The 57,671-nt window shown below is 35.9% G+C and carries 47 protein-coding genes, 3 pseudogenes and 1 riboswitch (1 of these 51 only partly in view); of the genes and pseudogenes, 14 read left to right on the top strand and 36 right to left on the bottom strand.

Going from position 1 to position 57,671, the window contains the following annotated elements; translation table 11 throughout:
- From FC89_RS12680 to arcA, 21 genes and pseudogenes are all read right to left on the bottom strand, one after another.
- Window positions 1–186, bottom strand: a pseudogene (locus tag FC89_RS12680) (2-deoxy-D-gluconate 3-dehydrogenase); the annotation flags it as partial.
- A gap of 16 nt (window positions 187–202) precedes the next feature.
- Complete coding sequence (locus tag FC89_RS03420; RefSeq protein WP_057871148.1) at window positions 203–2,056, bottom strand: SGNH/GDSL hydrolase family protein; 1,854 nt, start codon at window positions 2,054–2,056, stop codon at window positions 203–205.
- 66 nt (window positions 2,057–2,122) lie between these two features.
- Window positions 2,123–3,664, bottom strand: coding sequence for an MFS transporter (locus FC89_RS03425; protein ID WP_057871149.1), 1,542 nt, complete (start codon window positions 3,662–3,664; stop codon window positions 2,123–2,125).
- Window positions 3,665–3,683: 19 nt separating this feature from the next.
- Window positions 3,684–5,378: a polysaccharide lyase family protein gene (locus tag FC89_RS03430; RefSeq protein ID WP_057871150.1), complete on the bottom strand. Its 1,695-nt coding sequence runs from the start codon at window positions 5,376–5,378 to the stop codon at window positions 3,684–3,686.
- Window positions 5,371–7,071 (bottom strand): polysaccharide lyase family protein, encoded by a 1,701-nt coding sequence (locus FC89_RS03435; RefSeq protein WP_057871151.1) that lies wholly within the window; start codon window positions 7,069–7,071, stop codon window positions 5,371–5,373. Before FC89_RS03435 ends, FC89_RS03430 begins: the two co-directional genes overlap by 8 nt.
- Window positions 7,072–7,091: 20 nt before the next feature.
- The gene (locus FC89_RS03440; protein WP_057871152.1) at window positions 7,092–8,345 is read right to left on the bottom strand and encodes an SGNH/GDSL hydrolase family protein; all 1,254 of its coding nucleotides are present in this window, start codon (window positions 8,343–8,345) and stop codon (window positions 7,092–7,094) included.
- A gap of 325 nt (window positions 8,346–8,670) precedes the next feature.
- Window positions 8,671–9,591: an L-lactate dehydrogenase gene (locus FC89_RS03445; RefSeq protein ID WP_057871153.1), complete on the bottom strand. Its 921-nt coding sequence runs from the start codon at window positions 9,589–9,591 to the stop codon at window positions 8,671–8,673.
- An 18-nt stretch (window positions 9,592–9,609) separates the two neighbouring features.
- A complete protein-coding gene (locus tag FC89_RS03450) occupies window positions 9,610–10,638 on the bottom strand; it encodes a branched-chain amino acid aminotransferase (RefSeq protein ID WP_057871154.1) in 1,029 nt (342 codons plus the stop codon).
- Window positions 10,639–10,873: 235 nt separating this feature from the next.
- Window positions 10,874–12,781, bottom strand: coding sequence for an FtsX-like permease family protein (locus tag FC89_RS03455; protein WP_057871155.1), 1,908 nt, complete (start codon window positions 12,779–12,781; stop codon window positions 10,874–10,876).
- Window positions 12,778–13,536 carry an ABC transporter ATP-binding protein gene (locus FC89_RS03460; RefSeq protein WP_057871156.1) on the bottom strand — a complete coding sequence of 253 codons (759 nt, stop codon included), beginning with the start codon at window positions 13,534–13,536 and terminating at the stop codon, window positions 12,778–12,780. The genes FC89_RS03455 and FC89_RS03460 overlap by 4 nt, the downstream gene beginning before the upstream one ends.
- Window positions 13,537–13,636: 100 nt before the next feature.
- Entirely contained in the window at window positions 13,637–14,614 is a 978-nt protein-coding gene (locus FC89_RS03465; protein WP_057871157.1) for a sensor histidine kinase, read from the bottom strand.
- Window positions 14,604–15,290, bottom strand: coding sequence for a response regulator transcription factor (locus FC89_RS03470; RefSeq protein WP_057871158.1), 687 nt, complete (start codon window positions 15,288–15,290; stop codon window positions 14,604–14,606). Before FC89_RS03470 ends, FC89_RS03465 begins: the two co-directional genes overlap by 11 nt.
- Before the next feature lie 177 nt (window positions 15,291–15,467).
- Entirely contained in the window at window positions 15,468–16,031 is a 564-nt protein-coding gene (locus tag FC89_RS03475) for an ECF transporter S component (protein ID WP_057871159.1), read from the bottom strand.
- A gap of 13 nt (window positions 16,032–16,044) precedes the next feature.
- Window positions 16,045–17,034, bottom strand: a complete 990-nt coding sequence (locus tag FC89_RS03480; protein ID WP_057871160.1) for a nucleoside hydrolase — start codon at window positions 17,032–17,034, stop codon at window positions 16,045–16,047.
- 31 nt (window positions 17,035–17,065) lie between these two features.
- Window positions 17,066–17,110, bottom strand: a riboswitch (PreQ1 riboswitch).
- An 87-nt stretch (window positions 17,111–17,197) separates the two neighbouring features.
- Window positions 17,198–18,799 carry an amidohydrolase gene (locus FC89_RS03485; RefSeq protein WP_057871161.1) on the bottom strand — a complete coding sequence of 534 codons (1,602 nt, stop codon included), beginning with the start codon at window positions 18,797–18,799 and terminating at the stop codon, window positions 17,198–17,200.
- A gap of 30 nt (window positions 18,800–18,829) precedes the next feature.
- Window positions 18,830–20,266, bottom strand: coding sequence for a basic amino acid/polyamine antiporter (locus FC89_RS03490; RefSeq protein ID WP_235804371.1), 1,437 nt, complete (start codon window positions 20,264–20,266; stop codon window positions 18,830–18,832).
- A 76-nt stretch (window positions 20,267–20,342) separates the two neighbouring features.
- Window positions 20,343–20,807 carry an arginine repressor gene (locus FC89_RS03495; protein ID WP_057871162.1) on the bottom strand — a complete coding sequence of 155 codons (465 nt, stop codon included), beginning with the start codon at window positions 20,805–20,807 and terminating at the stop codon, window positions 20,343–20,345.
- 51 nt (window positions 20,808–20,858) lie between these two features.
- Window positions 20,859–22,283, bottom strand: coding sequence for an arginine-ornithine antiporter (arcD, locus tag FC89_RS03500; RefSeq protein WP_057871163.1), 1,425 nt, complete (start codon window positions 22,281–22,283; stop codon window positions 20,859–20,861).
- Window positions 22,284–22,416: 133 nt separating this feature from the next.
- Window positions 22,417–23,355 (bottom strand): carbamate kinase, encoded by a 939-nt coding sequence (arcC, locus tag FC89_RS03505; protein ID WP_057871164.1) that lies wholly within the window; start codon window positions 23,353–23,355, stop codon window positions 22,417–22,419.
- A 41-nt stretch (window positions 23,356–23,396) separates the two neighbouring features.
- Window positions 23,397–24,395, bottom strand: coding sequence for an ornithine carbamoyltransferase (gene argF, locus FC89_RS03510; RefSeq protein ID WP_057871165.1), 999 nt, complete (start codon window positions 24,393–24,395; stop codon window positions 23,397–23,399).
- A gap of 22 nt (window positions 24,396–24,417) precedes the next feature.
- Window positions 24,418–25,650, bottom strand: coding sequence for an arginine deiminase (gene arcA / locus FC89_RS03515; RefSeq protein WP_057871166.1), 1,233 nt, complete (start codon window positions 25,648–25,650; stop codon window positions 24,418–24,420).
- A 522-nt stretch (window positions 25,651–26,172) separates the two neighbouring features.
- On the opposite strand from arcA, the gene FC89_RS03520 reads away from it, so the two are divergent.
- From FC89_RS03520 to FC89_RS03545, 6 genes are read left to right on the top strand one after another with little or no spacing between them, the layout of a single operon-like run.
- Complete coding sequence (locus FC89_RS03520) at window positions 26,173–26,304, top strand: teichoic acid D-Ala incorporation-associated protein DltX (RefSeq protein ID WP_415589650.1); 132 nt, start codon at window positions 26,173–26,175, stop codon at window positions 26,302–26,304.
- A 26-nt stretch (window positions 26,305–26,330) separates the two neighbouring features.
- Entirely contained in the window at window positions 26,331–27,854 is a 1,524-nt protein-coding gene (dltA, locus tag FC89_RS03525) for a D-alanine--poly(phosphoribitol) ligase subunit DltA (protein WP_057871168.1), read from the top strand.
- Entirely contained in the window at window positions 27,851–29,077 is a 1,227-nt protein-coding gene (dltB, locus tag FC89_RS03530) for a D-alanyl-lipoteichoic acid biosynthesis protein DltB (protein WP_057871169.1), read from the top strand. The genes dltA and dltB overlap by 4 nt, the downstream gene beginning before the upstream one ends.
- A 24-nt stretch (window positions 29,078–29,101) precedes the next feature.
- Window positions 29,102–29,344, top strand: a complete 243-nt coding sequence (gene dltC / locus FC89_RS03535; protein WP_057871170.1) for a D-alanine--poly(phosphoribitol) ligase subunit DltC — start codon at window positions 29,102–29,104, stop codon at window positions 29,342–29,344.
- A 2-nt stretch (window positions 29,345–29,346) separates the two neighbouring features.
- Complete coding sequence (gene dltD, locus FC89_RS03540) at window positions 29,347–30,630, top strand: D-alanyl-lipoteichoic acid biosynthesis protein DltD (RefSeq protein WP_057871171.1); 1,284 nt, start codon at window positions 29,347–29,349, stop codon at window positions 30,628–30,630.
- Window positions 30,631–30,658: 28 nt separating this feature from the next.
- The gene (locus FC89_RS03545; protein ID WP_057871172.1) at window positions 30,659–31,819 is read left to right on the top strand and encodes a serine hydrolase domain-containing protein; all 1,161 of its coding nucleotides are present in this window, start codon (window positions 30,659–30,661) and stop codon (window positions 31,817–31,819) included.
- Window positions 31,820–31,890: 71 nt separating this feature from the next.
- Here FC89_RS03545 and FC89_RS03550 read toward each other — a convergent pair whose 3' ends face one another.
- The 4 genes from FC89_RS03550 to FC89_RS03565 form a co-directional block, all read right to left on the bottom strand.
- A complete protein-coding gene (locus FC89_RS03550) occupies window positions 31,891–33,057 on the bottom strand; it encodes an NAD(P)-dependent malic enzyme (RefSeq protein ID WP_057871173.1) in 1,167 nt (388 codons plus the stop codon).
- Window positions 33,058–33,069: 12 nt separating this feature from the next.
- Window positions 33,070–34,482, bottom strand: coding sequence for a sodium:solute symporter family protein (locus tag FC89_RS03555; RefSeq protein ID WP_057871174.1), 1,413 nt, complete (start codon window positions 34,480–34,482; stop codon window positions 33,070–33,072).
- A gap of 100 nt (window positions 34,483–34,582) precedes the next feature.
- Window positions 34,583–35,536 (bottom strand): dihydrodipicolinate synthase family protein, encoded by a 954-nt coding sequence (locus FC89_RS03560; RefSeq protein ID WP_057871175.1) that lies wholly within the window; start codon window positions 35,534–35,536, stop codon window positions 34,583–34,585.
- Between the two features lie 21 nt (window positions 35,537–35,557).
- Window positions 35,558–36,547, bottom strand: a complete 990-nt coding sequence (locus tag FC89_RS03565; protein ID WP_057871176.1) for a LacI family DNA-binding transcriptional regulator — start codon at window positions 36,545–36,547, stop codon at window positions 35,558–35,560.
- 394 nt (window positions 36,548–36,941) lie between these two features.
- Between FC89_RS03565 and FC89_RS03570 the strand changes: the two genes are divergently transcribed.
- On the top strand, window positions 36,942–37,916 hold the full coding sequence (locus FC89_RS03570) for an asparaginase (RefSeq protein ID WP_057871177.1): 975 nt from the start codon (window positions 36,942–36,944) through the stop codon (window positions 37,914–37,916).
- Window positions 37,917–38,016: 100 nt separating this feature from the next.
- On the opposite strand, the gene FC89_RS03575 is transcribed toward FC89_RS03570, so the two are convergent.
- On the bottom strand, window positions 38,017–40,062 hold the full coding sequence (locus tag FC89_RS03575) for a methyl-accepting chemotaxis protein (protein ID WP_057871178.1): 2,046 nt from the start codon (window positions 40,060–40,062) through the stop codon (window positions 38,017–38,019).
- Window positions 40,063–40,669: 607 nt separating this feature from the next.
- Between FC89_RS03575 and FC89_RS03580 the strand changes: the two genes are divergently transcribed.
- The 3 genes from FC89_RS03580 (at window position 40,670) to ade (ending at window position 45,477) form a co-directional block, all read left to right on the top strand.
- Window positions 40,670–42,304 carry a peptide ABC transporter substrate-binding protein gene (locus FC89_RS03580; protein ID WP_057871179.1) on the top strand — a complete coding sequence of 545 codons (1,635 nt, stop codon included), beginning with the start codon at window positions 40,670–40,672 and terminating at the stop codon, window positions 42,302–42,304.
- A 170-nt stretch (window positions 42,305–42,474) separates the two neighbouring features.
- A complete protein-coding gene (locus FC89_RS03585) occupies window positions 42,475–43,644 on the top strand; it encodes an MFS transporter (RefSeq protein ID WP_057871180.1) in 1,170 nt (389 codons plus the stop codon).
- Between the two features lie 156 nt (window positions 43,645–43,800).
- Window positions 43,801–45,477: an adenine deaminase gene (gene ade / locus FC89_RS03590; protein WP_057871181.1), complete on the top strand. Its 1,677-nt coding sequence runs from the start codon at window positions 43,801–43,803 to the stop codon at window positions 45,475–45,477.
- 105 nt (window positions 45,478–45,582) lie between these two features.
- Here the strand turns inward: ade and FC89_RS03595 are convergent, their stop codons facing one another.
- From FC89_RS03595 to FC89_RS03615, 5 genes and pseudogenes are all read right to left on the bottom strand, one after another.
- Window positions 45,583–46,053 (bottom strand): glutathione peroxidase, encoded by a 471-nt coding sequence (locus FC89_RS03595; protein ID WP_057871182.1) that lies wholly within the window; start codon window positions 46,051–46,053, stop codon window positions 45,583–45,585.
- 78 nt (window positions 46,054–46,131) lie between these two features.
- Window positions 46,132–46,458, bottom strand: coding sequence for a branched-chain amino acid transporter permease (locus FC89_RS03600; RefSeq protein WP_057871183.1), 327 nt, complete (start codon window positions 46,456–46,458; stop codon window positions 46,132–46,134).
- The gene (locus FC89_RS03605) at window positions 46,445–47,158 is read right to left on the bottom strand and encodes an AzlC family ABC transporter permease (protein WP_057871184.1); all 714 of its coding nucleotides are present in this window, start codon (window positions 47,156–47,158) and stop codon (window positions 46,445–46,447) included. Before FC89_RS03605 ends, FC89_RS03600 begins: the two co-directional genes overlap by 14 nt.
- Window positions 47,159–47,378: 220 nt before the next feature.
- Window positions 47,379–48,694: pseudogene (locus tag FC89_RS03610) on the bottom strand (amino acid permease).
- A 102-nt stretch (window positions 48,695–48,796) separates the two neighbouring features.
- Window positions 48,797–50,077, bottom strand: coding sequence for an O-acetylhomoserine aminocarboxypropyltransferase/cysteine synthase family protein (locus FC89_RS03615; protein ID WP_057871185.1), 1,281 nt, complete (start codon window positions 50,075–50,077; stop codon window positions 48,797–48,799).
- Window positions 50,078–50,563: 486 nt separating this feature from the next.
- Here FC89_RS03615 and FC89_RS03620 point away from each other — a divergent pair, with 486 nt between their 5' ends.
- Window positions 50,564–51,334, top strand: coding sequence for a sulfite exporter TauE/SafE family protein (locus tag FC89_RS03620; RefSeq protein WP_415617080.1), 771 nt, complete (start codon window positions 50,564–50,566; stop codon window positions 51,332–51,334).
- A gap of 102 nt (window positions 51,335–51,436) precedes the next feature.
- On the opposite strand, the gene FC89_RS03625 is transcribed toward FC89_RS03620, so the two are convergent.
- A complete protein-coding gene (locus tag FC89_RS03625; RefSeq protein WP_057871186.1) occupies window positions 51,437–53,107 on the bottom strand; it encodes a glycoside hydrolase family 13 protein in 1,671 nt (556 codons plus the stop codon).
- A 37-nt stretch (window positions 53,108–53,144) separates the two neighbouring features.
- The gene (locus FC89_RS03630) at window positions 53,145–54,449 is read right to left on the bottom strand and encodes an SLC45 family MFS transporter (RefSeq protein WP_235804376.1); all 1,305 of its coding nucleotides are present in this window, start codon (window positions 54,447–54,449) and stop codon (window positions 53,145–53,147) included.
- Window positions 54,450–54,753: 304 nt separating this feature from the next.
- Here FC89_RS03630 and FC89_RS03635 point away from each other — a divergent pair, with 304 nt between their 5' ends.
- From FC89_RS03635 to FC89_RS03645, 3 genes are all read left to right on the top strand, one after another.
- Window positions 54,754–55,761, top strand: coding sequence for a LacI family DNA-binding transcriptional regulator (locus tag FC89_RS03635; RefSeq protein WP_057871188.1), 1,008 nt, complete (start codon window positions 54,754–54,756; stop codon window positions 55,759–55,761).
- A 252-nt stretch (window positions 55,762–56,013) separates the two neighbouring features.
- Window positions 56,014–56,562, top strand: coding sequence for a TetR/AcrR family transcriptional regulator (locus FC89_RS03640; protein WP_057871189.1), 549 nt, complete (start codon window positions 56,014–56,016; stop codon window positions 56,560–56,562).
- A gap of 105 nt (window positions 56,563–56,667) precedes the next feature.
- Entirely contained in the window at window positions 56,668–57,141 is a 474-nt protein-coding gene (locus FC89_RS03645; protein WP_057871190.1) for an RpiB/LacA/LacB family sugar-phosphate isomerase, read from the top strand.
- A gap of 72 nt (window positions 57,142–57,213) precedes the next feature.
- On the opposite strand, the gene FC89_RS12685 is transcribed toward FC89_RS03645, so the two are convergent.
- From FC89_RS12685 to rpsN, 3 genes and pseudogenes are all read right to left on the bottom strand, one after another.
- Window positions 57,214–57,330 carry a putative metal homeostasis protein gene (locus tag FC89_RS12685; protein WP_162258264.1) on the bottom strand — a complete coding sequence of 39 codons (117 nt, stop codon included), beginning with the start codon at window positions 57,328–57,330 and terminating at the stop codon, window positions 57,214–57,216.
- A gap of 16 nt (window positions 57,331–57,346) precedes the next feature.
- A pseudogene (gene rpmG, locus FC89_RS12300) lies at window positions 57,347–57,495 on the bottom strand (50S ribosomal protein L33).
- A gap of 168 nt (window positions 57,496–57,663) precedes the next feature.
- Window positions 57,664–57,671 carry the 3' portion of a 30S ribosomal protein S14 gene (gene rpsN / locus FC89_RS03650; RefSeq protein ID WP_057871191.1) on the bottom strand. The gene runs 262 nt beyond the window's last position, so 8 of the gene's 270 nt are visible here — the last part of the coding sequence; its start codon lies off the right edge, out of view; it ends in the stop codon at window positions 57,664–57,666.

The raw sequence follows: 57,671 nt of genomic DNA on the forward strand, positions 1-57,671 counted from the left end.
AGCTTTACCAAAAGTCGGAATAAAAATATCCGCACCCGCTTCAGCCAGTGCAACTGCATAACCTTGCCCTAAGCCGGTGTTGCCGCCGGTAATGACCGCAACTTTGCCTTTCAGGCTAAAAAAATCCATTTTAAACTTATCTAACGCTGCTTCATTGGCTTTAATTTCTTCAATTGATTGTTTCATTTATTCTGCTCCTCAATTATTTTATTTGTTGTTTTGAACTATAATACGTATTTCCTTTGCAATCTTGACCAGTTATTAAAACATCCCATGCCTTCTCTTTATTGATGGAATAACTATGCAGTTCCGCAACCTCTTTTTGGGGAATTTCATCAATAACCAACTGTTGACCAATTGCTGAATCAATTAAAATCACTTTATATTTTTGAACTGCCGGATTTTCTGTGAATCGAATATTAAAACTGATTTTGTCACTAATAGTAGTTTTGTCTACCTCGTAAATATTCAAACCCAAAATACTATTTTGTTTATCATTCTTCCATTTGAATGGATAATATAACGAAACTGTATTACTTTCCGAAGTCGTGATATCATTGTGTGCAGCCACTTCATAAATAACTAATTTATGATATTGATTGTTTTGTGGAAAATCCAAATAAATATTTTTAGTACTTAATACTTGGCTAATGATCTTATTGTCCTGATCTTTTTTGGTAATTACGTAGTAGTCTGCCCCAGGTACTAATTGCCATGACAGCCGCACATATTTTCCATCAGCAATATCTTTATCAACTACTGTTGCCAACAACTGCTCTGGCTGTTGTAATTGTTTAAAAATCGGTTTAGCATAATATGGAAGTTCAGGACATAATTCATGCAAATCTTTAGCCACAATTTCAGCTAAGTGTAAGGCTCCATTTTTTCTAAAATGTGTTGCATCATCAATCCCTTCAGCATAATTCTCGTATTGACCATATGGAAGTTTCATGTACAAAGAGCGCCCGTTAAATCTTCCCAATTTATTTAGTAACTGATTACTTTTCAAGCCCAAATCAATGCAACGCAAATGATTTTCTTTTGCATACTGCAGAAGTTTTTGTCTGTACGCATCAAAACTAATTGCTGCTTCCGTTTCTGTTTTAAAACTATACCGCTGTGGTGGAGTAATTAAGACTGGAATAGCTCCTCTGTCCAAGGCACTCTCAACATATTGCTTAATATAGGCAATGAATTTTTCAGCAGCAACATAACGTAACGGTCGTATCGAAGTTGCATCGTTATCTCCCCATTGAATTAACAAATAATCTTTAGGTCGCAAAGTCTTATTAATCTGCCTGAGTTTATTTTCAAGAATAAACGATTTTGAACTGCGACCGCCAATTGACTTATTATTAATAACCAAATCACCAGAGCTGTAAACTCTTGAATACTCATAAGAACTGTTTTTATCTGGCGTTATAACTGCATCACGGTGCGGAAAAAGATAATAGTACAGTAGCTCACCCCAGCCAGCCTGTGGAAATTGCTTTTCACCATACGTTTGGGCGGTAGAGTCAGATGCAATATAAATATGCGGCACTGTTGCTTCAGCCAATTCATTTTTAAAAAGATCCATTGCTAAAAGCTCTATTGATCCACCCGCTTCAATATCAGCTGCATTAATAAATGTTAATGTCATTTTGTGTTGTGACAAATAAACATCTTGAACTAGCTGTTTTGTTTCATGCCCCTGCATAGTAAAAGTGCATTCATCCAAATCGTTTATTACCAATGTCAGCTTAATTTTTTGTTTGCTTGGATTATATAAAGTAACTTTTAACGAATAATTAACAGCTTGAGTCGAGACTTGTAAAAAATCTCCTTGTAAATATCTAAATTTTCCGACTGTCAATTCATCACCATTTAAAGCTCCAGACTCTTCTTCAAATCCTGAAAATGTGAACTTAACTAGGCTATCTGGCTGGCTTCTTTTTCTTATTGTAGGTGTACGTGGTTGATACACCCCTTTTACCCAACCAGCTGATTTTTTAGAATAAGACCTAGTAAAGAATAAATCAGCGTATGGTTTTTCCTCAAAATTAAAATTAGTCATCTATCTCAAATCTCCTTATATTGGTACGTAATTTACTGCTTTAACAAATTTTTGCTTAAATAGATTTTACTTATCTTTACCTTTTCTATTGGCAATATCTACCATATTGTTATTTCCCCAACAATCTTCATATTTAAATCCTGTTAATTCTTCTACAACCTGACGAGCTTCCGGCGTAACGTCTTTCATACTGCCGCCAGCTCTTAAACGTTCAACTTCCGTCATCAATATCTTATGATTTTGAACTGTTAACTTGAAGAAATGAGAAATAATAATCCCAAATATGCAAAGTACGATTGGAACACATGTATATAAAATCAACAACCATTTTACTGTTTCCGGATTTTGTGATGATGATTTTTCTACAAAACCTGTCGCCGTTAAAACGGCCCCAATGATAATTGTTTCAAGTGCAGTAAAAATCGTATCCAGTGTGTTTTGCACTCCAGAGTATTGACCTTCCCGCCGTTTAGCGGTTACCATTTCATCAACATCAGGGATAAAGGTGAAAATGAATTGCGTCGAATTAACTACCCCGGTAATACCAAAGTTCATAGCGATGATCATAATGGTAAACCACATTGCCAAATGCGGCGGGCGTGTAATCGCTAGAATGAAGACGATAGCAAATACAACAATCGATGAGTAAGCACCCAACCGATAAGATTTCGGACCATTGGTTTTAGCTGTATACCAGATATAAAAACTTAGGAACATCAAACCAAAAACAAAACCTAATCCAGTCGAAGTCGTTACCGTTGCCGGACTTAATAAAAGTACAAAAATAATAAAATACGTATTGATCGTTCCACGCAATGATCTAAACATCTGTTCACATACGTACATGCCAAGGTATAAAACAAATGATCTCAGACGCATTGCCGACAGAAAATTCCAAAAAATACTTACTAAATCTTTGCCAATAGACGGTTTTTCAGTTTTTTCTTTCAAGATGGTTGATTCATCAATCGGTCGTTCATAAACTGATCGATAAAAAATCACTAAACAGATAAAGGCAATTACATCATAAATCAGTGCTGCAATCACAAATGTCCGCGCTGTGTTTTGGCCCAAAGCTTTGAATAGGAAAGTGGTAAAAACTGCAAAAAAGACTCCTGCAATTGCACCACCAACTTGATTGGAACCAGCTAATTGTGCCCGTTCTTGTGAATTTTCGGTCATTTCTGATAAAAATGTTAATTGAACTGTGGTCAACATTGGGGTCATCAATTGTGGTATCAAGAACAATACAAAATATGTTCCAATTGGCAGACCTGGAATCCACATCAGCATAAAGAAGATTAATTTCAATGGAATTCCAATCAACATTACTGCTTTTCTTCTGCCAAATCGCTTACCAAATTTTGTTTGATACAAATGATCAGAAATATATCCATATATCGGCGTTAATACTGCACCAGCAACTTTACCAATCGTCGTTAACAACGTAACATTTAAAATAGTCATTCCTATAAAAGTCGTAAAATAATACATCTGCCAGCCGGTAATCATTAGATCCGTAATCATAGAAACTTGATATGCTCCAAATCCAATTTTAGTTTTTAATGGTACTTTTTTATTTATTACCGAAGAAATTTTATTATCCATTTTATTTTTTCCTTCCTAATCAATCAGCCTCTGTCAGCAGTAAAGTATCATAGAGTAGATAACCATTAGTTGAAATTCTTATTGTATTTTCACTATTGGGCTTCAGACTATCTCTTGCTATTTTTACCTTCATTAGCCCATAAGAACCGCTTCGCAGTGCTGATCTATAGGCTGCTTTATCATTAACAAAACTCTTTACTTGTGCCTCGCGATCATTAACAGCTACTCTAACTGTTATTCCTTTTTTATCTTGCATATCTTTTTGGGTTTCCCCAGCAAAAGCAAGTATCAGTTCATAATCTTTGCTAGATTTTTCACTAAATTGACCTGAGAAAGTTATTTTCCAAACTCCATGATCATTTTGCAGATAATACCAATCGTTATCAGCCGCCCCAATTTCAAAATCGTAATTAGCTGGAACACTATCTTGCCAAATATAATTTCTTAATTGATCGCTGAACTTAAATCCCGCAGTTGTATGTGTACTTTCACCAATCTGCCAAATTGTCTTTGTCTCTTTAATGCGCCAATTCAATGTACCCCAATCTTGAATCGACTCACCGGTAACTTGTTTATCCGCCAGTTTATAAGTTCCAACAATCTTCCCACCGATGGAATACACATAGACAACATAATTACCTGGACGAACTTTTTCTAACACAAAATCTCCCTGTTTATTAGTTACCGCATCAAATGAATATCCATCCTGAACTTTCAGAAAATCATTATTTGAACATGCTTGACTGAGAACCAGCTGCAGCTGGTCTTTAGGAAGCTGCTGATTAATCTTTATTTTTCCTTTAATCGTTACTGCTTCGTTAAAATATCCTGTTTCATTCACCCATTGATAAGGCCAGTTTGCTTGTTCTTTTTTTGCACGAATTTGAGCATCTTTAATTTTATTTTTTCCTTCATTTAGATAAAGGCACCACGGACCATAAACTTTAGACCAGCCTACTGGTATTTTGAATTGATCTTTTCCCAAATGAGAACTTGCCATATAATTTAGAATTAAACCATCGTAGTGCAATAACAAATCCTGATTTAATGGCCCACCATCATAATAAGAACGATTTGCCGGAATAAACCAAAATCCATATTCGTGACCAAATTGCCCCCAAAAATCATTTTCTTTAAAATAACCTGCGTAATCATATTTGGAATAGATCTTACTGTTTGAATATAAGCTGCCATCATCAAGCTCATAAGTTTCATCTTGAATTCGGCTGCCTGAAATCATATGTGCTGAAGTTGGTTGGTACCCGATCCGTTCATGATTTTTTCCTAAATAAAATAAATCATGATTTAAGCGATACACTGTCCGAAATTCATCAACTTTTATCATTGATTGTGTATTATTCCAAGCTTTGACATATGAATAAATAGCGTCATCTTTGGCCGGTAAAATAAAGTGATATGCAACTCCCAACTGACTAACATCGTCAATATAAGCAACATGTATTCTGTCGGTACTGTCTTCTATAACTACTAATTTATTAGGTTTGATATTAACGGTTTTACCTTTAACATGATAATCACAGTAAAAAGTATGCTGCGCATCAGGATCAGCTTTTTCACCCTTTAAATTCTCCAATAATTCTTGTCCATGAAATATTAATGAATCTGCTTTTCCTTCTGCATTTAAAACAAGTTGAATATTTGCATTAGACATTCTGACTCGTCCATCATTGACACTCAGCTTTAAATCACTCATTCTCCTCACTACCTCTCGTAGTTAATAAAATCGTGTCATACATAATCGATCCATTTACCACTCTCATTGAGAGTACATTTTCATCCGCCACCAGCAACTTACTGTTTAGTTTGATTTCCCAAACATGATAGTTGCCATTTTTTAAAGCATTACGATAAATAGATCCATCATCTAAAAATTGTTTTCGTCCAATAGGAACTCCATTCAAACTCACTTCCAACCATGGATCACCCCTTCCGCGGTCATTTTCATTTTGGGCTGCCTTTTTGCTTGCTCCAGCCAAAGCAATTTTTAAAATCAATTTCTTTTCAAAATTAGGAAAATATCTAAAATTAATATTCCACCTGCCTTTGTCAGTTTGCAGACAATACCAATCCTCCTTTTCTTGACTAACCCCCACTTCAAATGTCAGATTAGCTGGCACTAAAGAACGCCAAATCGTATTTCTTAACTGATCATGAAATTTGAACGGATAGGTTGTATGGCTGGCTGTACCAAGTTGCCAAATAATTTTTTCATTGGGTACTTGCCACACTAATTGGCCTAGGTTAGTGTTTTCTTTTGAAACTTCAATTTGTTTTTGGAACACATCTGTAATATGCCCTTCAGTTGTATACGCTTCCATTTTGTAAGAACCTAAGCGAACATTTTCCAATTCAAAGTTTCCTTGTTCATCAGTTTCACCATAATAAATGTAGCCACTGCTTGCTTTTTCAAAAGAACCCGCTCCCTGACTTAAAACGATTTTTAACCTTATCTGCTCCCGTGAAGAAATTTTTAGCTGACCAGCAACTCGACCACGTTTTTTAGGATATAGTTTTTCATTTACCCATTTATACGGCCACTTTTGTTGCTCAGCCTGAGCTGTCTGGGCTGCATCAGCTATTTTGTCTGGCGTGTCATTTATATATATGCACCAAGGGCCGTACATCTTTTGCCAGCCTGGTTCAAGCATAAAATCTCCCGTTCCAAAGTGGGCTCCCTGCATATAATTCAATAAAATACCGTCATAATGCACCATTAATTCTTGTTTTAAGGGACCTGATGGATAATAATCTGTACTAACTGGAACAAACCAAAAACCATATTTTTCTCCAAAAAAACCCCAAAAAGCATTATCAGCAAAATAATCGGCATAATCATATTTAGAATAGATTTTACTGGTAGAATAAAGTTCACCATCTTTAACTAGATATGTTTCATCTTGTAATTTAGTAAATTGATTTGTATAATTGCTCGTCGGCTGAAATCCTGTTCGTGACGCTGTATAACTTTTGGGAAAAAGCGTTTTGTTTAGTCGATAAACTGTTCGCAACTCATTAATTGCAAATTTCCTATCAGTGTTATTTTTAGCAATAACATATGAGTAAAGACGGCTATCCTCGGAATTCATGAGCAAATGATACTCTAACCCTAATTCGCTTTTATCATCGATAAAGACAATATGTTTGATAGCTTCAGTGTCTTCTAACACTTTCACTTCATTAAAACTGGGTGAATACTGTTTCAAGTCTTGATGATAGTCTAAGTAAAATGAATGATGTCGATCAGCATCAATCACATTTCCATTTAAATCATCAATCAGTGAACATCCCCGATATAATAATCTTTTAGCTTTACCATCATTTCCCATTGTCAATTCAATTTTTTTATTCTTCATAGTAATGCTATTTTCATGTCTCAAAAGCTGCATTTCGTTTTCCTCCATTCTTATTAAGAATCTGCGACTAACTGGTATAAAACACGAGATACTTCCGGAACATAGTACTTTTCAATCGCCAAAAAATTGGGATGTGTTCCTGACGGTGTCTTATCATTGCTTATAGTTGTCTTCATCGTGCCAGGTAAATTATCAATACCTAACTTGTCAAAGGTGTACTTTTTCCTCATTTGATCAGCAACTGTGTTTAATTTTGAATCAGCAAACATATCAATTATCGTAATGTTCCACTTTTTACCAGCTGCTATTTGCAGCTGGTGTAATTTTTCTTGAACTGCACCATTTCTGGAACATAGTCTGGGTACCGCTACAAAAACAATTTTTGCTTTAGGCCATTTTTGTTTCATTGTTTGAATAATTTTTTCAAAATTTCCTGCGTAACTTTCCAAATCATATGTGTTTACCTTGGAATCTTTTAAAATACTGCCAAAATATTGCTCATTACGTTTGAAAGCATCATTTGTCCCCCCATCAAAAATAATAAAATCAGGTTCTTGATCTGGAGCCTCAAATATTTGTTGCAAAATATTCAATTTCCCCGGTAAAATACTACCGCCATTCACCGCATATTTACGTAATTTCATTCCTTCCTGCTGGGCTAAAAAGTCAACAAAGCCCTTTTTTGAATATAAATGACCACAAATAATGCTATCTCCAAAAGCATAGATTCTTTTCCCAACTAAACTGTCATTAATTGAATAATCAACCTTCTTAAAATGTATATCGTATATATTGTGACTAATCGGCACCTCTGTTCGCGAGTAATTAACTGCAACTATTTGTGCTAAATTTGTTCCATTGACCGACAATTGCCATCTCTCAAATATTTTTCTGCCTTCGCTTGTAAAAACCTCAAACTCCAAGCCGTTATTTCGCTTTGAGAAGTCAATCATTAAATGTACCTGACAGATATAATTTTCCGTTTTCGAACTAATAATATCTTCCCAATGCGGTTCAAATTTTCCACCAATGACTGTAGAATCACTACTTAATCCCTTAACAGAATAAACAAGCTTGCTATCATTTAAAATTGCAATTGCAAAAATTAATCTATTATAAAGATCGCGAAATTCAAGTGCTATTTTCAAACTATCATCGGTATACGTCTCGTCTGTGTAGACATGCCATTTAAAAGCTAAATCAATTTTATTTTGCTTACCTAGCAGGTATGATAAATTATTCACAAAAGCTGACATACTATTCGCCACAATTGGAATACTTTTATTCTCTTCACTCTTAGCTTGCATAGGATTATCCCCCCTTTTTTTTAAATTGTTTATTTACACTGCATACTTAACTTTACGTATTTAATTTTATATTCTATTGATAGCGCTTTCTATATCCTATATACAGTTGGTAGTATTTGATTTACAGAAACCGACTAAGTTCCTAAAGATTAAGCTCTACTTTGATGTTTTTAATTTTAGATGTTTATAGATTACTTTAATTAGATTTTCAGCATACAAAAAAGACCACTAATCGTTTATAGGACAAGTGGCCTAATCAAATAATAGACAAAAAAATACAGCCTGCCGATTGGCAAACTGCAATTTAAAACTCTGTTATTAAAAATTATCTCGATTCAGCAAATTTAGTTTTAATATACTCAGCTGACTTACCTAATTTTTTTATTTCATCATCAGTTAAATCAAAATCAAGCCGTTCAACAACTCCATCACGACCAATGATCGCTGGATAGGAAAGATATGTCTCCCATTCTGGACGGTAATTAGAGACGGCTAATTCTGTCCGCGAATCATTCAAAACAGCTAATGCCAGTCGAACAGCTGCTGTCGAAATACCATAGTTAGTATATTTTTTCCCACGAAAAACTTTAAAACCGCCTTCGCGTGCTTCTTTATCTAATTTAGCCAAATCCAAACCGGCTTTTTTAGCAACCTCTGTAATTGGGTGACCTAATACCCGTACAGTTGACCACGCAGTAAACTGTGAATTGCCATGCTCACCTAAATTATAGCCATAAACTGATTGTGGATCGATCTTCAATTCACGCGCAACTGCTCGCTTCATTCTTGATGAGTCCAACAATGTTCCTGTACCCAAAACTCGATTTTTTGGTAAGCCTGTAACTTCTTGATAAATCGAGGTAATGACATCAACCGGATTAGTAATAACAACTATGACACCATTAAAACCAGCCGCCTTAATTTTAGCACCAACTTCTTTAGCTGCTGTACGCGTAAAAGGTAACTCGGCAAACCGATCATCATTTTGATTATCTTCCAATTCAATTTTACCAATTGCGGAAATGATAACATCAGCATCTTTCAATGCTGCATAGTCATTAACGATAATCTTAGTATGATTCTTTAAATTTGCCATAGCATCTTCAAAGTCCAACGCATCAGCTTGAACTTTTTCTACGCGTTTATCAATCAACACCAGCTCATCAGCAAACCCATTTGCTACAATATAATGAGCTGCGGCTGCGCCAACATTTCCTAAACCGATTACACCAATCTTACGTGCCATTATCTCACCCCCCGATTATTATAGTTCTACCTTTTGTACCCAACCGCGTTTATCTGGTCGTTCGCTCATCTGGATACCAGTCAATTCGTCATAAAGTTTCTTAGTATAAGGACCGGTTTCCGTTTCACTAAATGGAACAAACTTCTGATCTTTATAAGTCAATGAACCAACCGGTGAAATAACGGCTGCAGTTCCCATCGCACCGGCTTCATTAAATTGATCGAAATCGGACATTTTGATCTGCTTTTCTGTTGGATTCATTCCCAAATCAGCTGCAATCTCCAACAATGATTTTTTAGTTACTGATGGTAAAATTGAGTCTGACTTGGGTGTTACAAATTGACCGTCTTTGGTAACACCGTAAAAGTTAGCTCCACCAAATTCATCAATATATTTATGTTCCCGTGGGTCAAGATAAAGGCAATCAGCATAGCCTTCACCTTTAGCCTTCATTGACGGATAAAGACTGCCAGCATAGTTGCCAGCTGTTTTTGCTTGACCAGTTCCGGCATAAGCAGCCCGATCAAATTCACTAACAAAATATGGCATTGGGGTCAATCCCTTAATGTATGCTCCAACCGGAGTTGCAAATACTCGGAAGACATATGTTTTAGACGGCTTTACACCTACCATTGGTTCAGTACCAATCATGAAAGGCCGGATATATAATGAACCACCAGTACCATAAGGTGGGATAAATTCTTGATTAGCTTTAACAACTTCTTTTACTGCCGCTACAAAATCTTCAATTGGATAAGTCGCCATGCACATTCGTTTAGCGGAATCCTGCATTCGTTTAGCGTTCATTTCTGGTCGGAAAAGATTAACACTGCCATCTTTACAACGGTAAGCTTTTAATCCCTCAAAAACTTCCTGACCATAATGAAAGTCTTCAGCAGCTTCTGAAAGGGTCAAATTAGAATCTTCAACTAAACCGCCCTTTTGCCATTTGCCATCTTTATAAACCGCCTGATATCGATATGGCAAATCCCAGTATTTAAATCCTAAATTGTTCCAATCCATGTCTGCAGCAACTGCTTTTGTCATAATAATTCCCCCTATAGTAGTTTAAATGAATTAAATAACTGTCATAAATATGAATTCCCAGTAAAATCAACTTAATTGCAGCTTAGTCAGCTCTTTTAACTGCTATATCACGACAATTTAATCTTTCTTTCTAAGAATTTTATTATTTATTAAGGCTAGTATAATTATCTTCATCTTTTTTGTCAAACACCTTTTTTAATTAACAATTAGCAGCTTAAAAATTAATTTTCTAAAGTTAATTGCCACGATTAACCAATTGTTGATAAACTTTGGTCGTTAAACCATAAACCAATAAGTAGCCAATCAGCAACGCTGCAACCGTCATTGCACAAACTCGCAGCAACAATCCACCATCATATAATGAAAAGATTTTTAAAACACTGCGTAGAGCTGGCAAAGCAAATCCAGTATTAATTACTGCTCCAATGATCGGCAGCATAAAGACCAGCAAAACTTGACTGTAAATCGCTTGCCGACTTTCAGCCTTACTTAACCCGACCTGCTGCATAGTCTTAAAACGCTGCTGATCTGCTAATCCTTCAGCAGATTGTTTATAATAAATTATCAAAGCCGTTGCAATTGCCAATGCAAAGCTAATCAAAATCCCGACAAATAATAAACTGCCAAAAACTCCCTGCAAAAGCTGCTGTATTTCATTACGATAAGAAAAGCTGCCATTATCTAATTTTAATTGCTGCTGCAACTGGGTCGCAAATTGTCGACGATGTTTTGCTGAACCACTAAGATTAATACCAGATTGATAAAGCCACTGCGAAGTTCCGATTTGCTGTGCAGCTTTGGCATCAGCAGTCACTAGAAAAACTGGTTGAAAAATCGAATGATACAAGTTCCCGGCTTTTAAATTAACATATCCCTTAACCTGATAATTTTTATTTTTGATATTAAGTTTCGCAAAACGCTGACCGGTAGCATTATCAATCAACACTTGATTAGGTTTAAGTTTAATTTTTTGGTGTTGAATTCGATTAAAATCCTTCAGTGTTAAAACTGATAATGATATTGAAGCATCAGCTGTCATCCCATTTTTAAAGTGACCGTTCTTATTAAAAACACCATAAAGCGGACTGGTAATTTTTAATTGCTGCTGTTGTTTCAATGTCACTTGATTTTTCTGTGCAAGCTGATCAACAGTCGCGGTATCAAGCGGTTGTTTAGTTGTAATCATTAAATCATACGGATTCCAGAACGAAATCAGCCGTTTTTGTCCGGCAACTAAACTGATGCTGGCAGTCAAAGTTACCAAGATCGTAGTACATAAAATACAAATTGTTGCCAGACCAGCTGCATTTTGTTTCATTCGATAAAGCATTCCGGAAATTCCGATAAAATTCCGCGGCTGATAATAAAAACTGCGCTTTTGCTTCAAATACTGCAACAACAAAATGCTGCCGGCCATAAATACTGCATAAGTTCCAATTACTACTAAAATGACTGCCAACATAAAGTGAGAAGCTCCGGCCATGTTTGGTTTTGTTTTAACTGCGATCCAATAGCCGCAACCTAAAACCAATAAACCGCCAATCCCCAGCAATCGTTTTGCCTGTGGTTCTTTTTCAGCTTGAACTGCTTGCTGCCATAAAGCAGCTGGTTTTAATTTCCGCAACCGCCAGCAGTCAAAAATATACAATGCTATAAAAACAACACCAAAAATAATAGCCGATTGACCTAACTGCGTAACTGAAAATTGTTCTTGTAGCTGCTTGTTATTCAATAAATTCTGCAAAATAATAAAAGCCAATTTAATGAATGTACTTCCTAAGATCAAACCAACTATCGAACTGACAATATATAAAAACACTTTTTCCAACAGCAATAGTTGGCGTAAATTATTTTTTGTCATTCCCAACATATTATATAAACCCAATTCATGATCCCGCTGCCGCAGTAAGAAACTGTTCGCATACAACATGAAAAACACTGCAACAATTAAAGTGAAGTTTTTGCCCATTTTTAATAATTCAACAATTACTTGTCCATAATTACTTTTAGACACATCATCATTAGCTAGCAAATTTAAAAAAATATAGTTTATCGCAATCATTAAAGAACTGGCCAAAATGAATAATCCAACCTGCTGCCAATTATGCTTAATATCAGCTTTAGCCAAACGAAATTGAATCATTTGCCCACCTTCTTACTAGCCAGAGCTGTCAAACTCAGCGAAATTTTTTCTAGATAAGCACTCCGTGACTGTTCTCCGCGATAGAGTTCATGGTAAATGACACCGTCTTTAATAAAGAGCGTTCTTTTAGAATAACTGGCCGCTAGTGCGCTATGCGTTACCATCAAAATCGTTTGACCAGTCGTATTAACGACATCAAATAAATCAAGCAGAATATTGGTGTTTTTAGAATCCAGTGCCCCAGTTGGCTCATCAGCTAACAACAATTCCGGCTGCGTAATCAACGCTCGAGCAACAGCAATTCGCTGCCGTTGCCCACCAGAAATTTCATAAGGGAAACGATCCAGCAAATCACTAATTTGCAGCTGATTGGCGATTGGTTTTAAGCGCTGTTCCATCTTTTCATATGGCGTTTTGGCTAACACCAGCGGTAAAAAAATATTATCTCGATTGTTAAAAGTATCTAATAAATTAAAATTTTGAAAAACAAAGCCTAAATGTTCTCGGCGAAAACGTGCCGCCTGATTTTCCCCCATTTGACTAAGATCCTGACCATTAAGCTCAATTTTCCCACTGCTTGGCTGATCAAGCGTTGCAATAATATTCAGAAGTGTCGTCTTGCCGGCACCTGATTCCCCCATGATTGCAACATAGTCACCAGCAGCAACATCAAATGAAATATCCCGCAAAGCTTGGACTTGAAATTTACCTTCCGCGAAAACGCGTTGTACATGTTCTAATTTTAAAAGTGTCATTTTAAATTTCCCCCTTTTGATTTTCTAAAACAAATTATAAAAGGTTATCAAGTTGATTATTAGTTACAATCAGCATGATAACCTTACAAATTGTTATTTATTAATGTTGCCGGAAAAAAAAATAAGCACTCGTTCCCTGCCCTGCAACTGATTCTAATTTAAATTTCACCCCTAATTTTTCAGTAACTTGTTTAACCAGGTAAAGTCCCATTCCTGTGGCAGCTTGTTGCTTGCGACCATTCTCACCGGTAAATCCCGGTTCAAAAACCCGCGGTAAATCGGCACTATTGATTCCGCAACCAAAATCTTGAATCAGCAAAGTATCTGTTTGCCAACTAATCAGCAGTTTTCCCTTAGGTGAAGAATATTTAATTGCATTAAAAATTACCTGCTGCAAACAAAATCGCAGCCATTTGCGGTCTAATACCACTTTAATTTCCTTATTCATATTAATTTGGGGTTTAAGTTGTTTATCAATGAAAAAAATTGCATTTTCTTTTAGCAAATCTTCCAGCAAAGTTCGTAATGAAAATTCTTCAAACGTTAAGTCATGATGAAAATCAGCCAACCGTTCATAATTTAATAACAAATCCAATTGATTTTGTATCAATCCCAATTGGGTCACAACTTCCTCACTATTAACTTGCGTAGTATTTTCAGCCGCTAATTTTAAAGCCGTCAATGGCAGCTTGATTTCATGACTCCATAATTGCAGATAGTCCATGCGCTGAGCAGCTTGTAATTGTTGTTGTTGATGTAATTGCCTTTGTTGCTGTTCATTTTGCCGCAAAGCCTGAAAATAACTAGCAGCCAAGGCCGTTGGCGGACGTTTGACTGGCAATTGCTTATTTTGCTGTGCTTCTTGCAAATATCGCTGCGACCGATAAGCACGATACACTCGCCAACCAAGCCAAAATACTAACGGCGGCCACGAAAAACGCAATAAATCAAAAATCAGCCACTTTGTTGGTTCATGCAATTTGACCAATGACCATCCCAAAAGCAGCAATAAAGCATAAGCAATTATCAATGAAAATTGTTCTAATATTACCCGCAATAGAAAATGCCTATTTTTCATTTTTTTCCACCAATCGATAACCTTGTTTTCTTTCGGTAACCAGTCGATTTTCCAAATCAACTGCTGCTAATTTTTTCCGTAAACGACTTAGATTAACATTCAAAGCTCCTTCATCAATAAAACTGCCGCCTTGCCAAAGCTCGTTCATAATCGTTTTTTTGGAAACCACTTGACCAGCATTTAAAAATAGTAATTTCAAAATTACACCCTCAGTCGGTGTTAATTTAACTTGTTTTTGGCCTATTTTTAAATTATTTGTCAAAATATTCAAGCGATAATCTTCAAACATTAAATCGTTTATATCATTTTGGTTAATTTTCATGCGCCGAAAAATAGCCTGAATCTTTGAAACCAGCACATTAATTGAAAATGGCTTAGTTAAATAATCATCAGCCCCCATTGCTAATGCCCGAACTGCATTCGGATCTAATTCGGCTGCTGATAAGAAGATCACTGGCACTTGGGAACTTTCTCGCAATTTTCCGGTCCAAAAAAAGCCATCATACATTGGTAACGTAATATCCATAATTACTAAATCCGGCTGAGTTGACAAAATTTCTGCTGCAACTTGCTGCCAATCAGTTACGATTTGTGTCTGATAATTCCATTTTTTCAGTCCGATCTGTAAAGCGCGAATAATCGCTTGGTCATCTTCAACAATAAAAACCTTTTGCATAATGATACTGATTTCTCCTATCATTTTTTAATTTAACTACGTTTAAAATCATAATCATTTATTTAATTTCAATATTATCCTTTAATCTAAACATATCATGTTTTCCAAATAAAAAAAACAAGTCTAAGCAAAACTAACATTTGTCTAGACTTGTTTGCTATTAATAAATATTATTTTTCATTGCCATAGTGAATGGCGTACCCGTGTTTTTAAAACACGATATAGTGCAGCCACGACACTGACACCGATTAAACGATCAAAATAATCGGTAATAAATTGAATAATTAAAACAGCAGCTGCCTTATTGACACCTGCCCCAACTAATAGCTGCACAATGATGCTTGATCCTGAAGAAGTAACTCCATGGAACAAGAAGTAAGCAATCGTTGAAGAAATAATTGATCCCGGTAGTGAAATCAGCAAAGCTGTCAACCACAGCGACTGCCAATGATCCGGCTGCCACTTGCGAAAAACCAATCCCGCAACTAAACCGATTATCAATTGTACTGGCAAGAAATAAAGTGACATTAAATCTGTTGTAAAACCAACAATCAAACCGGTGATACCGCCAGCCAGGCAGCCTGCTAACGGTCCCAGCAAAGCCGCTGCTAGAATTGTTCCGATCGTATCCAAATAAACTGGCAACCGCAGCAGTAATGCTAAATTACTGCCGACAATATTCAAAGCCGCCGCCAAGGCGATAAATGTTATAGCTTGCAGTGAAAGATGTCTTTTTACCATTGTTAAACTCCCTTTATACCATAATTTGTTGCAGAACCTCAGTTAATTCCGGGTCTGCGGCTCCAATCAGCCGTTGCAAAAAAATGTGCATAAATCTTTGAGTGTCAACTTTGGTTAAAATAAAACTATTAACTGGTCGCTGCCAGAAATTTTGTGAGTCAATGATTGTTTGACCAATTGCTTTGCCGTTAGTTTCAACGGTTGTATATGCCGAAAAGCCTTGACAAAGTGTCGAATCAAGCAAATAGGCTACTGCTAATGGATCATTAATTACACAGCCGATAACTTTTTCCTGCCGCCAATGAAAATCAAAATAAAAGCGCGTAATTGCAGTAATAAAATTACCAGTCCGTGGCTCTTTTTGACGAATATATTCCAAAATATTCGGTGTTAAGACAATTTTACGTGTCACATCTAGGCCAACCATTTTTATTGGCACTAGACTGTGGTGAAACACATAATCGGCAGCATCTGGATCGCACCAGTAATTATATTCCGCAACTGGTGAACAATTGCCTGGACTTTTAAAAGTTCCACCCATTGAAATCAAATCACGACAATGTTTCCACTCTGTCGGATTTTGTTTCATTGATTTTGCCAAATTGGTCAGCGGTCCGATCGCGATCACCGTCACATTTGAGTTAGCAGTCAATGTTTGCTTGATGAAACTAACTGCATCTATAGCCTGTGGTGAAACAGATGTTACCTGTGGAATGCCGCTCTCGCCTAAACCATCCATTCCATGAGTATCTTGTGCACTGACGTAATCACGTTTTAGCGGAAACTCAGAGCCACGATAAACTGGAATATTTAATTTATGCGCAAAATTAAGCAGCTTTAAGGCATTTTGAGCCCCCAAAGCTGCGGGAACGTTACCACTGACAGTCGTAATCCCTAAAATTTCAATCTCTGGTGATTTTAATGCCAGCAATAATGCTAAACAATCATCAATTCCAGGATCGCAATCAATAATAACTTGATATTTGGCTTTTTTTGCATTCATTTTCCAACCTCCTTACACCCTTTCTGGGCTGAGATACTTGGTTTTTTATCCTGGGAAGTTCACGAACCAGTCGAGTTAATAACTCATTTGATAAATGCACAGTTGTTAGTATAAATGAATTTTATCGAAAAATAAAGTTAATCTCTTTTTTCAAACAATATCATTAATTGCCGTATACCTTTTCTCCGTTTACCCATGTTTCCGTTACATAAACATTTTTTAAACTTTCCTCTGGTATTTCAAAAACATCATCACTTAAAATGACAAAATCAGCTTTTTTACCTTGTGATAGCTCACCATTTTCATGTAATCCACCAATTTCTGCAGCCCATTTAGTGTAACCTAAAATTGCTTGGTTAACTGTTATTTTTTCAGTTAGCGTAATGGTAGTCTTTTTTGCTGTTTTCCTAGTAACTGCAGCATAGATATTATAAAATGGACTATCTGGTTCAAACCATGGTGTACATGGAGCATCCGAACTTAATGCTGTTAAAATTCCAGATTTTATTAATGAATTTAATCTATAAGTTAATGACAACTGCTGTTGATTTAAGTATTTATAATAGGAATCACTTTCTGCAAATAAAAAAATGGGTTGTGTGACAACTGCGTAATTCATTTTGCTCAATTTTAACTGCTGAATCATTTCATTTGATAACAAAGTTGCATGTTCTATTCGTATTGAAGGACGATCTTTCAACCATGGGGATAAATTTTTTGTAACATCCAAAATTAACTGAATTGCAGCATCCCCCATTGCATGAATTGCGAGTTGGAGATGATGTTTGCATGCAAAAGTAACTCGTTTTTTTAATGCTGCTTCATCAAGTAAACATAATCCACAATTATTCTCATAATATGGTTGTTTAGTATAGGCTGTTTGCCCTGAAATACTACCATCCATAAAGATTTTAATTCCACGAATCATAATTCGTTTGTCTTCAAATTTTGAATTCATCAACTTAGTTAAATTCTGTTCATTGTTGATAAGCTCATCATAAACATAATAAATTGCTACCTTGGGAACAAAGCCACGCTTAACTGCATCTTCATAAAGCTTTGCTGTGTCATATGGCTTCTTTCTCCCCATTAACTCGCCAATCGCTACAATTCCATTTTTCAAATAATGCTGACTACTGTTTACCATGTTATTAACATCATCAAAATAACTTTGGCTAGATTTAGCTTTGATTAATAATTGAGTTGCAGCTATTTCTTTCATAAATCCAGTTAGCTCTCCAGTTTCAAAATGTTTAATTTCACCACCTTCAGGATTGGGTGTATTCGCATTTATACCAGCCAGTTCCAGTGCTTTAGAATTTCCAACAGAAGAGTGGCAATCTGAACGATATATAAATATCGGTTGCTTAACTGAGACTTGGTCCAAATCTATCAAATTTGGAGAACGATGTTCAGCCAATTTAGTTTCATCAAATCCCCATCCTTCAATCCAGTTTTGTCCTTTCCCATATTCCTTGGAATTTCTCAACTCTCGCTGTATATCAGCAATACTATTAACCTTGGGAGGAGTACAAGCTACACCATGCAAAGCATCTGCAATATATTTAGGATGCGTATGTATATCAATTAATCCGGGTAGTACTGTCGCTCCTTTCAAATCAATTATCCGATCAACTTTTTTGTTAAAACACTCAGAATTGTTACCAGTCCAAAGAACTAAATCATTTTCAATAACCATGGCTGAGCAAAATTGTTTTTCATTAACTCCCAAAAAGATTTTGCCGTTTTTAAATAAGCTTCTCATTCTTAACTCCTTAATTTTAAGTGATTCAAATCATAAATTATAAACAATCCATATTCCGTAAATACTACCAATCACCAACAATGAAATACCTGCAATTTCATATTTAGAAAATGCAGATAACTTTTTTCTTTTCATCCAAATATAGAAAAATAATCCTGGCAAATAAGCAATGAAACATAAAAATAAATACTTCAGACCTACTAAAAAAAGAACCGTAACTTCAAAAGAAACCGTCGTTAAACCTATAAAAAAATTGACAACTTTTTCCTTTCTGATTTTAATCCTTAAGGAAATTTTGATTTGAAAAAGTCCCACAAAAATATAACAAACAATTATAGAAGATGTACATAGAGAATAAGCTAAATTGTATGCGTCAGAGGCAAAATAAATTACTAACAAAAGTATTTGACACATTATCCCTTCGGTTATTAAAGAAAAAGTTGGTGCTCCAAACTTGTTTTTTCGAGCAAATATCTCAGGCAATAATTTCTTATCAGACATTAAACTTGTCGTTTCAGCTGGTAGCATAGTCCATGATAACCATGCTCCTAATATTGAAATTATAATTCCAAAGTTAATGAATGGACCACCCCACCAGCCAACCATTGATTTAAAAATATAAGCGGCTGATGGTTGAGATAGAGTTGACAAGTTCCAACGTGTTAAATACCCATATGGCAATACTGAAGCTAAAACATATAGTACTAACAAGCAAATCATTCCTATTATAGTTGCTTTCCCAGTATTTTTTTTACTTTGAGCACGTTTTGCCATAGTTGTTGCGCCTTCTATTCCTACGAAGACCCAAACCATAGTTAACATGCAATTTTTAACTTGCTTGCTGATTAAAAAAAGATTTGCTTTTCCATTAGAAAAATCACCTATTTGCCAAAGATTTTTTAAAAAAACAGGAAATTCAAAATTAATAATTCCGAATGAAATCAAAAAAATCAATGGAATCAACTTGCAAAATGTTATAACTGTATTTAAAATTGTAGCACTCTCGACCCCATGATTAACCAAAATTACCAATCCCCATAAAATAACGCTAGCAGTTATTATTGAAATTAAATTTTGCCCTGTATGATAAACGGGAAAGAAAAAGCCAAAAGAACTCATTAAAATAACTGCAAATGCAACATTACCCAAACAAGCAGAAAGCCAGTAGCCCCAACCACAAAAGAAGCCTGTAAAATCACCAAAACCAATCTGAGCGTATGCAAAGATTCCTTCAAGTTTAGGCATTTTTGTAGCCGCATAATTTATAGATAATGCTAACATTAATGTTCCAAAACCAACAAATAACCATCCGATTAACACTGCACCAGCCGAAGCAACTTTTGCTAGATTAGTATTAATCGTAAAGATACCAGATCCCAGCGCTGAACTTATAACTATTGAAATTAAAGACATTAAACCAATCTTTTTTGAATTTTGACCATAAAACTTCATTAAATGTCCTTTCATAAATAAAGCTGCGGCAAATTACCACAGCTTTATTTTCTCTTTATCCAAACAAAGTCCTTGTGCATCATTAATAAGTTTATTGTAAATTTGGATCTATGTGCATTTTAAACAAATTATTAATAGTTGTTGCATCATTAATATTTGAACTAATAATAATTATTGTGTCGTATCCAGCAATACTGCCAACTATTTCTGTTAGTTCTAAACCATCTAAAATAGCAGTTAACACATTAGCGTAATTGGGACTGGTTCGAATTATATTCATAAATTGAATTTGTTGAATACTATAAACTGATATTTCAATTGATTGATATAGTTTTTCAATTTCTTTTCTTCGGTCCATCCTTTCTTGTGTATAGTATATTTTCCCCTGATCATCACTTCTTTTAACAATATTCAACTCGCGAATATCGCGAGAGATGGTAGCCTGTGTCGATTCAACACCATTTTCTTTAAGTAAATTCAATAATTCATCTTGAGTAGAAACTTCATGCTGAACAATTAATAACTCAATTAATTTTCTTCTTTTTTCTCTGTTCAAAAATAATCACTCCTTAACTTAAATTGATAATCAATTTTACTTGCTGTTAAATTAAAAAGTGATTTTCCCAAGGAATATCAAGTAAAGAGACCAAATAGCACAAACAATGATCAAACCAGCAATGATCAGCTCTTTATGTGTAAAAACTTGAGTTTGATGATTATCATTTTTTTGCATAACATAGAAGAATGCAATTCCTGGAGCAAATAAAAGGGTAGTTAACAACAAATACTTCATTCCAGCAGCATATACAAGCCAGCATGCATAGATACTTGCCACAATTCCAATAATGATATTAATTTTTCTACCTGCTGTTGCTTTATCTTCTTTCAATGAATACTTTAACTGATAAAAACCAGAAAAAGCATATGGTATCAGAATAGCCGAACTTGCTAGTGAGTAAAAAAAGTTATATGCACTACTGGATATTAAATACGTAAAAAAGAATATTTGAATCAATATGTTTGTTAATAACAGTGAATTAACCGGTGCATGGTGTTGATTTTCTTTAGCAAAGAACTTCGGAAATGTTCCATTCTTTGCCGCTTCGTACGGCAATTGTCCAGCAAACATTGTCCAAGACAACCACGCACCAGCAACTGAAATTATTAGCCCTAGATTAACCAGCACTGCTCCCCATTTTCCAACTATTGATTGCAGTAAATACGCCATTGCTGGCTGTCTTAAATTAGCTAATTCCGGTCGAGTCATTACACCTAATGACAAGAGTGTAACTAGCATGTAAATTAAAATAACTGTAATAATTCCAAGGATTGTTGCTTTACCAACATCAGATCTTTTTTTGGCTTTACCAGAAAAAAGAACTGCTCCTTCAATACCTATAAAGACCCAAACTGTCACCAGCATTGTCCCTTTAACTTGTGATAAAACCGGTTTTAATTCAAAATGATTTGAAACCGTGCCCCAAAAATCAGTTGTAAAAATACCAATTTTGAAAGAAATAAACATAACAACTAAAAAAATACCAATCGGAATCAGTTTAGCAATCGTCAAAACAGTATTTATAAAAGAAGCCGATTTTGTCCCTTGTAATATTAAGAAATGACAACCCCATAATATTAAAGATGCTACAATAATTGAATAAATGTTTTGACCATCTTTAAAAACAGGCATAAAATACCCAACTGCACTCATTAATAAAGTTGCATATCCAACATTTCCAAGCCAAGCTGAGATCCAGTAGCCCCAAGCTGAATTAAATCCCATGTATTTTCCAAAACCTGCCTCAGCATAACTATAAATACCAGCATCCAAATCTGGTCGTTTCATATTTAAGTTTTGAAAACAAAGTGCTAACATTATCATCCCAACAGCTGTAATTACCCACCCGACAATGATAGAACCTGCTGAAGCGGGTGTCGCCATATCCCGCATTAAATTAAAAATTCCACCGCCAATAATTGATCCAATAACAAGCCCGACTAGTTCAGTTAAGCTTAATTTATCGTCCTTCATAAATTCATCTCCCAATTTCAAAGATTCTAAAAAAGGAAACCAAGTTATTTCTAAGCGGATTGCTTACACTAACCTGATTTCCATACGCTCAATCAGCCTAGAAGAAAACATCGTTTATTTTTTCAAACTAGTTTTAGGCTGTAACTATTGTCCCTACTCCTTTTTCTAAAAGATCTGTCACTCTACTCAAAGAAGTAATTATGGCTTTCCCATGCGTGGCCTCAACAAACTCGATAGCTGCATTAATCTTTGGTAACATGCTACCTACCGCAAATTGTTTTTCTGCAATGTATTGTTTTAACTCAGCCACAGTTGTATTTGTTAATTTTTTTTGGTTTGGCTGATTAAAATTAACAAACACATGATCGACAGCTGTTAATATGATTAATTCATCAGCGTTAATACTTTCAGCTAATTTGGCTGCCCCATAATCTTTGTCAATCACAGCTTCTTGACCAACAATTTGATTATCCTTATTTTGAGATACCGGTATTCCACCACCTCCAGCAGCAATCGGAATCATATCATTTTTCAACATCATTGCTACTAATGGATACTCAATTACTTCTTGAGGAATTGGTGATGGCACAACTCGTCGATAACCCCTACCGGCATCTTCAGTAAATATATAATTAGGATTTTCAGTTTTTTCTTTTTTTGCTTCCTCTTGACTGTAAAATGGACCAATTGGTTTGGTTGGATTTTTAAAAGCAGGATCATCGGCCGCAACTTTCGTTTGTGTGATTATAGTTGCAACTGTTTTTCTTATTCCTTCTGATTGTAATATTTCACCTAAAGCTTGCTGCATCCAATACCCAATACTGCCTTCGGTCATAGCACCAATCGTATCTAATGGCATAGCAGGATTCTTAACCGTACTTCCTGCTACTTGCTGCAATAATAAATTTCCAACTTGTGGTCCATTACCATGCGTAATCACTAATTTATAGCCACGCTTAATAAACTCTACCAACACTTTAGCTGTTTTAAAGATTGCAGCTTGTTGCGAACTCGCACTCGCATCTTTTGACAAAATTGCATTTCCACCTAATGCAACAACTATTTTTTTCATAAATTTTCCATCCTCTTATGGTTAATTCTTAGGTACCTCGTTTATTCACCCAAAGTTGCTACCATGATTGCCTTAATAGTATGCATCCGATTTTCCGCTTCTCGAAATACTACCGATTGACTGCTTTCAAAAACTTCATCAGTAACTTCCATTTCAGAAATTCCGTATTTATCAAAAATTTCTTTACCTACTTCGGTATCGGTATTATGGAAAGCCGGTAAGCAATGTTCAAAAACAGCATTAGGATTGTTTGTCAGCTGCATTACTTTTTTATTTACTTGATATGGTTTTAATAACTTAATTCTTTCCTTCCAAACACTATCCGGTTCCCCCATTGAAACCCAAACATCGCTATAAATAACATCCATATTGGCAACTCCAGCCGATATATCATTAAAGACTTCGATTTTAGCACCAGTTTCGGCTGCCACTTTTTCTACTTTTTGCAATAACTCTTTTGATGGATTTAGTTCCTTAGGGCAGATTACATGGTACGTCATACCCATTTTGGCTGCTCCAATCATCAGTGCATTAGAAACGTTATCTTGACCATCACCTACAAATGCAAATTTAATATCCTTGTATTCTTTTTTCAGTACTTCTTTAGCTGTTAAAAAATCTGCTAAAACTTGAGTTGGATGATCTTCATCTGTCAAACCATTCCATACTGGAACACCAGAATATTTTGCTAAAGTTTCAACCGTCCGTTGAGAAAAGCCACGATATTCAATTCCATCGAACATTCCGCCGAGAACCCTAGCAGTGTCTTTGACAGATTCCTTATGTCCAATATGGCTGCCAGAAGGTCCCAAATAAGTAACATGTGCCCCTTGGTCATGAGCCGCTACTTCAAATGAACAACGAGTTCTAGTTGAACTTTTTTCAAAAATTAAAGCGATATTTTTACCCTTCAATTTAGGCTGCTCTGTCCCGGTATATTTTGCTTTTTTTAAATTCTCGGATAGATCAAGCAAATATTCCATTTGTCGTGGCGTATAATCCATCAGTGTCAGGTAACTCTTATTGCGTACATTAAACATTTTATTTTCCCCTTTTATATAATTATTTTTTTAAGTCTTCTCGAACTATTGGCATAGACATACATCTTGGACCCCCACGTCCCCGTGAAAGTTCACTTGATAGAATTTCGTGAACCTTTAATCCATGTTTCCGCAAGATTTCATTTGATACATAGTTTCGGTTATAGGTCACTACTTCACCAGGAGCAATTGCCAAAGTATTCGAACCATCATTCCATTGCTCACGTGGTGCTACAATTGGATCTCCATTTCCTGTTGGTATCAAATCCAGATCATCCAAATCAAGTACTGTTTTTAAAACTTGTTTTAAATCTCGATGATGTTCAATCGAAATTCCATCTTTAGCAGGATGTAAAATCCAACTATCTACTTGCCCATCTTTAGTTAAGATCGCCGGATGAACCGTGAATTGGTCATAGTTGATCATTGTAAAAACAGTATCTAAGTGCATCATTGCATGGTTATGGGGAATTTTAATGGCAACAACTGTGTCATAACCCGAAGCATTTTTAAATAAGTTTCCTGCTATATCTTGAATTGCTTCAGCGGAAGTTCTTTGCGAAACACCAATCGCTAAAACGTGGTTATTTAAGACCAACTCATCCCCGCCTTCAATCCGAGTATCATGATTGCGATTACGCCAAACATGCACTCCTTGATTTGCAAAGCGTTCGTGATGAGCAATAATATATTCCATAAATAACGATTCTCTCCGGCGAGCTGCAAAGGTCATTCGGTTAATGCTTACTCCTTCACCAATTGCAGCAGCTGGATCACGTGTAAAATATAAATTTGGCATTGGATCCATTAAAAATGGATAATCACCATCTTCTGAAGCTTCTTTTAAGCCAATAGACTTTAATTGAATATCTTCTTTTCTGACACCTTCCATAATGCGTTGCACCATGGTTAAGGAATCAAAACTGTTGAGATAATTTTGTAAGACTTCTGCTGTTTTGCCCTTCTTAAAACCTGATTCGGCAATTATTCTTTGTAAAAATTCTTGCCGAACTGCTGCATCATTTAAGGATTCTGCAGCCAAATCATCAAGATAAAGGACCTCTGTCCCATTTTGTTTCAAAACTGTTGCAAAATTATCATGTTCCTTTTGAGCAATCGGTAAATAAGGAATATCATCAAATAACAGACGCGGCATTGTATCTGGAGTAATATTCTCAACTTCTTTGCCTGGACGTTTCAAAATAACCGCTTTCAATTTTCCAATCTCCGATTTAACATTTATTGGACCTGCCATCACAAATCATCCTCCTGTATATTTTTTATTACATCATCATATTACTTTTGTATGAAATCGCTGTCAAACCCTATTATGACGCTGTTTTTATTCTTCCATGAATAGTATTTATTCATATGTATATTCAAACTATTTTATTCATTTTATTGCAAAAAAAAGAAATTTATAAAAAGAATGAATAGAAAATGAATAAAACTTTTTTCCAGAAAAATTAAACAGAGATTAAAAAAGACTATTTTTTTAATCTCTGTTTAATAAAACTGTTTAAAAAGAAAATGTTTCATCAGCTTTTTAGTATTAGATCTTTGAAACATTAAAAAAGTTTTTTTACATAATGCAATTTAATTATCTAAATACCATTTAAATATTAATTTTCCATTAAACAAATCCGCGTCCTGCTTAAATTCTTTAACGTTTGCCTAAGATTAACTAATTTATGTTTCAAAATTATTACAACCCCTTTATAATGAAAAATGCTTAAATAGCAATTTTTAAAAAAAGGGGAATTTAGTATTGAAAGAACTGGCTAGGTACCATCCAATATTTGCTTTTATCGGTAAAACACTGTTTTATTTTGCCGTCTTACTAATTTTAGTATATTTGTACGGCTACTATGGAGCTGGACAGGAACCATTTATTTATAATGAATTCTAGCTTCTTTATTTAGAGGGGGATTTTCGATGACCGAAAATTTAATATCCAAGCTGACAGCAGCAATTGCTCAAAGTGGGCAAAATACTGCTTACGATGAACTCGGCAAGCAACATACGTATCATGAGCTTCAAACCGATGTTCAGTCGTTAGCCGGATTTTTGGAAAAAGATCAACTAGATCATTGTCCAATTCTGGTTTTTGGTGATCATCAATTTGAGATGATTGCAACTTTTCTAGGGTGTGCTTTTGCAGGGCATCCATATATCCCGGTCGACTCATCTTCGAGTTTGCCGCGGATCAAATCGATTTTGGCAACTGCTGATCCTAAAATCATTGTCTTAATTGATGATTTTCCGTTTGATGCTGACATCTTTGCCGATCGAAAAATTATTAAACTCAAACAGCTGCACGAAATTTTTCAACAGCACTATGCTTACAAACCATTAACAATTCCAGAAACAACGCCTTTTTATATTTTATTCACTTCTGGAACAACTGGTTCACCTAAAGGCGTTCCAATCAGCCATCAAAACATTAATCTATTCATTTCTTGGTTACTTAGCCCGGAATTTGGGGTACCGCAGCACGCGGCTTTCTTGGGTCAAGTTCCATATTCATTTGATGTTTCCAATATGTATTGGCTAAGTTCTGTTTTAAGCGGTGGTACTATCAAAGCTTTGCCGCGTGAAGCCGTAAACGACTTTGGTACGTTATTCCGAATCTTACCGCAACTTGATTTCCAAGTCTTTGTGGGAACACCTTCATTAGCTGAAATGTTTTGTCTTTCACCTGATTTTAAAGCTGAAAAGAAACCAAATCTTCAACTTTTCTTGCTGTGTGGCGAGGAATTAACCGTTAAATTAGCTAAAAAACTGGCTAAACGTTTTCCTGATGCTCGCATTTTCAATACTTATGGTCCAACTGAAGCAACAGTTGCCGTTAGTGCTTGGGAAGTTGACAAAACGCAGCTGCCAGAATTAAAACGGATTCCGTTGGGCAAAGCTGAGCCGCAAGTTACTTTATCAATTCAAAATGAAGGATCAACGGTTAAACAAGGTGAAATCGGTGAGATTATTATCAGTGGGCCTTGCGTTTCCAGCGGTTATCTAAATAATCCAGAAAAAACTAAAGCTGCCTTTTTTGAACTCGATGGACAACCAGCGTATCACACTGGCGATCTAGGACATTATGGTGATGACGGTTTGTTATATTATCACGGTCGTTGTGATTTTCAAATCAAACTCCATGGTTTTCGCATTGAGTTAGATGAAGTCCGCGCTTCATTAGAAAAAAGTTCTTATATCAAACAAGCTGTTGCCGTTCCCAAATACGACCGCAATCAACGGCCAAAACATTTGGTTGCTTATATCATCGCTAATCCAAATGATTTTGAATCCAAAACTGAGTTGATTCAGGCTATTAGACAAGAGTTGCAAGGTGTGATCATGCCTTATATGATGCCAACTGAATTTATTTTCAGCAAGCAATTGCCGTTATCACCTAATGGCAAAATCGACGTTAAGCAGTTAATCAAGGAGGCAAATTCTTGATTGATATCGTTAACAGTCTGCCCAATTTAAAAGCTTATGGGACACCAATTTATTTTATCTATTTATTGTTGGCCATCACACCTTTAGTCATCAGTCTTTATTTTGGCAAACGTTTAGTTAAATACGAAGTTTTAGTCAACATTGTTTTCATTTATTTGATGTTTGATGCTCGCAATTGGCCACAGCTGATTGCTTTAATCGCTTTCCTAGCTTGGCAAACAATCCTGGTATTAATTTACTTTAAATACCGGCAGCGTGCTAATAGCAGTCAAATCTTCTATTTATGGACTTTCTTACTGCTGCTTCCGATTATTATTGTTAAGGTAACGCCCGCAGTTTCTGGGCAAAATTCAATTATCGGTTTCTTGGGGGTTAGTTACTTGACCTTCCGAGCAGTTGGTACGCTGATTGAAATTCGTGACGGTGCAATTCATGAATTTAATACCGGACACTTCATTCGTTTTATGGCTTTTATGCCAGCGATTACCTCCGGACCAATTGACCGTTTTCGTCGTTTTGAAAAAGATTACCAAAAAGTTCCCGACCGGCAAGAATACTTAGGGATGGTAGCGAAGGCTATTAATTATTTGTTTTTAGGCTTTTTATACAAATTTGTCTTTTCGTATTTCTTAGGTTCACGTTTATTGCCTCAGTTGGAAGCAAAGGCTATGTTTTATAGCCCGCATTTCACTTGGTATTTAGTCGGTGTAATGTATGTTTACGGATTATATCTTTTCTTTGATTTTGCCGGATACTCATTATTTGCAGTAGCTATTAGTTATTTAATGGGTGTTAAAACGCCGATGAACTTTAACAAGCCCTTTATTTCAAAAAATATTAAAGAATTTTGGAATCGGTGGCATATGACTTTATCGTTTTGGTTTCGTGACTATATCTTCATGCGTTTTGTTTTTACCGCTACTCGCCATAAATGGATTAAAAATCGAAATACTCTGTCATCACTAGCCTATCTTTTAAATATGTTCGTTATGGGCTGCTGGCATGGTTTAACTTGGTATTACATCCTCTATGGTTTGATGCATGGCTTGGGGCTGATCATCAACGATTGGTGGCTGCGTTTGAAGAAAAAACATTTGAAATGGTTACCGCATAACAAATTTACTGAATTTATTGCGATCGTAATCACCTTCAATTTTGTAATGTTAAGTTTTCTGCTCTTTTCCGGTTTCTTAAATCGATTCTGGTTTGGTGGAAAATTCTAAAAAAAAAGAAAGTAGTGAATTTTAATGGATGATATTAAAAATAAGGTAATTGAAATTTTAGCTGATGTAACTTCAACTGACGAAGAAACTGTTAGAAGTTGGGATGGACAAGATCTTTTTCAAAATGGATTTTTAGATTCAATGGGAACTGTTGAATTATTAGTACAAATTCAAGACGAACTTGACATTAATGTCCCAGTATCCGAATTTGATCGTTCACAGTGGAATACTCTGGACAAAATCTGTGATCAAATAAGGAAGTTGTAAAAGTGAAAAAAAATTACCGACTGTGGCCGATTTTTGGCCCAATCATAATTGCTGTCCTGTTGCTGATTGGTTTATTCATGTTGCCGCTAAATTTCAAAGTTTCTTCTAAAACTCTGAAAGAGGCCGCGGTTTCTTTAGATACTGCCACTTTTAAAAATCAGTTTCTAAAAAAACAAGCATTAGAAACCAAAAAAACAAATTATGTTCCTTTCTTCGGTTCAAGCGAGTTAGAACGAATGGATCGTTTTCACCCTTCTGTGATGGCTGCCAAATATCATAATTATCGGCCATTCCTCTTAGGCAAAAAAGGAGCACAATCATTGCCGCAAGTGTTGGCAATGGAAACTATATTGCCGCAATTAAAAAATCGAAAAGTGGTCTTTATCGTTTCACCGCAATGGTTTGTTAAACGAGGAATTACACCACCTGCTTTCAAGTACTATAACGGTGATCTAGCTGATTTCACCTGGCTGCAGCATGCAGATCCGCACTCAGCATATGATCGCTACTTTGCTCGGCGCTTAGTTCGCTTATTGGGGCCTAACGATCGTGTGGGACAAATGGCGGCGCAAATTGCAGCTGGTCATAAATTAACCAGTGCTAATTATCAATGGATTTCATTTCAACGTAAGTTTTTGATTCATGAGGATCAATTATTTTCACGCTTCCGCCCAAATGAAAACTACGAAAAACGTATTGTACCAAAAATCAATCAATTGCCTAAGCACTACAATTATCAAAAATTGCAAACTTTAGCGCGTGGTGATGCGCAACGGCAAACTACTAACAACAATTTTGGTATCCTAAACAATTTTTATTCTACTCGAGTAAAACCTAATAAGACTTTGTTAAAGGGAGCCGAAAAGAATTTCAGTTATCTCAAATCGCCTGAATATTCTGATTTTGAATTAGTTTTGCAGCAACTGGCAAAACAACATACGCAAGTATTATTCATGATTCAGCCGGTTAATAGCAAATGGGCTGATTATACTGGTTTGAATATGCAGATGTACTACCAAACTGTCCGTAAAATTAAATATCAATTGCACCAACAAGGTTTTAACAATATCGCCGATTACTCGCATCAAGGAAGCACACCATACTTTATGGAAGATACGATTCATATCGGTTGGGCCGGCTGGGTAAAATTTGACAAACGAGTTGCTGCTTTTGTTGCTCAGAAGAACGAAAAACCCGTTTACCATCTGCAAAAGAAATTCTTGCAGCAAAATTGGCAACAGCTGGAGCCGACACAACAAAATCTCAAAGCTTTCTCCCGTGAATAATAAATTTTCGGTACAAGGGAGTAACTGAATGAAAAAAATTTATGCCATATTGCTAACGCTTATCTCACTGTTATTGATTGGATTTATTTTGGTCGGCAGCTTTTTGAAGTTTCGAGCAGCTATTAAGCATGGTCAAGAAAGACCCGTTGCTTCAAAAAAAGTTCAGCAATCAGTTTATACTCTCGATGGAGTTAAATTTGTTAATCATAATCCAGCTGAAAGTGTTGATTTTTTACCGACTACGGAAAAAGAAAATATTCAACACCAGCTCGACAAAAATAAATTCAGCGGTACCTGCCTTTTAGTTAAGAATGGAAAAATTATTTACTTGAAAGCCTTTGGCAGAGCAAATGACGCTACCGGTAAACTTAATCAGATCAATTCTGTTTACCCAATTAATTCAATTCAAAAGGGATTAACTTCCTACCTAATTATGCAATTAGTTCAAAAACACCGGCTGAACTTTAATGATAAAATTGGAAAATTCTATCCTAAAATTCCCGGTGCTCAGGTTGTTACGATCCGTGATATGTTAAATATGTGTTCTGGTTACCAATTAACCAGATCAATGAATTATTCAACTTCTGATCAAGGTGTCCTTAAATATAATTTAACTCATCTTAAATTTAATAGTCAGCAAGTTGGAAAATTTAGTTATCAAGAGGTTAATTTTACACTTTTGGCTGGTGTTGCCAGTATGTTGACCGGAACAAGTTATGCAAAATTAATCAAACAAAATATAATTGATAAATTAAACTTAACCGACACTGGATTTATGTACCTTAATAACAGCCAGCAACCAATTGGTTATAACTTTGACAAGAATCAATGGCAACCGCAAAAAATTAAGCAATACGAAATCACGCGAGAATTAGGCACCAGTAATATCTATATGAGTGCTTGGGATCTTTATCAATCCCTCGCTGCCTTGCGTGACGGAGCTCTGCTTTCAAAACAAAGCAAAACTGAACTATATCAGCAAAGCTTGAAAGATCCATATGTAGCTGGAATGTATCCAATGACACAATTCAATCGGATGCACGGCATTGGATTCGGTTTTGAAAGCAGTGTTGCCATGGATTCAAATGGTCAAACTGCGGTAGTGTTGTTAACTAATCATTGGAATTCACAAGCCATGGTGCAAAATACTCTGACCAGTCAACTTTATCAAATTATTAATCATGCTTAATTGATAGACATATTTCATATAAAATTGGCCCTAAAAGCTAGACGTTAAATCTACTTTTAGGGCCAATTTTTTTAATTGTTGATCAAAACTTCTTTCATAAACGCTTCCGAAACTACTTTAACTACTGCTGGATCAAGTGCATTCGGAACTATTTCATTTCTAGAAGGTTCTTTTACTAGTCCAGCAATTGCTTGGGCAATTCTATCTTCAAGCTCAAAAGTTATTTTTTTAATTCCTTGTTCAAGCAATCCTTTAAACATCCCTGGGAAAACTAATATATTGTTAATTTGATTGGAGTATTCACTAGAACCAGTTGCAATAACAGCTGCACCAGCTTCAGCCGCAATTTTAGGCAAAATCTCTGGAATAGGGTTAGCCAAGGCAAAAATAATTGGATCAGATTTCATTGTTCTTATCATTGCAGGACTTAATACTCCTCCAACTGAAACGCCAATAAAAACATCTTGATTTTTTATTGCTTCAATTAACAATTTTCCAGATACATTTTTTTCTGTTCCACTTGCTGCATCACGCTGCCATTTGTTTGCTGTAACTGTTTGTGAAGTAATTACTCCTTGTCGATCAAGTAGCGTTAAATTTTCAAATCCCACCGCATGTAGTAACTTAGCAATTGCTACTCCGGCAGCCCCCATTCCGTTAATCAATATACGCATTTTTTTCAAATCTTTATCACAGACTTTAGCAGCATTAATTAGGCCAGCTAACACAACAATCGCTGTTCCCTCTTGGTCATCATGATAGACTGGAATATCTAACTCGTGACGTAGTCTTTCTTCAATCTCAAAACAGCGAGGAGCTGCTATATCCTCTAGATGAATTCCAGCAAAACTATCACTGATATTCTTAATGGTTGTAACAGTTTCAAAAATATCCGTTTGTTTAATCGCCAGTGGTAAGGCATTAATTCCAGCTAAATCTTTATAAATTAACGCCTTTCCTTCAACGACCGGCAACCCAGAAATTGGACCAATGTTTCCTAAACCTAAAACTGCTGTTCCATCTGTTATTACTGCAATCAATTTTCCGCTCATTGTATAATCTTTTTTGGTTTCAGGAAACTCTTTAATTAATTCCGATAAAATTGCTACACCAGGTGTATAGGCCAAACTTAAATCTTCACGGTTTTCAATTTTTAAATCGGATTTGATTTCTAAAACACCAATATTTTTCTGATGATATTTTAAAACCTTTAATTGTTCGTTATTCAATTGTTTCATTATATTTTCCTCTTAATTGTTTTTCTTGTTAACGTGCATTATATCCATATTCTTAGTCAAAATTTCAAAAATTTTCCAGAGAAACATCAAAATCAATGGTGATAATAATGCTACATAAATATCGCTAATACCAAATGGATCTCCTAATAAGAACCAAGCAGTTGAAATAAACGTCGTTCCAACTAATGCAATATTTGCTCCTTTAGTGTCACTAAAAGCGGGCAGATAAAAAGCAACAACTGCTACAATTGTAATTGAAACTCGCAACGCTTTCGTGAAAAACGATAGTGCAAGAATTTGCGGAGTGGCAAATGCAAAAATTAACGGAATGAAACCAACAATTAAAGAAATAATCCGCGTAACTTTGAGTTGCTTTTCCGGTGCTGGTTTCCAATGCGGCACATAAAAATCATCTACAATTAGAGAAACAATCCCTAATGCAACTGCACTGACCCCAATGAAAACTGAAGCTAATAGTCCTGTTGCTACCAAAGCAGATAACCAAACATTAATATGCCGTAAAAATATTGTAAGCGCATACAAATTATTGATTTTGGGAAATAGGTAACGCGCACATATTCCTATTAAAGCAACCATTAATCCAAGAGGCAACGCTAATAAAGCAGCAATAAAAGAAGCCTTTCGCGCTTCATGACTATTTCGGGAAGATGAAATTGCTTGTACAATGAACTGGGTCGAAAATATCGCACCTGTAATTGTAATTATCCAGCCAATAATCGTAGCAAATCCTACATGACCTGTTGCTGAAAAATAATATGCTGGTAAAGCTGCTTTAATTGGCGCAATTCCTTTAGTCATCATCAAAGCTGCAATAAAAATAACAATGATCCCGATATATTTTAAAAAGGTATGAATAACTGTAATATAAGCTACGCTTTTCATTCCACCTATACAAAAGTAAAATGTACTGATAATTCCAATAATAATCATCGCTAATGGCAACTTTAATCGTAAAATTTCTGATAAAATACTTGCTCCACTAATGTAATTATTAACATTTACCAATAACAATGCGTAAATCATAATAATCGAAACAATTATTTTAGTTGACTTGCCATACTTCTGTTCAATTGCATGCGAAATTGTAAAACCACCTGTTTTGTAAAGTTTATCCGCAAACAAAAATCCATATAAAACGAAACCTACCACCGCAGCTAAAATTGACCAAGCCGCTGCAAAACCAGATGTAAATGCTGTTTGTGCGGCACCAATAGTTGACATTGCCCCAATAAATTCTGACATCAGTAATACAGCTACAACAAAAGTCGGTAAATTCTTATTTCCTGTCATAAATTCATTGTTGGAATGACCGCTCCATCTTAAGCTCAGATAACCTGTAAAAATGATATATACAATCGCAACACCTAGAATTATTAAAACTGCTTGAGAACTTAAAAGTGACATAACCGACTGCCTCCTTTTTTCCTAAAAAAAAACAGCATAAAATTAATTTGATCCTGATTACTTTTATGCTGTCCATTTCAGATGTCAACTTATTAAATTGCTATTTTACCAGCAAATTCACTTTACCTACCTGACTATCACGAATACCCTTAGCAACCCAATCTTTTTCTTCTTGATTCAATGGTAAAACTGGTTTACGCATCAAGGCATTTGAGAAGACTCCGCGCTGAACTAAAGCTTCCTTCAAACGAGCATGAGCTTCTCCTGATGGCTGACCACCACCGTAAATCGCCTGTGCCATTGGATAAATTAAATCATCGTAATGGTGGATATCTTTCATATTTCCATGTTCATAAGCTTTCCAAGCAGCTGTAATCAATTCTGGAATACAGCCGGCAAATCCAATAATTGCTCCATCCATTCCTGGAAACATTGAACTTAATAGTGTTTCATCATGACAAGTCAATAAAACTGTTTCTGGTGATTTAGCACGCAGTACCCGAATGTCATGTTCATAAATAGGTTCAACCCGTGTTCCCATCTTTACTCCCTTAACGTGTGGAATTTCTGTACACATTTTAAGTAATGTATCAATTGGATAAAAAGCTTTGGTCGTTGCTGGATAAAGATGAATAATAATATCAATGTCAGCACCATCAGCAACATCTTTAATATATTCAAACGGTGCCCGAGGGTTCATTCCAAATCTTAACCACATATGCGGTGGCATCAACAAAATTCCATCTGCCCCAGCTTCCTTGGCATCACGTGCCATTTCAATAGCGCCTTCTGTACTTTCACTGTTAACTCCGGAGACAATTGTTAATTTATCACCAGCTTCTTCATTAACAATTTCAACAACTCGTTTTCTTTCTTCACGACTTAAAGCTGTGATTTCACCGGTATGTCCATTACATACAATTCCATCAATTCCATCAATTGAAGCGATCCAATCGATGTACTTTCTGAATTCAGGCTCATTAATTGTATAATCTTCGTTAAAAGGTACCGCAATAGCTGGAAAAATGGTTTTGAACTTTTTATTTTTTAACATAATGATTCGCTCTCCTTAAATTTAACAAGTTTCTCTCAAAATTAGTTTCACGGAATACGTTTGGTGTTCCGTCTCTATTTGCTTCTTGGTGATATTCTTAAATAACAAATTCAAAACACTAATGCCAATTTGTTTTAAGGGCAATTCAATCGAACTAATCGTCGTTTCCAAATATCTGCCTATTGAATATCCAGTTAAACTGATAATTTTAATTTCTTCAGGTATTTGATAATGTTGCTTTTTTAGTTGACGAATTGCTCCCATTCCCATTGTATCGGTAGCAACCAATAATCCATCAAGTTTTGTTGCTTGCTGAAGTAAGTTTAAAGTTGATTCATAACCAAATTGGTAATACTGAGATTTTAATGTAGGTAAGCTATAAACATACTCTTGCAATCCTGCTTGATTAATTTGTTCCCGATAACCAGCCAAACGTCTTTCGTAAGGATAAAGATTTTCTGGTCCATTCAACAAGCCAATTTTTTTACAGCCTTGTTCAATTAAACAAGCAGTAGCAATTGTTGCAGACTGTTTATAATCCGCTCCAACACTGCTAAGAGTTTTTTCTTGTGCTCTCATCAATTGAATTACTGGTAAGCCACCAACTGCAATATCTCTCAAAAGTCGATTATTAGCTCCTGTTCCAACAATGATTATTCCATCAACAAAACTATCTCGTAAACGTTGTAATCCTGCTTTTTCATTTAAAACATCATTATTAGTAATACATAAAATAACTTGATATCCATGTTTAACAGCATTTTTTTCAATGATACAAACAAGGTCATTGTAAATTGTTAACTGCATATCTGGTACTACTAACCCAATCGTTTTTCGTTTGCCCTTTCGCAAATTTTTTTCAATTAAATTTGGATGATAACTTAACTGTGAAACCGCTTCGAGAATTCTTAACTTAGTATCCGGATGTACATAAGAAGTATTATTAATCGCTCGTGATACAGTACTAACATCTACATTAGCTAATTTTGCAACATCTTTAAGTGTAATCATGAGAAGGCCTCCTCAAGTAAAAAACACCATTTGTAGAAACAAAATCTGTTTTAAGAACTCATTTGTTTTTACAATTTATATTGTATTACCTATCACAATCTTTTTAAATAGAGTAAGCGATTTCTGCAAATTGTTGCAGAAAAAATTTATACAAAGTGTTAAATTTACGATAATCCAGTATCACTATTATTTCAACAATAAAAGTATTAAAAGGATATTTTGTTACAAAAACTGGATAAAAAAATCCAAAATCATGTTTTTTAATTTGTGATTTTATTAACTTGTATAAGTGGGAATTAACTACCATTTTTTAGTTTTTTTTAATTAGCTCTTCACAGTAAGCCCTTCAATTGATTATAATGAATTAATCAATCTTATTTTGGAGGATTTGATGATGAAAACAATCTTAATTTTACATACTGGCGGTACGATTGCCATGTCACAAAATAATGATGGCGCTGTTGTTCCTAACTCCGCTAATCCGCTTGATACATTCACTAACCCGTTTCAAGGCAAATTAAAGCTGATTACGGAGGATCTCTTTAACCTGCCTTCTCCGCATATCAGACCAGAAGAAATGTTGTTAATTCAAAAACGAATCATGAAAGCCGCAGCTGCGGGAATTGATGGAGTCGTTGTTACTCACGGAACCGATACTTTAGAAGAGACAGCATATTTTCTTGACCTAACTGTCCCTAATGACTTGCCGGTAGTTATTACAGGGGCAATGCGTTCTGCTAATGAAATTGGTTCCGATGGTTTGCATAATTTTCAATCAGCTATTCAAACCGCTGCCAGTCCTCAAGCTAAAGGGAAAGGCGTATTAGTCGTTATGAATGATGAAATCCATACTGCTCGCTACGTAACCAAAACACATACCACCAACGTTGCCACCTTTCGGACACCGACTTTCGGTCCGATTGGGCTGGTTACTAAAAAGAGTGTCCACTTCTTTGAAAAATTACTGCTTCAAAGTTGCCATCCAATCGATCATGTTGTCAAACATGTTTATTTGATTAAAGCTTACGCCGGCATGGATCCCGAAATCTTAGAAATGTTGAATAATCCAGCAACCAACGGAATCGTTATCGAAGCTTTAGGCGCAGGAAATTTACCGCCGGCTGTCTTACCGGCATTAAAAAAACTTCTAATCAAAAAAATCCCAATCGTTTTAGTTTCCCGCTGTTTCAATGGAATCGCCCAAGAAGTTTACGGCTATAACGGCGGCGGCATCCAGTTAAGTCGGCTGGGAGTTACTTTTTGTCATGGTTTAAATGGACAAAAAGCTCGCATAAAATTACTAGTAGGACTCAGCTGTGGTTTAAAAGAACAAGCATTGGCCGATTTTGTCAGTGATGCTGTTTCCTAAAAAAAGCGAAGAACTTAGTGGGGAACATTTTAAAATAACAGCTAAATCTGAAATTTTAAAATTCCTTCTAAGTCTTCGCTTTTTCATTCATATTTACTAATTAATCCGATATTATTTGAAACTTCTTAGCCAAATTCTTCTTCAATTGATCAGCTATCTTATTCAAATCTTCAATGTGTCCAGTAAATTCTTCCATGGTTGCCAGGACTTCTTCCGAATTGGCAGAAACTTCTTCTGTACCAGCGGAATTTTCTTCAGTTGATGCCGAAATGTTTTCAAGATTTTCAAGCACTTTATTCTGTACAGCAACGATTTTTTGACTAGCATCTGTTAATTTTTGAATTTCATTAATCACTAACTGACTGCGTTTAGAAACTTCTTGGGAAGAAGTAATCGACTTTTTAATCAAGTTAGTCTGTTTTTCGCCACCGGCTAATGAATCGGTCGTTTGCTTGACCATCTGCTGAGATTGAGTCCGAATCTTGTCAATAAGTTCTTCGATTTCTTTAGTAGATTTTTTGCTTTGTTCTGAAAGCTTACTGATTTCGGCTGCAACCACTGCAAAACCTTTTCCAGCCTCTCCAGCACTGGCTGCTTCAATCGAAGCATTCAAAGCCAAGAGGTTTGTTTGATGCGAAATTCCATTAATAACCCCGACAATTTTCCCGATATTTTGAATATTACCATTAGTTTCGGTCATATTATCTGTTAACTGCTGCATTTTAGCCAACTCTCGGTGCCAGTTATCTTTAACCTCATTAACGGTTCGAATATTGCTTTGATTAATTTGCGAGGATTCTTGCGACTTTTTATTGATACCAACCACATTATCACGCATAGTTTTAACAATTGCTGACAAATCTTGTAATTGTTCAACACTTTTTTGTGTTTCCTCTGCCTGACTGCTGGTAACATTGGCAATTCCCGTAATCGTTTGCGCTACTTCATTAGTAGCTTTACTTGTTTGCTTCGATAACCCCAGTAAAGAATCAGACATTTCAGAAACTTTACCGCCCTCTTGTTGAATACTTTTGACCAATTTCCCTGTCGAATCGATCATTTTATTAAAATGCGCCGTCAGTTGTTGGAATTCATCACCATTTAAATCAGCTTGGACAGTTTTACCGACAAGTTTATCGATCTTTGTTGAATTTTCAAATGATTTAGTTGAAATCTTCTGAAATTTACCCGCACCGACTTGCTTAAATGCCGATACAAAGACATTAATAACCCGCTTAAATATTGCTGTAATGGTTCCAGCCATTAAAACAATCAAAATCAGCATAATGATCGCCACAACAATTGATGTTTTGACAATTGCTGATAACTCCGGCTTAATTTCATTTTTAGGTGTTTGTGCAATTCCAACAGTTGAACTGTTCACATCTTTGCGATAATAAACACGCTGAATGGCTGTCTCATGTTTTGGTAGGACGCTCCCTTTAAGTGAGCTGGCCTGCTTGACCTGATTGAAAGTTTCAGTTTTAGAAATATTTTTACCAATCAATTTCTTATTTTTAGAAGCAACTACTATCCCGCTGCTTGAAACCAGCATTGCATTGCCGGTTCGACCAATTTGCAACTTAGCTAATGCCTGTTGCACAGCATTATATGAAATGTTAAAAGATAAAACGCCTACTTGTCCCTTGGAATCACGAACTGCCTTGGAAACACTCATTACATATTGTCCGGTATTAACATCGACAAAGGGCGTCGACCAGAAAATTTGTCCTTGATGAGTAATTGCTCCTTGATACCACGGACGTGAAGTTGGTTTAAAATTGCTCGACAATTTCTTGCTATTGGCAACAAACTTATTATCCGAAGTAGCAAAAATAGCATTTTCTATCGTGCCATTTTCTGTTTCAGCCGCTGAAATTACAGCTGCGATCTGTTTTAAATTAAAACTTCCTTTAAATGCTGGTTGTTTTAAAATACCAGTTAAGCCCTTTTGAGCTGTCTTATGTAAAGAATCCTGGCTATGATCAATCATTGCAACAGCTGCACTTTTATCACGATCACTACGATCAACCAACATTTCCTTGGTGCTTAAGTATGTGCTGGTCATCATTACAATAATCGGAATTACTGCTACTATAATCAATAAGCCCGCAATCCATTTGCTGACACTCTTTTTTCTTGCCACTTTGATCAACTTCTCTTTCTACTTATTTGTTATTTGCAACTTAAGCTCAATAGCTAGTTACAATTAGTAAGTATCGGATATTTAAACACGACTTTAAGGCAAAAATAAAAATTAATTGCTTACAACCATTAAATTGTATTTTTCTAACTATTATCAGTCATGTGTCTGCCGAACAAGCAAAGTAAGAAAAAATGAGGCCTACTTCTTTTTTTGCGAAAATATTCATTAAAGTAATTGCTTTCTTAATTATTTCTCTAGTAAGCTTACTTTAGTTAAGTATATTTATTATTGGTTGATTTTAACTTTATTTTAATCTATCATTAATGTCACTACAAAAACCTAGCTACATATCAATTGAAATTGGATATTTTCAAAGTTCTGCGAGCATCCCAGAGTAGTTTTTAACTGCAATTCTTAACTGCCTCTTTTTATAACAAATAATCATCCATAAGCAATAATTTTATAGTCTTTGCCTAGACCTGTAATTTAAGTCTTAAGCAATTATCAAGATGACAGATTAACTTGCAACTTTAAGCGATGCTTCCAGAAAATACCTTTATCAAATCATTTGTAACGACGGTTTAATCACACAGGGAGTGATTCATAAATGAAATTAAGAAAAAAAGTTTGGCTAGCCATAACAGTAGTTGGGTGTCTTTTCCTTGCTGCTTGTGGCAAGTCAACTTCCGGTTCAGCTGGCAACTTGGCAGATAAACAAGTTATCAATTGGGATGAACCATCTGAACTGCCAACAATGAATATTTCAACAGCTACTGATACGATCAGTTTTGATATGTTAAATAATACTGGTGAGGGTTTGTATCGCATCGGCAAAAATAGTAAAATCGAGCCCGGCATTGCAAAAGCAACCAAAATTACCAATAATGGTTTGAAATATACCTTTACTTTACGCAAAAATGCCAAATGGAGTAATGGGGATCCAGTAACAGCTAAAGATTTTGTTTATTCTTGGCAACGAACAGTTAAACCTTCAACTGGTGCTGAATACGCTTATTTGTTTGATGGCATTAAAAATGCTGATGCCATTGTTGCTGGTAAAAAAGCTGCTAACACTTTAGGAATTAAAGCTGATGGGCGATATAAATTAGTCGTTACATTAGAAAAACACGTACCTTATTTTAAATTATTAATGGGATTTCCAGTCTTCTTCCCGCAAAATAAAACTGTAGTTGAAAAATATGGCAGCAAATATGGAACAGCTTCAAAATATTCTGTTTACAATGGTCCCTTTGTCATGACTGGCTGGACTGGCTCTAATTTAACTTGGAGTTTAAAGAAAAATAATGATTATTGGGATAAAAAATCAGTTAAACTCAGCAAAATTAATTTTAAAGTCAACAAGAGCACTACTACCAGTTACAATCTCTATCAAAGCGGCAAATTAGATGAAACTTTGCTGGGAGCCGAACAAGCAAAACAACTTTCTAATTCTAAAGACTTTACTCCTCGCAAAGAATCACGAATTAATTATTTAGAATACAATCAGACTGAAAAAGAATTCCAGAACAAAAAAATTCGTGAAGCTATCTCACTGGCAATCAACCGAACTCAGCTGGTTAAGAAAGTTTTGGGAGATGGTTCTACCACCGCATCGGGAATTGTTTCAACTGGTTTGGCTAGCTATAAGGGTAAAGATTTCGCTGCAGCAGCTAAAACCTCTGCTGGTATCAGCTACAATAAACAAAAAGCAAAACAGCTTTGGCAAGAAGGTTTGAAAGAATTAGGTGTTAAAAAATTTGACTTCACCTTATTGGCTGATGATACTGACAGTGCCAAAAACGTCTCCGAATATATTCAAAGTCAATTAGAAGAAAACCTGCCGGGAATTAATGTTTCCGTTGAAAATGTTCCTTTCAAAACCCGTCTGACTCGAGCTGAGAACGGTAATTTCCAAGTTGTCTTATCAGGCTGGGGAGCTGATTTCAGTGATCCAATTACTTTCTTACAGTTATTTACTTCTGATAATTCATACAATGACGGCAAATGGAAAAATGCTCAATATGATAAATTGATTAACGCTTCCGGCTCAACAAATGCAACCAACCAAGCTAAACGTTGGCAAAATATGGTCGATGCTTCAAAGATTTTGATGAAGGATCAAGGAATTGCACCGTTATATCAACAAACACAAGCAACTCTGATTAAATCAAAAATCAAAGGATTGATCTATAACTCAGCTGGTGTTAACTATAACTTCAAGGACACCTATGTGACGAAATAATTTATCCCTGCATCAATTTGTTTTAATTCAATGCTTTAAATAAAACAGAAACAACCATAATGTGCGGTTGTTTCTGTTTTATTGTGGTCTTACTTAAAATCTCCTACTTTCCAGAACTTGTTTTAGATGATAAAGTTAACTATATCTTAAGAATTAATGAGGAAAACATCATGAAAAAGAATTTACCAATTTTATTGGCAAGTATGCTCGTCAATATGGGAATCGGCTTAATCATGCCGATCACTACTCTCTTTCTCCATAACCGGCTGCACCAAACGCTTGTAACAGCCGGCTACGTCTTAATGGGGTTTTCCTTGGCAATGGTACTGGGCAACTTATTAGGCGGCTGGCTCTTTGATCACTGGAAGGTCAAACCTACCCATTACCTCGGAGGATTACTCGTTTGGCTGAACCTGACCTTATTGATCATTTTTCCGATCTGGCCATTATATACGATTCTTGTAATCGGTTATGGCTTTGGACTAGGAATTTTAAACTCAGCAGTCAACGGTTATATCGCCGCTCATCAGAAAAAATCGCCTAATCTTTTTACCAATGCGTACTGGTTAGCCAATTTAGGAATGGGATTAGCAACCTTCTTGTCTGGCATATTATATGCGCTTAATATTCGCTGGGTTTTCAGCGTCGCCTTATTCATTTTTATTGTCACTTTACTTGTTGTAAAAATATTTTTCCACGAAATTTCTCATTCGACAGTTGCCATCAGGACTACAACCAGTTGGAAATCAAAACTACAACTGCCAAGCGGCCTATGGTTTGTCTGCTTATTGTTAGTTGTGATTTGGATCGGTTATGAACAGTGGAACAGCAATGTATCTGTCTACATGCTTCAGCAAGGAATCTCTGTCCAAAAGTACAGTCTGCTGTTTACCATTTCAACTTTTGAAATCGTTATTTTTCAACCGTTGCTCAACCTATTCTTTCGACCAACATTCACTAATGAAAAATATCGTATCATAGGTGGAACTTTGCTTTTTGGCGCTTCTTATCTCAGCTTGATTAACGCTAGTCACTACAGCCAATTTTTATTGGGCATTACCTTATTGTCATTTGGCGATATGCTGACACTAACCACAACTCCGGCAATGATCAACCGATTTGCCACTGATCAAAATCGGGCTACGATTCAAGCCCTGGGCGGAACTGCCGGCTCACTCGGTCGCGCTTTGGGCCCGCTTTTAGGTGGAATAATGATTCAATACTGGCACTACCAGATAACCTTTATCGTTTTATTTGCTGTTCATATAGGTTTTTGTTTATTCGGAAACTGGTTACTGCATCCAGAACGGTCTCTAAAAAAAGCGAACGATTCAGACTAAAATAAAGAAAAACATTCTAATTTTTCTTTATCAGAGCTTGCATCTCCCAAAACTTTATACTAAGATATTACACAAGTTTAAATTGACTGTAAGGACTGATCCTTAAATCAACTTAATTACAGCCAAAGCTAACGAAATAGCGAGAGGGAGAAAACGATGAGAAAGCAAGTTGATTTATGTTGTATAAACGGTAAAGTTCTAAATGTTTTCAGCCGTGAATTCGAAGAAAAAACATTATGGATTGATCAGGGAATGATCGTTGCCACTGGTGAGCGAGATGGACTAATTGCTCAAGAAACATTTGATGCCGCCGGAGCATATATCGTTCCCGGGATGATCGACGCTCATGTTCATATTGAAAGCTCAATGGTTGCCCCAAGCGAGTTGGGTAAAGCCTTATTAACTAGCGGCACTACTACTATCGTAACCGATCCGCATGAAATTGCTAATGTCTGTGGAATTGCCGGCTTAAAATATATGATCAACGATGCTGCTCAAACACCGCTTGATATTTTCTTTATGTTGCCTTCATCTGTTCCATGTGCTCCCTTTGAACATAATGGTGCAACACTCAAAGCCGAAGATTTACGTCCACTTTATACTGAACCAAGCGTCAATGGTTTAGCTGAAGTTATGGATTATCCAGCCGTAGCAAATCAAGAACCAGACATCATGCAAAAAATTCACGATGCTCAACAATTTGGTTATCATGCTGACGGTCACGGCTCCGGCCTAAATGCCGAACAACTTGATGTTTACCGGCAAGCCGGAATTGATACTGACCATGAATGTACTACTATTCAACAAGCTCAAGAACGACTCTCAGCTGGATTTTGGACTTTTTTGCGCGAAGGCTCGGTTGAAAGAGATTTGGAACAAATTATTGGTGTAGTTACTGAAAGTAATGCCCAACGTTTTGCTTTTTGTACCGATGATAAATTAATCAGCGACATTTTAACGGAAGGTTCGATCAATTACTGTGTTCAATTAGCTATCAAACATGGCATTCGACCAGAAACCGCCTATACTATGGCAAGTTATAATGCCGCCCAAGCACATAAATTAACCGATCACGGCGCTTTAAGCACTGGTTTTATTGCTGATTTGGTTGTTCTAAAAGATTTAAAGACAGCAACCATTGAAAAAGTAATGAAAGCTGGCAAATGGATCACTCCAACTGCAACAAAACCACTGAATTTTTCGCAAAATACTGTTCATCAGCAGCTAAAACCAACTGATTTGAAAATTTCGCTAACCACTGATTATTGCAATGTTATTGGAGTTATTCCGAACCACATTGAAACCGACCACCTTAAAAAACATGTATCATTAAAAAACGGACATTTTATTAATGATACAACTCAGGATATTTCTAAAATGATCGTGGTTGAACGACATCATCAATTAGGAACTTTCGGTTTAGGGCTGGTTCACGGCTTTAACATTACCAATGGAGCAATTGCCACCACGATCGCTCATGACTCGCATAATATCATAGCCGTTGGTAGTGATGATCAAGCGATCTATACTGCTATCCAAGCAATCAGCTCCACTCATGGCGGAATCGCCGTAACCAAGGGAAAAGATATTTTAGCAGCTATGCCATTACCGATTGCCGGTCTAATGTCAAATCAAAGCTATCTGCAAGCTGCTAAAGAATTAACGGCGATTTCGGCTGCCTATCAGCAAATCAGTCTCCCGACAGATACTAATTTCAATCCTTTCATTACCTTATCATTCCTAACTTTACCAGTAATTCCATCAATCAAGCTAACCGATCAAGGATTATATGATTTCGAACAAGCTGATTTTATTCCACTTGAAATCAAATAGTAGTTTTTTTTATTAGTTGCCAAAAAGGAGTTGTCACAAAAAATATTGTGCCAACTCTTTTTTAGGTCGTGTAAAAACAGTAAGTTTATGTTTTTTATAGTACCATTATGCTTCTTTTAAAGCAGCAATAATGGCCGGTTCAATTTTTTCTGGAGTAGTAATTGGTGCAAAGCGCTGAATAACTTGACCGGTCCTGCTAATCAGAAATTTGGTATAGTTCCATTTAATTTTGCCATGACCTGCTGTTTCTTTCAAATAAGTAAATAACGGATCAGCATCTGAGCCATTAACTTTAACTTTTTTAGTCATAGGAAAAGTAACTCCATAGTGTAGGCGACAATACTCACTAACCTGTTCTTCTGCTATCTCTTGGTGAAACTGATCAGAAGGCAATCCAATAACAACTAAGCCTTGAGCTTGATAACGTTGATAAAGTTCTTCTAAACCGTTCAACTGCGGTGCTAATCCACACTTACTCGCAGTATTAACAATCAATAAAACTTGTCCGCGAAATTCTTGTAATTTTATTTCCGTTCCATTACTTTCAACTTCATTAAAATCATAAATTGTTGTCATATGGTCTCCTTGTAAATTTATTTAACCAAACAAATCATAAGTCAATAATTGATTAATTGTAAGTAAATTGCTCTTCATTTAAAAAATAAAGTTTATCAAAATAATATAGCTCAACGTTCCTCCCAGCATCGACAGCAATAAGTTTCTGCGCCATAAATGTAAGATAATAGTGATCCCGCCAGCAAGCAGATCCGGTATCCCATGATTACCAGTTAACCAAGGTACATTTCGATAACAATAAATTACCAGCATCGCCATAATCGCTGGTGGTAAAAAGCCGCCCAGTTTTCGCACAAAGAATGGGGTTGTTTGTTCAGTTCGAAAAATGGCAAACGGAAAAATTCTCGTCGTAAAATTTGCTATTGCAGCCAATCCAATCGTTATTATTTGTTCAATCAATGTCATGATGAAACACCTGCTTTTGTTCTAAGTAATATTTAATTCCATATTCAATAACCAGTAAACCAAGTGTTACCAGCAAAAAATAATTTTCCCCCACCAGCAGCAGACTAATTGCGGTAATCAATAAACCGCTGATTGAGCTGAGATGGTTTTGCTCTTTTAAAAATTGTTCCAAGAAAAGTACAATGAACAAGGCTGTCATCATAAAGTCCAAGCCTTTGATCTGCAGTCCTAAAAGATGACCCGAAAAGCCACCCAAAAAAGCTCCTGCTATCCAGGAAAAATAATTAAAAACAGTAACATATGAATAAACCAGCTCCGCATTCAGATTTTCAGGAATTGTTAAAGAATAATTCACTGAAAAAGTTTCATCACTTTCTCCAAAAATCAACAGCAACCGCTGCCAACGCGGTGCATGCCGATACTTGTCCAGCATTGCCAAACTATAAAAGAACTGCCGAAATCCAACAACCAACGTTACTAAAATGACATTCCATGGCGCAAACCTAGTTACCAGTAAACTAGCAACAATAAATTCGACTGACCCTCCATAAATTACAGCCGCCATTATCGTCGGAAACCAAAAAGAAAAACCCAAGTTATGCATATATAAACCATACCCTGCTGCTAAAACAAGATAGCCAATCATTACCGGAAATGCTTTTTTGAAAGCAAAACTTAATTCTGTTTGGTTTGCTGTCATGTTTTTTACCTCCTTAAACTACTTAATTAACTCTTTGCTCAAATATTTTTTGAAACACCTACCAATTCTTTAGTTGCCCTAATAATTATTTTAAACTGCAAAAAGTCCTTGCCATCATTAACTATAAATTCGGCAAGAACCTTCGAAAAATGCATCGCATAATTTCACAGTAAATTTTTCATTTTATTATCTGATAATTGTTGTACAGCAACACCAGCTATTATTTACTTTTTTCAAACAACTCAGCTGAACGGGATTGTGTAAATTTTAAATAACCACCAAAACCCAGCGCCCAAATAACCGCCCCAATTGCCGGCCAGCGTGATGCTTCACCAAAAAATAAACTAATAAAAAACAAATCGTTAACGGTTCAGTTATTCGATAAGCTGGCATTCTAAAAGCTATTTGCCGGCTGGCTGGCGAATGCCGAAATTTCCAATGCGCTACCATTGTCAAAATGCAAACTAAAATATAAATATCACCTGAAACCGAAGCAACGAAAGTAAAAGCCGAGGTCAATTGATTAAACAAACTTAAAATCGGTGATCCCAACATTAACGTAGCTGAAACTAAAACACTAACTATCGGAATTCCGCTGGTTGAAATCTTGCGCAAAGGTTTCATATGAGCAGAATGGCTTTCCAAGGCTAATTGATATAAGTGGCGGCCGGTTGAAAAAATTGCACTGTTCAGTGTCGAAGCAGCCGCTACAATCACCACCAAATTAATCAGCATCGCCGCCGCTGGAATCCCAGCTAATTCAAAGATTTGGACAAATGGGCTTTGAGATGCACTAATTCGCTGCCAAGGAGAAACCATCATGATCACCGCTAAAGAACCGATATAGAAAAACAAGATACGTCCAATAATTTGATTGATAGCCCGTGGCAAAATTTTACGCGGCTGCTTGGTTTCAGCTGTCGTGATGCCGACAAATTCCATCCCCTGAAAGGCGAAGAAAACCATCGGAAATGCAAAAATAAATTGGGCAATTCCATTGGGAAATACGGAAAAATTAGCGGTTAAATTACTAACAGCCGCCCGATCGCCACTGATTCCCTGATGATGTGTCAGTATCAACCAGCCACCAACAACTATCAATCCTAAAATCGTAATAATTTTGATTCCCGACAAAATTATTTCCGCTTTGCCAAAAAAACTTACTACTGCCAAGTTGATCAGTGTCAAGGCAACTAAAAACACTAATTGAATCAACCATGCTGGTAAATTAGGAAACCATAACTGGAAATAGGCTGCTATTGCTGTTAATTCAGCCATCGCTGCTAAAATCAGTTCCAACCAATAACTCCATTCAGCAAATTTTCCCAATCCGCTGCCTAGGTAACGGTGAATAAAGGCTACAAAAGTGTGTTGATTAGGGTCCGCATACAACATTTCTCCAATTGCCCGCATCATTAGAAAAAAGAAACTGCCAATTACTGCGTAAACCAATAGGATCGATGGCCCAGTGCGATGAATTGTACTTCCAGCTCCTAAAAATAACCCAGTTCCAATTGAACCACCAAACGCAATCATTTGCACAGCTAAATTAGTCAGTCCCCGTTGTGTGCCATCCTGATTAACCTCAACTTTAGATGTCTTATTCACTTTGCTGCCCCATTTCTTGCACTAAGTCTTTTAATCGATCTTTTCTAATGCTTGTTTCAGATCGGCAATCAAATCGTCTGCATTTTCGATTCCAATCGAAACCCGAATCAAATCTGGCGTAATTCCGGCCTGCCGCAATTCTGCTTCATTCAACTGGGCATGAGTCGTTGAAGCCGGATGAATAATCAGGGACTTGGCATCGCCAACATTAGCTAGTAATGAAAAAATCTTTAGATGCTCAATCAAAGCTTTTCCAGCTTGTTCGCCGCCAGTCAAACCAAGGGTAAAAATCGATCCAACGCCCTTAGGAAAATCTCTTGCTGCTAGTGAATGATAAGGACTATCAGCTAATTCCGGATATTTGATCCAAGCTACTTTCGGATGATCCTGCAAAAAAGCAATTACTTTTCTAGTGTTGGCAACATGCCTTTCAACCCGCAATGATAGAGTCTCTAGTCCTTGCAGTAATAAGAATGAGTTGAAAGGACTGATCGTGCCGCCGGTATCTCTTAAACCTTCTGCTCGCACTTTTGTAGTAAATGCTCCACCTTTCAAATCAGCGAAAATCAAGCCGCTGTATTGTGGATCCGGTGTCGTAAATTCTGGGTAGCGTTGGCTGGCACGATAATCAAATTGGTCATTTTCTACGATCACTCCGCCCATTGTGGTCCCATGCCCACCGATAAATTTTGTAGCTGATTCAATTACAATATCAGCTCCGTGTTCAAGCGGACGATAAAGATATGGGGATGCAAAGGTATTATCGGAAATCAGCAACAACTGATGCGCGTGTGCTATTTCGGCAATTGCCTCCAAATCAACTAAGTTAATGTCTGGGTTGCCAATAGTTTCAACGTATAGAGCTTTCGTATGTTCATTAATAGCAGCCGCAAAGTTTTGCGGGTCATCGGAATTAACAAAATGTGTTTTAATCCCCAACTTAGGGAAGGTTACATTAAATAAATTATAAGTCCCTCCATAAAGCGTGCTGGCAGCAACGATTTCATCACCTTGACCAGCAATATTAGTGATAGCGGCTGAAATTGCTGCTGCACCGGTTGCTAAAGTTACCCCACTGGTCCCATGTTCTAAGGCCGCAACCCGTTGATCAACCACTGCCGTAGTTGGATTAGTTAAACGAGTATAAATATTGCCAGGATCTTTCAAACCGAAACGATCGGCTGCTTGCTGCGCATCTTTAAAAACATATGATGTCGTTTGATAAATCGGTACTGCCCGTGCCCCTGTTTCATCAACTGTCTGTCCTGCATGCACTTGTAATGTTTCAAAATGAAAATCTTCTGCAACCATTTTAATTTCCTCCTTAATTTTTTGATAATAAAAAATCCCTGTAATGCAAATATGCATTACAGGGACGTCAGTCAATACGCGGTACCACCCAAGTTCGTTCAATCATCACTGATCAAACCTCATCAACACAATTATGTTAGGGATTATATCGTATCCTCACGAATCTAAGGCTTGCACCGCCGATTGCAACTCCGAGCTCATCTTCAGCATAATTCAAACTCTCATTTTCACCAACTTGAGATCTCTATAGAATGAATTTAAGCTTACTCTTCTCATCAAAGTCTAATTATTATCTTTTCCAGTATCCTAGCATTTATATTATCGTTCGTCAAGACTTTTTCTCAATTAATTAAAATCATTTGCCCCAAAAAATAATAATTGCAAATTAACTGCTAATGGTCAATACTAATTGATAATCAGACTTTTCAAATTGTTAATTAATTTGTTCCCATAAGCCAAAAAATTTATTTTTGAAAGGATTCTTTTATGTCACTGCTATTAACTTTTATCTTTCTTATTATTGCTGGGTTAGTGGCTGGTTTATTATCTTCAATTGCTGGTTTAGCTTCACTGGCCTCTTATCCGGCACTGCTGCTGGTGGGCTTACCACCGGTTTTAGCTAACGTCACTAATACCACCGCTTTGATTTTTTCAGGAATCGGTTCAACTGTATCATCCCTAAAAGAATTGCATGGTCATTGGAAAAAAGTCATTATATTTACTATTCTAGCTTCTTGCGGCAGTGTTGCCGGCAGTTTATTATTGTTGATTGCTCCAGCTTCATCCTTTGAAAAAATTGTCCCATTTTTTATTTTTACTGCTGGTGTTTTACTATTACTATCCAGCCGCAAAAAAATCGGAGCACCTGCTAATAGTCAACTCACGAAAAGTTTTTGGGTCAACCTAATTAGTTGGGTTGGAGTCTTTCTAATTGGCGGCTATACCGGTTATTTTGGTGCTGCCGGTGGTGTTATCTTTTTAGCAATTCTCTCGTTAATTACAGATGATAGTTTTGCTGTTATCAACGCTATAAAAAACGTAATTGCGTTTGCTAGTAATTCAATCGCAACTTTGATTTTTATTTTTAAAACACGAATTGATTGGCTAATGGTCATTCCTTTGGGTTTTGGTTTATTGATTGGCGGTTATTTAGGCCCGATCATTGTTCGCCATGTCAATATTCATTTGCTGCGGGCTCTAATTGCCTTGGCTGCCTTTGGGTTGGCTGGTTATTTATTTGTTACAGCTTATTTTTAACAATTACATTTGCAATCATTTTATTAAAAAACTGTCAAGTTTAAAAATACAACTGACAGTTTTTTTGATGTGATAATTACAATTTTGGTATACTTAATTTAATTAATAAGCATAAACCTTAGTTTCATATGGCCGTAACCGATCGCCCTGATCATCATCATAGTTGGCAATCAATCGGCTTTTAGTTGTCGGCACTTCAAAATGACGACTTATTTGTTTGCTGGTGAAATTGCTGATTACTAAGAGAACTTGTCCTTGGTATTCACGTTTATAGGCAAAAACCTCATTATCGTCTGGATTAAGCTCAACGTAGTTCCCATAAACAATCAAATCACTTTGATGGCGTAAATTAATTAGTTTCTGGTAGTAATAAAAAACTGATTGTTGGTCTTTTAACTCTGCTTTAGCATTAATTTCATGGTAATTTTTATTTAACTTCAACCAAGGTTTCCCGGTTGTAAAACCTGCATTAATTGAATCATCCCACTGCATTGGTGTTCGTGCATTATCACGTGATTCCATTGCCAAGTAACGCATCATTGTATCATGATCAACTATTTTTTCATGATCAACAATCTGGTGGTAGGCTTCAATTGATTCAATATCTTTATACTCTTCTAATCTATTGAAATAAGCATTCGTCATTCCTAATTCTTCACCTTGATAAATGTAAGGTGTTCCTTGCATCATATGCAAAGTTGTGGCCAACATTTTTGCTGACAACTCACGATATTGTGGACTGTCATTGCCAAATCGTGAGACCGCTCTTGCACGATCATGATTGTTCCAATATAAACTGTTCCATCCTTTTCCATCTAAAGCTACTTGCCATTTTGAAAGAGCCTTTTTTAAATCAACAAGTTTGATTGGTTGATCGTTCCACTTACCTAATCGTGGATCATCATTCAAAGCTAAAGTAACATGATCAAATTGAAAAACCATATTTAATTCATGTGCATCTAATCCAGTATACTGTAAAGCATCTTTGGGTGTTGAACTTGGCATTTCCCCAACACTCATTACATCGTAGTGTGAGAGAACTTTTTCATTCATTTCGTGTAAATAATCATTCAATTTTAGTCCATCAGCAACCATTGGTTCGACATTAGCATACTCAGAATTCTCAGGATTTGGTGCATCTGGCAGCCCTGCAGCTTTTGAAAGAAAGTTGATAACATCCATCCGGAAACCATCAACTCCTTTATTTAACCAAAAACGCATTAATTTCCAAACTTGTTCTCGAACTGCAGGATTTTCCCAATTTAAATCCGGTTGTCCTTTAGCGAAAAGGTGTAAATAATATTGCTCTGTTTTCTTATCATATTCCCAAGTTGAGCCTCCAAAATATGATCCCCAGTTGTTTGGAGCATGACCATTTTTCCCATCACGCCAAATATAAAAATTACGATAAGGATTGTCTCTGCTCAATCGACTTTGTTTAAACCATTCATGCTGGTCAGATGTATGATTTACAACTAAATCCATCACAATCTTCATGCCTAAGCGATGCATTTCAGCAAGTAATTGATCAAAGACTTTCATGTCACCAAATTTCGGCTGAATTGAACGATAATCACTAATATCATAACCATTATCTTTATCCGGTGATTTATAAATTGGATTCAACCATATGACATCTACCCCAAGTTTTTTAATATAAGGTAATCTTTGTAAAACCCCACGCAGATCACCAACTCCATCCCCATTACTATCCTGAAAACTTCGTGGATACACTTGATAAACAACTGCTCTTTGCCACCATTTTTTCTTCATACTTAATTTTCATCCTTTCTTTAAGTCAACTGTTAAACTAAACATGATTAATTGTACCTTTTTGTGGTTTATCTTCTTTAATGATACCAACTGCAACTGCTCCTAATAGCATTGCAATTCCTGCAACTAAAATCATTCCTGGCATTGATTGATCAATCAATGGGAATATTGCAAAACTAGCAACTGAAGCAATAATTTGAGGTAGGCAAATACCGCAATTAAATAACCCCATATAGGCACCCTCATTTTTGCCATCTAATGATGAAGTAAAAATTGAAAATGCTTCAGTCTGCATCGTCAAATATGAAATACCGATTAAACAAAATGGTAAAATTAATAAATACTGATTATGAATTATAAAAACACCAATGAATCCCAATGCACCAATAATCAAACCTATACGAAACCAAAATTTTCTTTTATATGGATTTGTTTTTGATAAGACTAAGAAACCCCAAACAACCGCTGCCAGAGATTGAATACATGTTAAAATTCCATACCAGTTTCCTGCAGCCTGATATCCAGCTGAAGCTGTATCAGCAGTATTCCATACATTTTTTGCAATTGCTCCAGTCGCATAGGTCCATAAATATTGAAAAGCAAACCAATCAAATAGTTGTACAAAAGATACTTCCCAAAAAGATCGCGGTGCCTGTTTAATTAATTTCCATAATGAAGGAGCCATTTGATGATGCTTAAGATCAATATGATGATACTTAGCATAAGTTTCTGGATCATATTCTTTAACCTTAATGATTGTGAAAACTGAAATTGCAAGCAGAATTACTGCTCCAATGTAAAATGATAACCTAACAGATAATGGAACAACTCCACGTTTAGCTACATTTGAAATTCCACATATTGTCAACAAAAAGGGAAACACTGTGGCAACTACCCCACCTAAATTACTAAAAGATTGTTGCCAAGACCAAGCTAAGTCTTTTTGATCTTCATTGACCATATCACCAATAATCATTTTGAACGGCTGCATACAGACATTACTTGATAAATCCATGAATAAAATTGCAATTGCCCCAAAAATTAGTGCGGCCATTGAAGCATAGCCAAAACCAAACGAACCAGCATTTGGCAATAAAGCCATTACCAAAGCAGCAATTGGAGCGCCTAACATTAAGTAAGGCATTCTTCTACCAAATTTATTTGACCACGTTAAATCAGAATACTTTCCAACTAATGGTTGAACTACCATTCCAGCTAGAGGCGGCAATATAAAGAAAAAGCCTAATTTAGTTGGATCAGCTCCAATCGTTTGAAAAATTCTTCCCATTTGCGAAGACTGAAGCGAAAATGCCATATTAACTCCAAAAAATCCAAAGGTCATTGCAAAAATAGTACTCAATGGTAATGAAGGTAACGAATTTGTGATAACAGCATTCTTTGAATTTGAATTAATTGATGGCTGTTCAGAGATTGTTTGAGCTTTGACTTTTCTTCCCACATTCATACACTCCTTAAGTTTGATAATCAGCTGTAACTGCTTTCATTGAGTATTATAATACCTTACGCAAACGTTTACAATAGATTTTTATAAAAGCACAAACGTTTGCTTAGACTATTTATGAGAACATTTTATTTTTAAACAGCATGCGTTAAAATTAGTGTAAACAAATGTAGGGAGAAAACATATGAGTGTAACCATCAAAGACATCGCCAAAAAAACAGGTTTTTCCGTTGCTACTGTTTCAAGAGTTTTATCAAATAAAACAGGTTTTTTTAGCCAAGAAACTGCCAACGCTGTTCATAAAGCTGCTGTTGAATTGGGGTATAAAAAAAATATGGCTGCTACAGAGTTGGTTACCCAAACCAGCAATGTAATCGCAGTAATTGTTAATTCAACAAAAACAAATTTTTCTAACCAAATTATCACTGGAATTCAAAAAAAGGCAGCTGAAATGAGTAAACGAGTTATTATTTTATATGCTGGTGATCACGACCAAGTTGCACAAAAAATTGCTCTGACAACAGCTTTAGAACGTCCTATTTTAGGAATTTTATTAGTTTCAGTCGATCTTTATCCAAAAAATTTATTACTTTTAAAATCAGCTCACATTCCTTTTTTCTTTATTTCAATATCCTTTAAAGACACTGGTTTAAACTATATAACTTCCGACGATTATCAAATTGGCTACACAGCTACTAAATATTTGATTAACCATGGTCATCGAAAAATTGGCTTAGCAGGTCTAGGTATTGACCCCAGTGACCATACCGGTAATTTAAGATTTAACGGTTATCAACAAGCTTTAACGGAAAATAATATTGCTTTTCAGCATGACTGGCTGCAAATTGGTGATTACAGTTATGAATCTGGTCTGACTGCCATGAAATCTTATTCTCAAACTAATGTTACTGCTGTAATTACCGCCAGTGATCTAGTAGGAATTGGTATTTTAAATCAATGTACTAAATTAGGATTAAATGTACCTAACGATTTATCGATTATAACAATTGATGGAACAAATCTTTGTCAATTAGTTCAACCTCCCCTGACAAGTATTACTCAAAACTTTTTTCAAATGGGTTATTTAGGAACTAATTATTTAATTGCAGGTAGTAAAAAAAATGCCTATACTAATGTTCAACTTTGCCAACGCTCCAGCGTTAAAACATATCATTTTAAAAATAGTATTTAACATGTTATTTTTGCAGAAAGCAGAAGAAACTGTGCAGATCTAATTTTGCACAGTTTCTTTATCTTTGATAATTATTAATAATTGTATTATTTTATTAATATTAGTAACTATTTAATTAAACAGGAGCATAACTAGAAATCAAAATTCATTATTTACTATGTTTATAAAAGTATTACCATCCAACTACTCTCCAGACAAGTTACCGCTTAACAAACATTAGCTTAAAATTAACCGCAAAAATAGGAGAAATTTATGAGAATTGATCGTCGTATCACTAAAACTCAACGTGCTATCCAACAAAGTTTTGTTGATTTGCTAAGCCATAAAAAAATTAATCAAGTTACTGTAGCTGATATTGCTAAAAAGGCCGACATTGCTCGCAGCACCTTTTATCTGCATTATGAAGATATCTATGATTTGTATGAACAGATTACTGATAATTTGTTGAGTAGCTTAACTAACCGTTTTGATCGCTTCTATCCCATAAAACCGCTGGCAAGCAGCTTTAAAAACCTCATGCAGGAATTAATCAATTATGTAGCCGAACAAAAGCAGCTTTTCCAAGTATTATTCCAAAAAGACAGTGAAAATAAGTTAACTAATCATTTGACTAACCTATTTACCAACCGCATTTTAAAAATTGAAAAAATTAGTCAGTATAACAAGCAAGCTTATTTTGAAACCTTGTTCACCGTAACTGGTGCCATTAATATTTTTGTTAACTGGCTTATGCAAGATTCTGATACTGAACCGCATGAACTGTCAAACATCCTTAATCAAATTATTATGAAACTTGAATAAGTATAAAAAAATATAAATAACTTTTAACTGATTTCCTGTTATAATAACCAAGGATGCTTTTGCATCTTAAACTCATTGAGAACGCATAAGAAAGAAGCGATTTAATTGAAGATTATTTTAGCTGGAGATCATGCTGGGTACGAACTGAAAAAAGAAATTGCAGCGCAACTAACCGCTATGGGCCATACGGTTAAAGATGCTGGTCCATTCAGCAGCGAATCAGTTGATTTGTCAGATTTTGTTTATCCTGCATCACTTGCAGTCGCTAAACATGAATACGATCGGGGAATTTTTATTGATGGCGTTGGCTATGGCAGTGCTTTGATCGCCAATCGCATTTACGGAATTGATGCCGTTGTCTGTCAAGATCCCTTCTGTGCCAAATTAGCACGGCAACACACTAACAGCAATGTTTTATGTTTGGGCGGTAAAATTATTGGTCCAGCAATTGCGGCTGAAATTGTCAAAACTTGGATGACCACTGATCCACTGACTGAAGAAAAATATTTACGCCGGAATAATAAGGTTAAAGAAATTTCAAAACGCCATTTGCGTCCTTTAGATGAAATCAAGTTTTAGACTTTTATAAAAATCGAGGTTATTAAAAATCGCTGACTAAGAAGTATAAACATTTCTTTAGCCCGCGATTTTTTACTTATTATGTTGTTTACGCTTTGCTTCATGAATTAACCGCAAAGCTCGCTTTTTAGTTTTTTTGTTTGAACTTTTCAGTTCACGATATGCTCCTGCCAAAGTTAAATTTTCCATGTCAACCCTCCAGATTTTATTTGATTTCTACAAACCATGCTTTTCGCATTAGTTTGGGCGAGTATTTTTTTAAGCGTAATCGTTCAGGTGTATTTTTTTATTCTTACTAGTTAAATAAATCCGTTCCGCAGTCTCTTTACACTCTAAAATCACATGAGCTCTCATTCAAAAAACCTACCTTTCAGATAAAAAACCTCTAATTTCTTATTTTTTAATTTCAAAAACCAGTAATTATTTCAAAGTCCGTCGCCAAGCTTGCGAACATCAGATAAAATTCAGTAAATTCATTTTGAGCAGGTTCGGTTCTTGGAACTGCTATTGCTTATTCTCCTTTTACCAAC

This window comes from Liquorilactobacillus ghanensis DSM 18630, from assembly GCF_001435235.1.
Taxonomy (GTDB): Bacteria; Bacillota; Bacilli; order Lactobacillales; family Lactobacillaceae; genus Liquorilactobacillus; species Liquorilactobacillus ghanensis.

Bases quoted from the DNA above. Each gene is read 5' to 3' on its own strand.
- FC89_RS03420 (WP_057871148.1), bottom strand. From the start codon at position 2,056: ATGACTAATTTTAATTTTGAGGAAAAACCATACGCTGATTTATTCTTT.
- FC89_RS03425 (WP_057871149.1), bottom strand. From the start codon at position 3,664: ATGGATAATAAAATTTCTTCGGTAATAAATAAAAAAGTACCATTAAAA.
- FC89_RS03430 (WP_057871150.1), bottom strand. From the start codon at position 5,378: ATGAGTGATTTAAAGCTGAGTGTCAATGATGGACGAGTCAGAATGTCT.
- FC89_RS03435 (WP_057871151.1), bottom strand. From the start codon at position 7,071: ATGCAGCTTTTGAGACATGAAAATAGCATTACTATGAAGAATAAAAAA.
- FC89_RS03440 (WP_057871152.1), bottom strand. From the start codon at position 8,345: ATGCAAGCTAAGAGTGAAGAGAATAAAAGTATTCCAATTGTGGCGAAT.
- FC89_RS03445 (WP_057871153.1), bottom strand. From the start codon at position 9,591: ATGGCACGTAAGATTGGTGTAATCGGTTTAGGAAATGTTGGCGCAGCC.
- FC89_RS03450 (WP_057871154.1), bottom strand. From the start codon at position 10,638: ATGACAAAAGCAGTTGCTGCAGACATGGATTGGAACAATTTAGGATTT.
- FC89_RS03455 (WP_057871155.1), bottom strand. From the start codon at position 12,781: ATGATTCAATTTCGTTTGGCTAAAGCTGATATTAAGCATAATTGGCAG.
- FC89_RS03460 (WP_057871156.1), bottom strand. From the start codon at position 13,536: ATGACACTTTTAAAATTAGAACATGTACAACGCGTTTTCGCGGAAGGT.
- FC89_RS03465 (WP_057871157.1), bottom strand. From the start codon at position 14,614: ATGAAAAATAGGCATTTTCTATTGCGGGTAATATTAGAACAATTTTCA.
- FC89_RS03470 (WP_057871158.1), bottom strand. From the start codon at position 15,290: ATGCAAAAGGTTTTTATTGTTGAAGATGACCAAGCGATTATTCGCGCT.
- FC89_RS03475 (WP_057871159.1), bottom strand. From the start codon at position 16,031: ATGGTAAAAAGACATCTTTCACTGCAAGCTATAACATTTATCGCCTTG.
- FC89_RS03480 (WP_057871160.1), bottom strand. From the start codon at position 17,034: ATGAATGCAAAAAAAGCCAAATATCAAGTTATTATTGATTGCGATCCT.
- FC89_RS03485 (WP_057871161.1), bottom strand. From the start codon at position 18,799: ATGAGAAGCTTATTTAAAAACGGCAAAATCTTTTTGGGAGTTAATGAA.
- FC89_RS03490 (WP_235804371.1), bottom strand. From the start codon at position 20,266: ATGAAAGGACATTTAATGAAGTTTTATGGTCAAAATTCAAAAAAGATT.
- arcD (WP_057871163.1), bottom strand. From the start codon at position 22,283: ATGAAGGACGATAAATTAAGCTTAACTGAACTAGTCGGGCTTGTTATT.
- arcC (WP_057871164.1), bottom strand. From the start codon at position 23,355: ATGAAAAAAATAGTTGTTGCATTAGGTGGAAATGCAATTTTGTCAAAA.
- argF (WP_057871165.1), bottom strand. From the start codon at position 24,395: ATGTTTAATGTACGCAATAAGAGTTACCTGACACTGATGGATTATACG.
- arcA (WP_057871166.1), bottom strand. From the start codon at position 25,650: ATGGCAGGTCCAATAAATGTTAAATCGGAGATTGGAAAATTGAAAGCG.
- dltA (WP_057871168.1), top strand. From the start codon at position 26,331: ATGACCGAAAATTTAATATCCAAGCTGACAGCAGCAATTGCTCAAAGT.
- dltC (WP_057871170.1), top strand. From the start codon at position 29,102: ATGGATGATATTAAAAATAAGGTAATTGAAATTTTAGCTGATGTAACT.
- FC89_RS03545 (WP_057871172.1), top strand. From the start codon at position 30,659: ATGAAAAAAATTTATGCCATATTGCTAACGCTTATCTCACTGTTATTG.
- FC89_RS03550 (WP_057871173.1), bottom strand. From the start codon at position 33,057: ATGAAACAATTGAATAACGAACAATTAAAGGTTTTAAAATATCATCAG.
- FC89_RS03555 (WP_057871174.1), bottom strand. From the start codon at position 34,482: ATGTCACTTTTAAGTTCTCAAGCAGTTTTAATAATTCTAGGTGTTGCG.
- FC89_RS03560 (WP_057871175.1), bottom strand. From the start codon at position 35,536: ATGTTAAAAAATAAAAAGTTCAAAACCATTTTTCCAGCTATTGCGGTA.
- FC89_RS03565 (WP_057871176.1), bottom strand. From the start codon at position 36,547: ATGATTACACTTAAAGATGTTGCAAAATTAGCTAATGTAGATGTTAGT.
- FC89_RS03570 (WP_057871177.1), top strand. From the start codon at position 36,942: ATGAAAACAATCTTAATTTTACATACTGGCGGTACGATTGCCATGTCA.
- FC89_RS03580 (WP_057871179.1), top strand. From the start codon at position 40,670: ATGAAATTAAGAAAAAAAGTTTGGCTAGCCATAACAGTAGTTGGGTGT.
- FC89_RS03585 (WP_057871180.1), top strand. From the start codon at position 42,475: ATGAAAAAGAATTTACCAATTTTATTGGCAAGTATGCTCGTCAATATG.
- ade (WP_057871181.1), top strand. From the start codon at position 43,801: ATGAGAAAGCAAGTTGATTTATGTTGTATAAACGGTAAAGTTCTAAAT.
- FC89_RS03595 (WP_057871182.1), bottom strand. From the start codon at position 46,053: ATGACAACAATTTATGATTTTAATGAAGTTGAAAGTAATGGAACGGAA.
- FC89_RS03600 (WP_057871183.1), bottom strand. From the start codon at position 46,458: ATGACATTGATTGAACAAATAATAACGATTGGATTGGCTGCAATAGCA.
- FC89_RS03605 (WP_057871184.1), bottom strand. From the start codon at position 47,158: ATGACAGCAAACCAAACAGAATTAAGTTTTGCTTTCAAAAAAGCATTT.
- FC89_RS03615 (WP_057871185.1), bottom strand. From the start codon at position 50,077: ATGGTTGCAGAAGATTTTCATTTTGAAACATTACAAGTGCATGCAGGA.
- FC89_RS03620 (WP_415617080.1), top strand. From the start codon at position 50,564: ATGTCACTGCTATTAACTTTTATCTTTCTTATTATTGCTGGGTTAGTG.
- FC89_RS03625 (WP_057871186.1), bottom strand. From the start codon at position 53,107: ATGAAGAAAAAATGGTGGCAAAGAGCAGTTGTTTATCAAGTGTATCCA.
- FC89_RS03630 (WP_235804376.1), bottom strand. From the start codon at position 54,449: ATGACCTTTGGATTTTTTGGAGTTAATATGGCATTTTCGCTTCAGTCT.
- FC89_RS03635 (WP_057871188.1), top strand. From the start codon at position 54,754: ATGAGTGTAACCATCAAAGACATCGCCAAAAAAACAGGTTTTTCCGTT.
- FC89_RS03640 (WP_057871189.1), top strand. From the start codon at position 56,014: ATGAGAATTGATCGTCGTATCACTAAAACTCAACGTGCTATCCAACAA.
- FC89_RS12685 (WP_162258264.1), bottom strand. From the start codon at position 57,330: ATGGAAAATTTAACTTTGGCAGGAGCATATCGTGAACTGAAAAGTTCA.